Genomic DNA, 56,705 nt, shown 5'->3' with positions numbered 1-56,705 from the left:
GCCATTGTTCCGCTAATCTTTTACGCGGCTCCTTATATTGCCCGGCTTGTGGAAAACTCGCTGTTGGAAGTGGACAAAGGGATCATCGAGGCAGCTCAGGCGATGGGGGCGACAACATGGCAAATCATTTACCGCTTTTTGATTCCCGAGGGACTTAGTTCGTTAATCCTGACATTTACAACAGCGACAATCGGGCTTGTTGGATCTACGGCGATGGCAGGTGCTGTCGGTGCAGGCGGGGTCGGGGATTTAGCCTTGGCTTACGGTTACCAAAGGTTCGATACGATGACGATGATCGTCACAGTGGCGGCGCTCGTGATCATCGTTCAATTATTGCAATCCACCGGGAACTTTGTTTCAAGAAAAATAAGAAGAAGATAAAACGAACAGGAGGCAGGAAAAATGAAAAAAATCTTATTAACGATCATTGTATTGGCATTGGCCATCGTGGCTGCAGCATGCGGGAACGATGAGGGTGCATCAGGGAGTTCGGATGATGTGAAAACTGTGAAAGTCGGTGTCAGCAGCGGGGATACGAGAACATGGGAATACATTGTCGATTTGGCGAAAGAGGAAGGACTTAATATCGAACTGGTCACTTTCAATGATTATATCCAACCGAACCTTGCGTTAAGCGAAGGTGAAATTGATGCCAATTCATTCCAAACCGTCGCCTATTTCGATGAATTCGTTCAAGATCAAAATCTGAAATTGGAGGCCATCGGGTCGACTGTCATTGCACCTATGGGCCTTTATTCGAAAAAACATAAAAGGCTCAAAGATCTTCCGGATGGTGCTACGATAGCCGTTCCGAATGAAGCAACAAACTTTGGCCGGGCACTGCTCCTGCTTCAGGAAGCTGGATTGATTACATTGAAAGAAGAATTCAATGGATCGGGATCATTGGAAATCATTAAGGAAAATCCGAAAAACTTGAAAATCCAGCCTGTTGCTGCCGGCAATACACCGCGTCTATTGGATGATGCCGATGCTTCAGCCATCAATAATAACTTTGCCGTCGAAGCAGGCCTTACATTAAAAGATTCTTTATTCCATGAAAGTAAAACGGCGAAACCATATATTAATATCATTGCAGTTAAAAAGGGAAATGCCAATCGTCCTGAGCTGCAAAAATTAGTGGAGCTTTATCAATCGAAAGAAGTGGAAGCGTTCATTGAAAAAACGTTTAAAGGAAACACCATTCCTGCCTATGTTTCTGTAGATGAATTAGTGAATTATCAAGACGCTTGGACAAAACCAGCTAATGAAAAGTAATGGATGCATTCAAGAAAAAGGGGAGATTAAGACATGGCGAGAGAATCAGTGCTAAAGCAGCATAAGCAAATCATTGAAGATCATATCGACCTTCATTCCGAATTATATATCGAAACGAGCCAAGCCATTCATGCCAAACCTGAAATTGGGAATCAAGAGTTTTTCGCCTCGGATACATTAACCGGAATACTTCAAAATGAAGGATTTGAAGTGACCCGCAATATTGCCGGGCATGAAACAGGGTTCATCGCCAAAAAAAACTCTTCAAAGAAAGGACCTACAATTGCCTTTTTAGCCGAGTATGATGCATTGCCGGGTTTAGGCCATGCTTGCGGCCATAATATCATCGGCACAACGAGCGTGGCGGCAGGCATTTCCCTGGCTCAAGTGCTGGAGGAAACGGCGGAGAGGTGATCGTTTTCGGAACACCGGCTGAAGAGGGCGGGCCGAATGGAAGTGCAAAAGGAAGCTTTGTGAAGCACGGTCTATTTGATGGGGTGGATGCGGCCATCCTTATCCATCCTGCAGGAAAAACGGGTGTAACAAGTCCGTTTTTGGCTGTCGACCCCCTTGATTTTCATTTTTACGGGAAGTCAGCACATGCAGCAGCTGCACCTGAAGAAGGCGTGAATGCACTTGACGGGGTGATTCAGCTGTTCAATGGCATTAATGCTTTGCGTCAGCAGCTCCCGGCCGAGGTCAAAATTCACGGAATCATCACCAATGGCGGGGAAGCGCCTAACATCATTCCTGAATATGCTTCCGCCAGATTTTACATTAGAGCAACAACATGGAAACTTTGCCAAGAAGTATCCAATAAAATACGTGCAGTTGCTGAAGGGGCAGCACTTGCCACAGGAAGCACGGTTAAAGTGGAACGTTTTCAAAATGAAGTACTCGATTTTGTCATCAATCCAGTTCTGGATGAACTGCTAAAAGAAGAACTGACTCAATTAGGGGAAGCGGTGGCTCCTCGAAAAGAGAGTGGCTTCGGCTCGACGGATGCAGGTAATGTAAGCCATGCAGTGCCGACAGCACATCCTTATATAAAAATTGGACATGATGAGTTGATTGCCCATACGAATGAATTCCGCGACTGTGCCAAATCTCCTGCTGGAGACAAAGCCATCCTGACCGGTGCAAAAGCTCTTGCGCTTACAGGGTATAAATTGCTATCGGATAAAGACCTGTTGGATCAAGTGAAAGCGGCATTTCATGAAGCGAAGCAAAAATAAATAAGATGCAGGAAAAAAATAGTTGACTGCGGATCACAGAGTTAGTATTATATTAATACCAAGTAATTAAATGGGAATTATAGGTTAATTGACCGGAAAACCGGAGACTTTTCTTTCATGTAAAGAGGTGTCTCCGGTTTTTTGTGAATGGGCAAGTCAATACGTATTAAAAAGGAGGATTTATCATGGGGATATTATTACGTAAAGCCATTGAGAAAAAAAGGAACTTCCTGATCAATAAGTTGATTAACAAGGGAGTTTATAAAAAGAATGACATCCATCTATTTGAATTGACCTTAACCGATTTAGAGAATGAATATATTAAAATAAGCAAAATCGAAGAGAGGGAATCCGACGATCATTCCCCCTGTCTAGGGATACATTTCATATAATATCAGAATAAAAGGAGAGGGTGAAATGAGGAAGGGTGTGGAAGAAAGGCGGAAGGAATTAATCTATAAACTTATGATCCATACTGTAAATAAAACGGTGGAACAGCTTATGAAGTTAACCTTGAAAGAATTGGAAACAGAATATAAAAAGGTTCAAAATGACTGTCACCCCCATAGTGATGCGGGTTCCATACATTGGATCCATACAAAACGGCATTAGGGTGAATATGGAACCTTAATTCACCATAAAAAATTCCAGCATTTTGCTAACGGCTGCTTGTGCTGATTCTGCATGATATTTTGAATGGTAAGGGTCGCTGAATCCGTGTCCCCCCATGAATTTATGAACTTCGACATCCTTACTTTCTAAAGCTGAAATTAACTCGTCGACATTAAATGATGGCTCTTCTTGTGGGAAAAATAGCAGTGCAGGGCATCGTGGCGCCAATTCTGCATAATTCCTAATACGCGAACCGTAGTAACCAACAATTCCATCGACACACTCTTCCTCACTGCACAGCCAAGCTACAGTTGCCCCTGCACTGAATCCAAGAATGAAAATCTTTTGGTATGCATCTTTTATATCCGATACTATATCCTTTATCTTATACAAAGCACCCGTGAAACCTACGTTCTCCATAAAATGCCGATAAGCAGCATCCTCTTCGGAATAATCAAATGGCCTCTCACGTTCTAACAAATCCGGACAGATCACATCAAAACCCTGTTTTGATAATAACTCACAAAAATCCTGCATATGTCGGTTCAGGCCATATATTTCGTGAATGACAATGATGACAGTATCGGACTTTTTCTGTATGTTCAGCATTTTTTACCTCCTTGTGCGAATTTCTTCTATTATAAATACAGCCGTCTCCAGAAGGGGGACAGCAACGATTTTTTATAAACATGGAAATGAACTAGATTCTCTTTCAAATGAATGATTAGGTATAGGGAAGTTCTTTTCCTTCTAAACATGCTTTTAAGTTAGCCAAACTAAGTTCATATCCGTCCATGTTAATGGATACTCTAGTGCCTTCGGATTCTGGGAATATTTCAAAAGTGTAAACGAGTTTATCCGAATCCGAGGAATAAGAAAACCTTTCGTAAGGGATTATCTCTTGGATTGTAAAGCTCATTGGGATGCTTTCATTCTCTTTAAGGTTGTTATGTGCACTAGGCATTAATACGAAGATTGCCTTCTCTCCAACCTGGAGTTTAGGAATATTCCATTTTGAAATGATTTCATCATTCGTGATCGCATTCCAAATCGTTTCCTGTTTTTCATGAATTAGAACAGAGTTCCTATCATTATTCATTTGACTAACCTCCGTATTTTTCCTTGGATTATATAGAAAGTTCAGGGAATATACAAGACCCCACTAAGCTTCTTTAACCACGTGACAAAATTGTAAGACGGCAGCTTAAACTGTTAGGAAGAACGATGGCGATATATTTCCTTTCTCTTTAATATGTAAGAAAAAGAGGAAGGTTGGGTATGAAATGGACTTTTTTGAGTTGAATACCAATGTATTCAGAATGATCAATGACTTAGGGAAACAGTACGATTATTTAAACCCTTCTGCCATTTTCATTGCCGAGTACATGGTATTTTTATTAGCTTTGGCAGTCATCGTAATATGGTTCACTCGAAATGAACAGAGTAGGATGATGGTTGTTTGTGGGATGATTACGTTTGTAATGGCTGAAATGATGGGAAAAATGGCAGGGAGATTACATTCGAATAATCAGCCATTTGCCGAATTGGCCAATGTTAATCAGTTAATTGAAAAAGCAGTGGATAATTCATTTCCAAGCGACCATACGATCTTGTTTTTCTCGTTTTGTGTATCGTTTTGGCTTTTCAAAAGAGGATGGTGGTTATTATGGATCATGCTGGCTTTCCTTGTTGGCATTTCCCGTATTTGGGTAGGTGTCCACTTTCCGGCGGATGTGCTGGCAGGAGCAATACTGAGCACCATTTCAGGATTGGCGGTATACCTTATTGTTCCTAAAATAAGCTTGATTCATAAATTATTAGGGGGATATGAGAGGTATGAAGAAATGGTTCTATCCCCGTTAACTAAATCGAAGGAAAAAAAATCAAAGGATTTGTAAGCGGAAACAGGGTTGCTAAGGCAGCCTTTTTTTATAATACAAAAATATCCATATGGTGATCCTGATGGTAAAATTAAGCGAAAGCAATCCAGCGCAATGGGGGTCTTAATATTGATTGATATCCAAGAAATCAAAGACATTATCAGGCATCGCTATCCATTTCTTTTAGTTGATAGAGTTTTGGAACTGGAAGAAGGAAAGAGGGCGGTGGCCATTAAAAACGTCACGGCAAATGAAGAGTTTTTTTCTGGTCACTTTCCCGATTACCCAGTGATGCCAGGTGTGTTGATCGTAGAGGCATTAGCACAGGTAAGTGCTGTTGTCATGCTTACAAAAGAAGAAAATAAAGGGCGGATCGGGCTTTTGGCCGGGATCGATGGATGCCGTTTTAAAAGGCAAGTAAAGCCAGGGGACCAATTACGTTTAGAAGTGGAGATTACTCGCTTGAAAGGTCCTATCGGTAAAGGTACAGGAAGGGCAACTGTCGAGGGGGAAACTGTATGCGAGACAGGGCTCATTTTTGCTTTTGGTGATTGATGATGATACCGATAAAAAAAGCTTACGGGTATGTGACAAGAAACAATAATGGAGAAACACAGGTATTGGTTTTTCAACATCCCATTAAGGAAGCCGGTATACAGATACCCAAGGGAACGGTGAAGCCTCAAGAAGATGCTTACCAAGCAGTCATTAGGGAAATGAAAGAAGAAACAGGTCTGGAAAATTTTCATGTGGAGAAATTAATAACAGAAGATTTTTGGGAGAACGTCGATGGTGCCATACATAATAGATATTTTTATCAAATAAGTGTATCGAATGTTCCTGATGAATGGGACCATCAGCCGACGGGTGGAGGAGATGAAGCGGGGCTGACATTTCATTTCTTCTGGATTTCATCCGAACATGAAGTGCAACTTATCAAAGGGCATGGAGATTATTTAAACCGGATATTTATCTAACCTGCAGTTTATCACAGCCGGCCAAGATCATTATTGATCTTGGCCGGCTGTTTTTTAATGATCAGGTTTGTTTCTCGGTAATGAAAGTTTTGACGGTTGGCGGTTCATATGTAATGAATTGATCAAGAAGTCCATTAGGTTCAACATCCACCAGCGCCATGGAACGGAACTTTTCATGCAGGAACTGTTCGTCGGCCATATGGTTGAATAAAGCGACCAAGGGATCATAATAGTGATTGATATTTAAGAGTCCGCAAGGTTTTTGATGAAGACCAAGCTGAGCCCAAGTGAAAATCTCAAAGAATTCTTCCAATGTTCCAGGCCCGCCTGGCAAAGCCATGAACCCATCTGCAAGCTCAGCCATTTTTGCTTTTCTTTCATGCATGGATTCCACGACGATCAGCTCGGTTAAGTTCTTATGTGCTATTTCCTTTTTTTCCAGGAAATCCGGCATTACGCCAATTACATTTCCGCCTGCTTCCAAGACGGAATCTGCAACTGCACCCATGATTCCTACACTTGATCCTCCATAAACTAGGGTAATCTTACGTTTTGCCAGTTCCGCACCCAGTTTTTTAGCCTCTTCTACATAGACAGCAGATGCACCTTTGCTTGATCCACAAAATACAGCTAGACTTTTCAAAATATCACATCTCCCATTTAGTAATCTTGCTTTCTTATCATACAAAATTAAAGGGGATTTGTTAAACTTGAATGATAAAAAAGAAGGGTGGATGGATATGGACGTCACTGAATTTCAACAATGGGTAAAAGATTATTATGAAGCACGGGGATGGTCAGAATTGGACATCTTCATTCGCATTGGCTTTTTGGCAGAAGAAACTGGAGAGGTTGCACGAGCCATTCGCTCCCTTGAGATCGGCAGGGATAGACCTGATGAAGTGATTGGTTCGTTTGAAGAGAACATACAGGAGCTAACCGAAGAGTTGGGAGATGTGTTAGGAAACTTGATTGTGATTGCGAACAAGTACAATATCCCCTTGGAAGAAGTGTTCAATGCCCATAAAAAGAAACTATCTGAACGCTATAATCAAGCATAAGTTTTTTTTCGTGTGAACAAAAAGTTTGCCTATATAATTTCAGTAAACCTGTGAAAGAGCTGTGACTATCAGCTCTTTTTCTTATGGGGCAAACGATAGTTCATCATCCCATTTTATTCCTTGAAAAGAAATAATTTCAGACTTTTATCCCCCTCCATTAATAAAGAATTCACAAAATATGGGTAGTATGCGCGATTGAGATTGGATTTTATTGGGTATACACTTGGATTAAAGGAATGAACGTTCATTCCGCATTTTTTGAAAAAAGGTGGGATCATTATGATCACGGCAGCAAATAAACGAGACAGTATAGTAAAAAGCGCTTTAGTACTTTTCGCAGAACGGGGATATGATGCGACGACGATTCCGATGATTGCTGCAGCGGCCGGAGTTGGAGCGGGTACCATTTATCGTTATTTCGAGAATAAGGAAGTGCTGGGCAACAAGATCTTTCAAGAGTACTTGGATATTTTCACTGAAACGGTCAAGAATGGATTTCCTCATGATGATTCAATTCGCACGCAGTTTCACCATATTTTTAAAACGATGGTTCACTTTACAACCGAGCAGGACCAAGCTCTTTATTTTATTAAAATCCATAGTGGGGCCCATTTTTTAAATGAAGATAGTCATGCCAGCTTTCAAGGGCTATTGAATATATTCAAAAACTTCTTTGATTCAGGAAAAGAGAAAAAAGAAATTAAGGAGCTTCCTTCTTCAGCTTTGATTGCTATCATTTACGGAGCTTTTCTTGAGCTTGAGCGACTTGTTCGCATCGGGGAGTTTGAACCTGACCCAAAACTTTTGGAAGGTGTGGAAGAAAGCTTTTGGGATGCAGTGCGATTGCATGTTTGAGACACTTTCAATATAAACGGAATGAACGTTCATTCCGCAATCTAACTATCTAATGAGGTGCTAATAAAATGGAAAATACAACTCAGTTTCCACAGCCAAAGACATATGGCCCCCTAGGCAGCCTGCCTATCATTGATAAGGATAAGCCGCTTCAGTCTTTCATGAAGCTGGCACGAGAACTTGGGCCGATTTTTCAGTTTCAATTTCCGGGTCGAATCACTACATTCGTCTCCAGTGCTGCCCTTGCTAAAGAAATATGTGATGAAACAAGATTTGATAAGAAAGTCGGTCCAGCCCTGCAGAAAGTGAGGGCGTTTGGCGGTGATGGTCTCTTCACAAGTGAAACGAAGGAACCGAATTGGAAAAAGGCGCATAACATCCTGCTGCCCAGCTTTAGCCAGCAGGCAATGAGGGGCTATCATGCTAAAATGGTGGATCTTGCTACCCAGCTCATTCAAAAATGGGCTCGCCTGAATCCGGCTGATGAGATAGATGTTCCTGAAGATATGACACGATTGACCTTGGATACGATCGGACTATGCGGGTTCAATTACCGCTTTAACAGTTTTTATCGGGAGACCACCCATCCATTTGTGAACAGTATGGTGCGTGCGCTGGATGAAGCGATGAGCCAAACGCAGCGGCTTGGCATCCAAGATAAACTGATGATCAAATCTAAAAAACAATTCAGGGAAGACATTCAATATATGTTCTCTCTAGTGGATGAATTGATTGCCGAACGAAAACAAAATGGTGATCACGGAGAAGATGACCTTCTTTCCCATATGTTGAAAGGAGTCGATCCTGAAACGGGTGCATCACTGGATGATGAAAATATTCGTTTCCAAATCATTACCTTTTTAATAGCTGGGCATGAAACGACGAGCGGTCTCCTATCGTTCGCCATCTATTTCCTCATGAATAACAGAGACAAGTTAAAAAAAGCGCAGCAGGAAGTCGATGAAGTGCTTGGTGATGATGTTCCTGATTACAAACAAGTGAAAAAGCTGAAATATGTCCGGATGGTACTGAATGAAACGCTTCGTCTGTGGCCGACAGCTCCGTCGTTTTCCGTTTATGCAAAAGAAGATACCATGCTGGATGGAAAATACAATGTGAAGAAAGATGATGTGTTCTCGCTGCTCATTCCCGAGCTTCACCGTGATCCATCCGTTTGGGGTGATGACGTTGAATCGTTCATTCCTGAGCGGTTCGAGGATTTGGATTCCATCCCTTATCATGCGTATAAACCGTTTGGAAACGGGCAGCGCGCCTGTATCGGACAGCAGTTTGCCCTTCATGAAGCGACACTGGTGCTTGGCATGGTTTTACAGCACTTTGACCTGATCGATCATGAAGAATATCAATTGGAAGTTAAAGAAACATTGACTCTTAAACCGGACGGATTGACCATGCGCGTTTCACCGAGGAAGAAGGCGTTATCGTTTACCGTTGCTTCTTCAGAACTAAAGTCTCCGGAAAAAGGTGCCGCGGTATCTCCAACCGAATCAGTACATGGAATACCATTACTCGTCCTGTTTGGATCAAACATGGGAACAGCGAAAGGGATTGCTCGCGACCTTGCCGAAACAGGGAAGCGGCAAGGCTTCCATGCCGAAGTTGCCCCTTTAAATGATTACACCGATCGGCTTCCAAAAGAAGGAGCTGTTCTCATAGTCACGGCATCCTATAATGGAAATCCCCCTGATAATGCAGGTGACTTCGTTTCATGGCTGAAGGAAAACCATGGTGACACATTGGATGGTGTTCACTATGCGATCTTCGGCTGCGGGGACCGCAATTGGGCCAATACGTACCAACGCATTCCAATCTTCATTGATGAGCAGCTGGAACAAAAAGGAGCAGTGCGGCTGTCAGAAACAGGCTATGGGGATGCAAGCGATGACTTTGAAGGGGATTACGAGAAATGGTCAGAAGCCCTTTGGCCGAATCTTGCCGAAGCACTGAACATTGAAGTGAATAAGAATGATCGGGAAGTCAGCTCGATTACGATGAACTTCGTAAGTGATGTGAGCGGCACACCGCTTGCCCGGACCCATCATGCGTTTACATCCATTGTAAAAAGGAATACTGAATTACAGCATGAAGATAGCGGAAGAAGTACACGGCATATAGAATTAACGCTCCCAGAGGGAATACATTATCAGGAAGGCGATCATCTTGGGGTGCTTCCGCAAAATCCAGCGGAACTTGTCGAGCGAGTGCTCAATCGATTTAACCTAAACGGCCAAGATTACGTGAATCTGACTGGGGATTCCGGAAAAGCTGCCCATCTTCCTACAGGAAAACCGGTAAAACTGGAAGAGTTACTATCAAACCATGTGGAGTTCCAAGAACCCGCCACCCGGTCTCAAATACGGGCGCTTGCCACTCATACGGTATGTCCTCCACATGTAAAAGAACTTGAAGATCTTCTATTGGATAATACCTATAAACAAGAAATCCTGAACAAGCGCATAACCATGCTTGACCTAATCGAAAAGTATCTTGCATGTGAAATCCCGTTTGAACGTTTCCTGGCTTTACTGCCACCTTTAAAAGCAAGATACTACTCCATCTCAAGCTCACCACTCCACAACGAAGGAGAAGCAAGCATCACCGTAAGCGTCGTCCGTGGAGAAGCTTTGAGCGGCAACGGGGAATACAAAGGAATTGCATCGAATTATTTGGCAGAACGCTCCCAAGGAGACAAAATAGCCTGCTTTATCAATACGCCGCAATCCAACTTCCAGCTGCCAAAGCAAACAGGAAAACCAATCATCATGATCGGCCCTGGAACAGGCATTGCACCATTCAGGGGATTCATACAATCACGTCGCGCTTTAAAAGAAAAAGGTGAAACGCTAGGGACGGCCCACCTCTACTTTGGATGCCGTAATCCGGAACACGATTTCCTCTATCAAGAAGAACTCGTCCAAGCCGAACGAGAGTGCCTTGTAACACTGCACACCGCTTACTCCAGATGTCCCGGTCAAGAAAAAACATATGTCCAGAACCGATTGTCGGAAAACGCCCATGACATCCTTCCTTTATTAAAAGAAGAAGGAGGACACCTATACATCTGCGGAGACGGAAGCAAAATGGCGCCAGATGTTGAAAGAACCATAATTGACAGCTATATGCATATCTATCAAACACAGAGAGAAGAAGCCACAGAATGGCTGCAATCATTAGAGGAGAATGGCAGATATGCGAAAGATGTTTGGGCAGGAGCATAAATAAGAAAAGCAGCGATCCTTAAAGGAATCGCTGCTTTCTTTATGAAAATACGAACTCACGAGTAAAACAGCGAAACTCACGAGTAAATAGCGGAAACTTACGAGTAAATCGCTCGAATTCACGAGTAAAACAGCGAAACTCACGAGTAAAGCCTGAAATCACGAGTAAAGCCCGAAATCACGAGTAAAGCCCGAATTCACGAGTAAAACAGCTAAATTCACGAGTAAATAGTGCAAATTCACGAGTAAATCGCTCAAACTCACGAGTAAAACAGCAAAACTCACGAGTAAATTGCAAATACACGTGTAAAACAGCAGAAATCTCGAATATATCGCTCAAACTTTCGAATATATCGCCCAAAATCTTGAATATATCGCCCAAACTCACAAATATATCAATCAAACTCTTGAATATATCGCTCAAACCTCGAATGATGACGGAGAGCGTTTACGGATTCTATATTCATTGTTAGAATTTGAGAATGTGTTAATACTTTGGAGGCAGTGGAAGTGAGGGATGTTTGGTCAAGATCCTTCTTACTATATATGTGTTAAGTATTTTTTGCTTTACTCTGATTAACCAGCTTAGTCATGATGCGGCAAGAACTAACGATAAAGGGGTTCTTTTTAAAATGTTTAAGTATACTGTTTGTTTTGTAAAGAAGAATAATGAACTTCTTATGCTTAACCGGGAGAAAGCTCCAATTATGGGTGTCTGGAATGGGGTGGGGGGGAAAATCGAGAAAGGTGAAACACCTGATATGGGTGCGCAGCGTGAGGTATTTGAGGAAACGGGGATAGAGGTTGAGTCCTTTTTTTCAAAAGGAACCGTAACCTGGGAGACTCCAGAAGGTGAATTGGATGGAATATATGTATATTTGTATATGGCGGATAAGGATTTAATTTATGAAACACCGAAAAAAACGCGGGAAGGCATTCTTGATTGGAAATCCATTGATTGGATACTTCATCCGCTTAATCTCGGAATTGCTGAGATGGTTTCACAGTACTTGCCGGTTTTATTGAAAAAAGAAGGCAACTATACATTCACTTACAAAAATGGTCAAATGCATAGATTTTGAACGAATCTCGTACCCTTTTGAAACTTGAATCCTTAAAGGCGAAATTCATCAGAATTATAGTTGCTTTATATGCCTATAAGCTAATTACTACGGCACCCTTGCAATTAAAGGGGAAGGTTAAAATAAAAAGTTGAAGAATAAATAAATAGAATGAACGGGAGGTGTATGGGAGGAAAATGAAGATAATGGAACTGCCAATTGAATTTGAATTTAATGGACAAAAAAATCATATTAATCCTAGCTTGATTATTTCAAAGGATGAACTAACCTTGGTCGATACAGGGTATCCAAATTTTTTACCTTTCATTGAAAATGAATTTTTAAAAAATGGTTATGACATGAAGAAGTTAAAGAATATTATCATTACTCATTATGATATTGATCATATAGGCTCCTTATATGACTTCAAGGAAAAGTATCCCCACATTAACCTGATCGCAAGTGAAGTGGAGTCAAAATATATTAGTGGTGAAATGAAGTCAGAGAGATTGGTTCAGGCCGAAGAAATGCTAGAAAATATGCCAATTCAAGAAATCGAATTCGGGAAATGGTTTATCCAACAATTAAAGAATTTAAAGCATGTTTCAATTGATGAAAAGGTACATGATGGTGATTGGATTTTGGATAACGAATGTAGAGTAGTAGCAACACCGGGACATACTTCAGGTCATATTTCATTATATTTTCCACGTTTAAAAAGTGTAATAGCAGGTGATGCAGCTGTTATAGAGAATCATGAATTGCTCATTGCTAATCCGCACTTTTGTTTAAATGTCGAGAAAGCAGAACAGTCTTTAAGAAAGATTAAGGATCTAAAAGCTGAAAACTACTACTGTTATCATGGCGGGACATTCACTATATAAATGGGTCCTTGCTTAACCTCTTTTTGTCGATATACTCGATAATTGAGTCTGTCTGCAATTATTAAAAAACGTTCGGAGTTGATTTCAGAAATCCGCTCCCTTTCCGCCGACTGTCTACCAAGCCCCTCACCGCAAGCGGCTGTGGGGTCTCGGCTAGCCAGTTATTCGGCAGGAGTGTCGCAAATTTCTCATGAAGGATAAACGGGTCTTCATTTGAATGTCCGGGGTGAGACCATTCCGGAGATTTGTAGACTAACTCGATAATAATCAAGTTGTCAAAACTTGAACATTTATTTCCACTCTAGGCATTCGCTTTCGGCGGGTGGCTCGCCCTCGGCACTTTTGCGCCTGGGGAATCTCCTTAATACTCGATTTTCTCGCAGGATTCTTGAACCTTCCGATCCAATCAACTAGAATGTTTTTTTACTAGACTTAAATCAGCCTAAATACTGCTTTAATATTTCTAACCCTATTTTTAACTCATCGAATGAGTTTGTGGAAGAAAGGGCGATACGCAAATACATATCAGGGGTGGTCTGCCCGCTTTGAAAACGATTGGAATGAAAAACTCGAATGCCGCGCCTTTTCAAATCGGTTTCCAGCTGTAACGCATCGTTATGCCCTTTAATTGGAAGCCAGCGATATAGACTGAGAGGATGTCCGACATCCTTTCTTAAGGGGAAATATTCCGAATAAATATCATTTGCAGTCTGTGCAAGCCGTTTCTTATGAGAAACAATTTCATGAGCCTTTCCTGATAGGATTAGCTCTGTGATAACCTCTGCATCAAAAGAAGAGGTCTTTACATTTATGTTGAAAATGGCCTGGGAAATTTTCTCGCGTAATGTTTCTCCATAAACCATATAGGCAACTCTTAATCCGGAACATATGGACTTAGAGGTGCCGCAAATATAAACGCTCTGTTCCGGAAGCAAATGGAACATCGGCTGCCGGTAGTCGGAGATAATGCCTGCCGTCAGGAATGCATGAATATCATCCTCAATCAAAATTAACCGATGCTTTCGGATTACCGCTGCCAATTCTTGCTTTCGAATATCCGACATCATGATTGTGGTCGGATTGTTGCAGGAGGGCATCAGAAATATCCCGTCAATATTTGTTTGACAGCATTGCTTTTCAAGTTCATCTGGCAGCATTCCAAACTGGTCCCCGTGAATGGGCACTAACTTAATATGAAACATCTTTGCCAGCTCGATAAAGTTTGAATAGGTATATAAGTCGGTTGCAATTCTATTACCAGGTTCAAACAAAGCAGCGAGGGCAACAGCCAATGCATTTTGGGCACCGGAAACGATTGCTATATGCTCTTGATCCGCATGAATGCCGAAAGATTCCATCCAGTTTAGAGCTGCTGTTTTTTGATGTGGAATCCCAGTCGGATCGTTGTAATTGAGCAGCTGCTCCAAATAACTTTTGTTCACGGTTTTTTGTAAAGTTTCTGAAACGATATCATTGGTTTGCTCAAAAGATGCCACAAAACCAAGATCGATGCTGTTTGCCGTTTTATCCGCGGAAATGGTTATGGAACGAGTGGCATTGGGAGCCACAAAGGTTCCGCTTCCCGTAACGGCATATATCAATCCCTTTACCTCGCACATTTTATAGGAACGGGTAATCGTAGTGAAATTTAAGTCAAGAAAATCTGCCAATTCTCGTTGAGGGGGCAACTTGGTTCCAGGTGCTAAAAAGCCATTTGTTATATCTTGTTCAAGTAATGATGCGAGAGATTTATAAAAAGGACGCTTTAATGCATTCTTATCAGGTTTCCAGGACATTGGATAATTGTCAAATGAATTTACTGGCATATTTCACCTCTCCTAGACTTATTCCATACAATCATATCATTTTTTGTATGGAATTCTAATATTGAAACGGTCGGCTTTAAAAGAATATAAGGTGATTAACCTATCAGACTCCCCCATTTTGATGAAATGGGGCAATTTTATTTTAATTGTAATCCATACAATTAACTTGTTTTTTGTACGGATTTTGTATGTTAAGTTTAAATAAATTTAGCCATCAGGATGTGATTTATATGAAAAAACGAACTCAACTGATACCAGCATTTCGTGCGGCTTTTCCGTACACAGTGCCCATTTTGGCAGGCTTTTTATTTTTAGGCATCGCTTATGGGATCTTTATGAATTCATTAGGGTTCAGCGCGATTTACCCGATATTGATGAGTCTAACGATATTTGCAGGATCGATGGAGTTTATTGCAGCCAATTTATTGCTTGTCGCGTTCAATCCGATTAACGCCCTTTTTCTAACCTTAATGGTGAATGCACGGCATTTGTTTTATGGCATATCCATGCTTGATAAATATAGGGGGACCGGTAAGAAAAAGCTGTATCTGATTTTTGGGCTTTGCGATGAGTCTTTTTCCATCAATTGTACCGTTGATGTACCGAAGGATGTGGATAAGGGCTGGTTCATGTTTTTCGTAACAATGCTCAACCATTGCTATTGGGTGATAGGAGCAGCGATTGGCGGCCTCTTTGGCTCTTTTGTCAAATTCAATACAGAAGGACTCGATTTTGTTATGACGGCTCTCTTTGTCGTGATTTTCATTGAACAATGGATGAAAGAGAAAAACCATCATAGTGCTCTTGCTGGGCTTGGCCTGTCGGCTGTCTGCCTAATTATATTTGGCGGAAGCAACTTCATTATCCCTGCCATGTTTGCCATTTTGGGGTTACTTTCCTTACTTAGAAAGCCGTTGGAGAAAGTTGAGGTGAGAACCATATGACAATGACTTTAACTCAGCAAATCATTACAATTGCGATGGTTGTTTTAGGTACAATGCTTACAAGGTTTCTGCCGTTCATCGTTTTCCCATCAGGAAAACCCACACCGAAGTATGTACAGTATCTCGGTAAAATGCTGCCATCCGCAGTAATTGGGCTTTTAATCATTTATTGTTTAAAGGATGTAAGCCTGCAATCCGGAAGTCATGGCATCCCTGAATTCATTGGGGTGGCGGTAGTTGCCCTGCTTCACATTTGGAAGAAAATGATGCTCCTCTCGATAGCGGGGGGAACGATTGTCTACATGATGTTGATTCAATTGGTTTTTTAAATTGATAATAATTCCGTGAGGTCGATAAGTGGTAGTGGTTCAATGAATTTGATGAACAAGATTAATTAGTTTAATAGTTTACGAGCAGAGCTGTCTTTAAGGCAGCTTTTTCTTATGGGGCAGGGTAGTTTACATGCATTTCTATAGTTATTGAAACATCAATCTATCTCCTTTCCAGTACAAATAGCTTTAGATAGAAACGTAAGAGGATTAGGCATTGATTTAAGAGAAATAGGACAGCGGCCGCTTTTTAATCTGTAGCATAATGAGGATGATTGTATTAGATGGAAATGATTCGGAAAGAAAATAGGAGGGAAATGATGAAAAAACGATTATTTATGTCCCTGGCTTTGGTCATGTCCTACACTCTTTCAGCATGTAGCAGCAATAATGACAGTAATGGGATTTCCGAACAGGAAAAACAATCAGATTCCAATCGTGAATTGGTTGAATTCCCCGAAAACTACGATAAGGGTGTAAACTATACGACTGTTAATCGTGGAAATGTCAGGGAGGAACTCTACACGAGCAGGGAAGCGATCGAAGCGGTGCAGGACGGGCAGCCAATCCCTGACGGCACAATCATCACACTCGAAATCTATAGGGATGAAGATCTTGATGAAATATTCGTAATGGAAAAGCGCGCTGGCTGGGCTGATGGGAACCCATCAGAGATGCGTAATGGTGATTGGCTATACCAGGAATTCAATGGAGACAAGTCGGTGGATTACAAGGAAGAAATCGGTCGATGCTTTACTTGTCACGCGAACCAGGAACGGGATGACTTCGTGAACACGATGGATGAAATGAAAAGTTTTGACCTAGGGGAGTTTACAGGATCGAAGGATGGCAATACAGAATCACAGATCGCAGGTATCCCCACCGAACACTGGGAGGTAAATGCGGCAGACTATCTGGAGGGCTCTCAGGGGATATTGCATGGAAACCGATTAAAGGAAAATGAAAAAACAGGAATTATCGAGAAGGTTCTTTTGATGGTTCATTTTAATAAAGAGACATAGGGAGTTAGCTTCGACGGAAAACCGACCTAGGAATAAATAAAAATTAGAAAGAGGAGAACTTCTTGAATCGAATTATTTTAATCCGGCTGGTGATTGATCTTTCTATGACAGTTCTGATGTTAGTTGCAATGGCTTACCAGATTACTGGAAATGTAATGCATGAACTGGCAGGAGTATTATTGTGTTTATTGTTTATTACCCACAATATTTTAAATCGCCGATGGTATAAGACGATCTTTAAGGGAAAGCATAATGTACGGCGTATTCTGAGCATAGTGGTCAACCTGCTTTTTCTTGTATCCATGGCTGTAGTGATGATAAGTTCTGTGGCCATATCTCGTGACATGATACCCTTTATTCCTATAAACAATGACACGGTTCTATTGCAGATACATGTAATGACTTCATATTGGGGATTTATCTTCATGGCTGTGCATATAGGTATATCCTGGGCAACCATTATCAATTCAGTACGAAAGATGACGGGAATTACTGGCACAAGCCGTATCCGCACCATTGCATTTCGTGTCATGGCGGTGTTGATTGTTGTTTATGGGGTTCAGGCTTCTTTCGAGAGAGGGATGCTTAACAAGTTAACCATATATAATCCGTTTGGTTGGGAATCTTATGATTCCTCCATGAAGTTTTTACTAGATCATCTAACTATCATGGGAATATATATTAGTGGGACTCATTATGTTCTGAAATTTGTTCAGAAGCAGGATAAAGCTAGGTTTGATACAACAGGTTTTAAAGAGAGGAATATTGAAAAAAATGAAAATCTCCAGAATAAAGAAGTGCATTAATCCATAATCGAATAATGCACTTTTTTATTCATATGTTGCCTTCAGGCGGTTAATATCTTCTTTTGGCGGTAAACCAAACAAGCGGGAATATTCACGGCTGAATTGGGATGGGCTTTCGTACCCTACGCGGAATGCTGCTTCAGTGGCATCTGTTGACTCGGATAATAATAGGCGCCGGGCTTCCTGAAGTCTCAGTTGTTTTTGGAACTGAATAGGACTCATTGCTGTTACCTCTTTAAAGTGCCTATGAAGCGATGAAACGCTCATATTTGCAATTTCCGCAAGGTCATCAATCCGAAAGGACTGGTCATAGTTATTCATTATATGGTCGACAACGTCGCCGATTTGAAAGGCGGAACTTCCTTCTATCGCAATTTGGCCCAGAGTGGCTCCATGCTCTCCTTGTAAAACCCTATAGATGATTTCCTTCGTGATAAGAGGTGCGAGTACCGGTATATCATCAGGATTGTCCAGCAAACGAGCCAATCTGGTTACCGCATCCAACAGAGATAACTCTATTTGGCATACATACATGCCTCTTTTAGCATGTTCCTTCTGGTTAACAGCAAGTTGAGTATCCTGTAATACCTCCAAGATCTGGTTTGGTGTAAATTCGAGTTTGAGTGCCAAATAGGGATTTTCGGAAGAGGCTTCTGTGACTATTCCGGTAATTGGCAAGTTAACAGAGGCAATAAGGTAATCGGCTGGACCGTATACATAGCGATCCTGTGCAAGTAATACCTCCTTCATGCCTTGAACGATAATGCATAAGGAAGGCTTGGAAACTCCGTAATTTGGACCGGTAACAGTAGAGAATCGAGAATAAAATAAAGAAGGAATAGCAGTAGGATGAGACCCGTCCTTGCCTGTGTGGCTCTCAATGAGCTGGGTGAGCTCAGCCCGCTGTTTATAGATTTGTTCAGACAACATAAAAACCTCCTTGTTTCCTTATTCTTTCTAGTTCCATTCTAATACATATCACTGTGGAGTTTAAGGGTTGTGAGAGGATTAGGCAATGATTTGGCAGGATTGGTATAAGAGTTTCTTATTTATTTATTGCATAATAAGGGAGTAGATGAAGGAGTTGAAACGCACCATGACTAATTCTTATCAGTTTTTTAATTCGACTTTGTTAGTTCAGGCATTTCAGACAAAGCAGCTGCTTCACTGGGTGTAACGGGTTCTGCAGCAGGACAACTCATTACTGTCTTTGTTCTCCAAACCAGCGCATGATTAATCTTTTCTTCCATTATGATAACATAATCAGATTTTCTTAATGACACCAATGTGAACTTAACACCACATCGGCTGCGGATCAAATATAAAAGCAATGTGACAATCAAAAAGAGGGGGGAATATAAGTAATGCAAAAACGCAAATTAGGAAGAAGTGACTTAGAAGTTTCTTCTATCGGACTTGGATGCATGGGCATGAGCCATGGTTACGGTCCTGCTTCGGATAGGAAGTTGATGATTTCGCTGATTCATGAGGCATTTGACCGAGGTGTAACTTTTTTCGATACTGCCGAAGTATATGGTCCATATGTTAATGAGGAGTTGTTAGGAGAAGCGCTTGCTCAATTCAAGGGAAAAGTGGTTATCGCGACTAAATTTGGTATCCAAATGGAAAATGGCAAGCAGGTGCTCGACAGTAAGCCGGAACGTATTAGGCAATCAATCGAAGGCTCACTTAAACGGCTTAAGGTTGACACCATTGACCTTTACTATCAGCATCGGGTGGACCCAAGTGTTCCAATTGAAGAGGTTGCCGGAGTAATACAAGACCTAATCAAGGAAGGTAAGATTAAGCATTGGGGACTTTCTGAAGCAGGGGTGGAAACGATTCGTCGTGCACACTCGGTTTATCCACTCACTGCCATTCAAAGTGAATACTCAATGATGTGGAGAAGCCCTGAAGAAGAACTGCTGCCTGTCCTTGAAGAGCTTGGAATTGGATTTGTTCCTTTCAGTCCGTTGGGGAAAGGATTCCTTACTGGGAAAATCAATAAGGATGCAACGTTCGCCAGTTCCGATTTCCGCCATGTTGTTCCTCGCTTCAAACCTGAGAATATCGAAGCAAATCAGGTATTGGTCGAACTGATAAAGAAGATTGCTGCAGGAAAAGATGCAACGCCCGCTCAAATCGCACTAGCATGGGTACTTGCTCAGAAGCAATGGATTGTTCCGATTCCCGGTACACGGAAATTGGAACGCCTCGAAGAAAATCTTGGTGCAGCAGATATTGAAATGACCCATGAGGAATTGAATGATTTGAATGATGCGCTCTCGAAAATCGAGATTTCAGGAGATCGCTATCCGGCAGAATACGCAAATAGAGTAGGGAAATAATAGATATTGTTTGAGAACAGGAGGATTTCATATGCAAAAAGTAATGTTGAACAATGGTGTTGAGATGCCGATACTAGGTTTTGGGGTTTTTCAAATACAAGATGAAAATGAATGTGAACAAAGCGTTTATGACGCTATTATGGCAGGCTATCGTCTTATCGACACCGCTGCCTCTTATCTAAATGAAGAAGCAGTCGGCAGAGCAATCAAGCGGAGTGGTGTGCCACGGGAGGAATTGTTTATTACTACAAAACTCTGGGTCCAGGATGCTGGTTATGAGAGCACCAAGAACGCATTCGCAAATTCGCTGAAAAGACTACAATTGGATTATTTGGATTTGTATCTAATCCATCAGCCATATGGGGACGTATATGGTTCTTGGCGTGCAATGGAGGAATTGTACCGTGAGGGGAAAATTAGGGCAATTGGAGTTAGTAACTTTCAGATGGACCGTCTAGTGGATTTGATTATCCACAATGAAGTAATTCCTGCAGTAAACCAGGTTGAAACTCATGTTTTTAACCAACAAATAGAAAGTGCGAAACTTATGCAAGAGAACAATGTTCAGATAGAATCGTGGGGTCCATTTGCTGAAGGAAAAAATAACATGTTCCAAAACGAAATATTAGTATCCATCGCCGAAAAGTATAATAAATCTGTGGCACAGGTGATTTTACGATGGCTGACACAAAGAGGAGTCGTTGCGATTCCAAAGTCTGTTCGTAAGGAAAGAATCATCGAAAACTTCAAAATCTTTGACTTCGAATTGGAGCAAGAAGATATGGAGAAGATTGCTGCATTAGATACGAAAGAGAGCTTGTTCTTTTCTCATAGCGATCCTGAAATCGTGAAATGGCTCAGTACCCGTAAACTTGATATTTAACGCTCTCTTCCAAAATGAAGCGAAGAAATAGCCGATTTCCTCTTTAGGAATATCGGCATTTCTTCGTTATAAACATGATGGGGATTGTAGAGAATTGGAATCTGAATCGCTGAAAAGGCTAGGCAGTGGGCATGCCTAGCCTTTTCATACTCAGGAAAGTTGTTGTGCAGGAGTAAACTTGTAGTTTCTTAGGAAAATCATTACCGAACTTAATAACAATGATAGTAAACCCACGAATACCACGTATTGTGTACCCAGCTCTGATATGAATAATCCACCTGCTGCAGCTCCAATTGTCGTTCCCAAGTTAACCGCTGTTAAAAATAGTCCATTAGCGAAATCAGGAGATTCGGAGGCTGAAGACATGATCCAGTATTGATTGATATTACCCCCTATACCAGCTAAAATCCCCCAAATTAATGTAAGGATAGCCATAGGTATGGTGAACTGTCCAAATAAGAATAATATGATGTAAACTGCTCCCAATGCAAAAGGGAAAATCACTACAGATTTGTTCGCATTTTTAGTAAGCAGCTTCCCTGCCGCGATGTTTCCAATAATATTGGCACCACCGTAAATGAGTAACATTAAACTGATTGTGTTCGAAGACATATTCGTAACAGTTTTCAGATACTCAGTAAGATAGCTATAAACTCCAAATATGGCTGAGTTCAATAAAATGACAGCCACAATGGAAAGCCAAGTAATCGATTTTTTTAATACGGATAATTGCGCTCCGTAAGAAAGTTTTTCCTTAACAGGCATGGATGGTACAAAAATCAATGTAGCAAGAAATACAATCGCATTAACAATCGCAAAGAATGTCATCGCCATTTCAATCGAAACGGCATTAGCAATAAAACTTACGATGGGTACACCGACTACCATTCCAGCGGATACTCCGATAAAAACTTTAGAAACTGCTTTTGGGGCTTCTTCCTTGCTGACGGAGTCTGCCGCTACGGTAAAAGCCAATGAACAGTAAATCGGATGAAAAAAGGCTGGAACTATACGGGCAACTAATGCAAGGGTAAAGTTAGTTGTAAATATGGAGACGATGTTCCCCAAAACGAAAACACCTAGCACAAGCAGCATGACCTTCTTTCGGTTCATCCCCGAAAATAATAACGGCATAGTTGGACCGGATACAGCTACAGCAAGGGCAAAAAGACTCACAAGCAATCCTGCTTTTGAGATGCTGACATGAAAGTGATCGGCAATGGAAGGTAAGATGCCGATTACCCCCATTTCAGTATTGATGATTCCGAAAACACCGATGGTTAATATAAAGATAAGTAAGTTATTTGGTTTAGTCATAAAATAGATTTCCTTCTTTCAGGAAAGTGTCATTTTCTAGTAGCGATAAGGAGTCATCTTACATTTATCAATTAGGTCAACTTTTTCAATTGTAACGGTAAAATCACTGTTGTTATCTACTCCAGATTCAATTTTCCCTAGTTTAATAAGACATATCCAAAGGCCATATAAAAAATAGCTGAATTCCATGCATTGCGTATGGAATTCAGACAAAAAAGTGTGAATCCCGACAAGACTTGCAGGACTCACACAGTGGTTTCACGCAAAGCTTGCTGCGATTCATACAGGCCTTATTTCTTCTTCAGGTTTTCTTTGAAGAAGGACTCGAGCTTATCAAAGGGGATTAAATTCACCCGGTCGTACAGATCCACATGACCTGCACCCGGAACAATGTAGAGTTCCTTCGGTTCGGCAGCCAGCTTGTAGGCTTCTTCGCTGAACTCTCTGGAATGAGCGTTTTCACCCGTGATGAAAAGCATCGGGCGAGGGGAAATCGTCTCAATGTCTTCGAACGGGTAAAAGTTCATGAACTTGACGTTACTGGTCAGAGTAGGGTGTGTCGTCCGTTCCGGCGTTGTGCCCTTGGGAGTGAATTCACCTCTTGGAGTGCGGTAGAAGTCATAAAACTCGCGTTCAATCGCGGTAGAGTTTTCATTCAGTTCATGTACTGTCCCACTGGTGTATTTGGTTTTACCGCCTGTGAACTCCACATAGCGTTGCTCCGCTGCTTCTTCGAGAATCTTCTTTCTCTGCTCAAGAGTCTGCGAGTGTTTAAGCCCGTTACGGTTGGCGGCCCCCATGTCATACATACTGACTGTCGCAATGGCTTTCATGCGCGGGTCGATCTTGGCTGCGCTGATAACAAAGCTCCCGCTGCCGCAAATCCCGAGAACACCAATCCGATCTTTGTCAACAAAAGGCCGGGTGCCAAGGAAATCCACCGCAGCACTGAAATCCTCGGCATAGATATCCGGAGAAACAGCGTTGCGGGGCTGACCTTCACTCTCCCCCCAGAAAGACAAATCCAGGGACAAAGTAACGAATCCCCGTTCAGCCATTTTCTGGGCATACAGATTCGAACTTTGTTCTTTTACTGCGCCCATGGGATGCCCGACAATGATTGCGGGATTTTTGGTGTTCTTCTTCAAACCTTTGGGTATGAAAAGGTTCCCTGCGACATTCATGTTGTATTGGTTTTTAAATTTAACCTTCTTCATGGTTACCTTATTGCTTTTGTAAAAGTTGTCTGCACCATTCGTCATGTCTGGCGTGTATGCAGCTCCAACGCCGGTCTTGGGTGCAATGATGGTCACGGATAAAAGCAAGCCAAGTGCTATCATTGTGAGTACACGCCTGATAATCGTTTTTTTTTTCATTTTTAAAACAACACCCTTTCTTATTTTTGTTTTGAAAAAAATTCTTTGGTGACTATCATGGTGTACATTGCCCTCGTTCAAAAAGAAAGCATCATTGATTGATTAATCAACATCTGTTTATAATTATTAAATAGAAAAAGAATGCTCTCAATGGTTAAATGAACGCAATTCGTTGATTACTCAACAAATCAATAAAAATTGTTGATTATTTTTAGGAAAGTTTGGTGACCAAACCATGCCGAAAGTAGACAGAAGAATAACCAAAAGCCAAGAAGCCATTAAAAAGGCTCTCATTGAACTGATGTCCGAAAAAAGTTTTGATGACATTACCATTCAGGATATTGCAGACAGGGCAAATGTTAATCGAGGAACCATCTATCTACATTACTTAGATAAATTTGATCTATTAGATAAAATCATGGAAGAACACATTAACAACATGAGTAATTTTTGTGAATCGGCAACTGAAATGGATTATATAGAATCGACTGTACACTGTATGGAATATTTCAAGAGCAATTATTTATTCTTTTCGACGATGTTAGCGAGTGAAGGAGCTCCATATTTTCGCAGTCAGTTCCTTAAGTTCAATATCGAAGAGTTCAAGAAAGATGTGGACATAACAAAAGGGAAAAATGCCGATCAAAATGAAGATGTAATTGTTCAATTTGTTGCAAATGCATACGTAGGGGTAGTGGAATGGTGGTTAAAGAATGGAATGCCTTATCCACCTCGTGTCATGGCAGAAAAAGTGGGGGATTTGTTAGAGAGGATTGTATAACTAGCTAATGAGAAACTTACCCGGGATAGTTGTCTCTGTAAGAAAAGGGGTGTCTTTTAGGCATCTCTTTTTTTATGGAACAAAAGGGATAGATTGGGGGGAAAAGGACTATTACAGGAATAGTGGAATTATAATAAATGGAATATATTTTTAACTGTAGTCCAAGGTTCCTTAAAAGTTGCTTGATTTTAAATCAATTGCAAAGTAAGGAGAATTTTAGTATGAAAATAAAATGGTTTGGACATTCTGCCTTTTTACTAACATCCGAAAGAGGAACCAGGATTCTTATTGATCCATATTATCGCTTCATCCGTTACCGTATGCCAAGCGTTGAGCCAGATATAGTGGCCGTTACCCATAATCATTTCGATCACAATAAAATTCAAGCTGCAACAGGTGATTACTTGCTTGTAAATGAGCCGAAGGAATACATCCGTGAAGATGTAAGAATTAGAGGATTTAAGACATTTCACGACAAGGTAAATGGCGAGAAGAGAGGCCCCAATATTTTATATCGTTTCCAAATGGACGATCTGACCATCTGTCACTGCGGAGATTTAGGGCATCTATTATCAGAAGAACAAGTAAATGAAATTGGAAAAGTGGATGTTCTCATCATTCCTGTAGGAGGTACAGTCACGATTAATGCCTTAGAGGCCGCTCAAGTAATGCGTCAATTGAAATCTACTATTACGATTCCCATGCATTACAGAACAAAGTCATTGTCGGTTGTTGGCTTGATGTTTTCAAAGGTAGATAAGTTTCTTCAGATTTCCGGAAAGCGAACAACCGAAGTTAAGACATTGGATATTTCCAAAGAAAATTTGCCGGAATATGCTGGTGTCGTCACCATGCTCTATGAATGAATATAAGGCTGCGATGTGGATCACAATGATTGCGATGTCTAAAAAATGTTGCGAATTGATAAGAGATCCTGTTAATAACGAAAGGGCAGGTTAGTTCAAGTACAAAAAGGGAAGATACTAATCAATGAATTGAATCAATTAAGCTTCCTCTTTACGTTATAAGGAGATAGAATATAAATAAAAAGGTGATGACAATAAAAAAAGTAAAAAGTATCCTATTCTTTCTTCTTGGGGCCATATCTCTTTTGATTGGTATCGCAGGGACTGTGTTACCAGTTCTGCCAGGCGGTCCGTTTTACTTATTCGCTGCCTTTTGCTTTGCTAAAAGCTCCAAGTCGATTGAAAACTGGTTCAAGAGCACCTCATTATATGAAAAATATGTTGAAGCATTCCTTCAAAAAAAAGGCATGACCCGAAGAGAGAAAATAAGAATCAATTTAATTGCCGATTTCTTCATCGTGATTTCTGTATTTTATGTGGACATCCTATTGGTGAAAATCTTATTGGTCGTACTCGCCCTCTACAAACATTATTATTTCATTAAAAAAATTAAGACAATTGATCGAAACGGTACGGAAAAAAGAGCGTTTTGAACCATCATATTACGGAGTTGCTTCGGCAGCTCTTTTTCTATTGGAGCTAACTGGACAGGAAAAGGGTAGGGAATCATGAAAATATATTTAGGGGTTATATCGTTTGCTTTAATGAGAATGGTATTCCAGAGTAATGGATTTTAAAAAGTTTATTCAACAAACAGGTACATAAGTTGACAACCAGAGCTCCGAATGGTGGTTTTTTGCTAATAATGGGTGGGGTTAGCTGAAGAGGTTAGAGCGCATTTAAGGCAGCTTTTTCTTATGGGATTATCGCGGCAGGTTAGTTAAACAAGCTATGATGAACCAACTGAATACTTAATGGAAAAAGGAATTTTTGACGGTTGTGTGAACAGGTAGGATTAGCAACTAGACATAAAGAATACCTATTTATAAAAGGGGGCTTCTTTAATGGAAAAAGAAAAATTACTAGCTGTGAAATGTTCGTGCTGCAAAAAAGAATTAGACGCAATAGACTTGGTCATCATAAATGAATCACTTCAGCTGACGCATATTCAATGCCCTTATAAAGGAGAAAAAGCAATTATTGATGTAGGATATTTTAATGATGTATTCCGGCAATACCTGCTCTGTACTCATGAAAAAGCCCCTATAAGTGGGGGGATGTAAAGTCCATGGCTTTGCATTTTTAGCAAAAACTTTGTTAATTCGGTTATATAAAGAGCTATGTCGATCAGTTCTTATGGAACAAAAGGTGCAGGATAGTTCAACAAACGTAGTGGCTGGAACCATTTTCTTCTGGGGTACCGCCAAAAAGGTCGGGCAATTACTGCCCGACCTTTCAACTATACTCCACGACATAGATAATGGGATATTAATAATTCGAAACTATAAATATCATTCCTCAATATGTATGTAGATTAGTTTTACTTTGCAAATAAGTGGTTGCCTATTCTAATGACTGTTTCCCTTGTGAAAATCCATTCATCTGTTGCCGACATCGGATTATAATAATAAACAGAACCATGAGTAGGATCCCAACCTTGTAATGCATCAATAACAGCTCGATAAGAATGGCTATTTGGGGTCAAATAATATTGCCCATCATGTACAGCTGTAAAAGCATTTGTCTGGAAAATAACATCGTAAGTATTTTTAGGAAAACCTGATGCTGACATTCGGTTCAAAATTACTGCAGCGACAGCTACTTTTCCTTCATAAGTTTCTCCTCGAGCTTCTCCATGAACAACCCTGGCCATCATTTCAATACTATTTAATTTTTGTTGTGTTTGGTTTCCAAAAACTCCATCTGGCAATATTCCAGAATCTAGTTGAAGTTGTTTCACCGCATGATCAGTAATTGAACCATAATACCCTGTTGGTTGCCTGTTAAAGTAACCCATTTCCTTTAAATTTTCTTGTAAGTCATAAACTGCTTCTCCTTGGCTTCCATTGTGTAAAACTTCTTGAGCAAAGATTGAATTGGGTATAAGAAACATGAAACAAATAAAAATAACAAACGACATTTTTTTTACATTTACCATCAAGTAATACCACCCTTCGATTCATTTTCCTACTATTCTACCTTATCATACAAGAAAAATAGATTTATATTACATTATTACTATTTTAAACCAAAATTTTAGGGGGTCTTCAGACAAATTCATCTGTTTTCTGGGTACCGCCTATCGCCATCAAGCTTAGTAAAAGGATTATACCCAAAACGAAAAATTAAGCTATATGCTGCTGAAGATGGCTTTTTTCGTTTTGAGGTGTAAAGAAATTTTAACTTGATGGGGATGCGACAAGACCCCTTATGGAACTATCGAGGCAGGATAGTTCAACAAAACATCGAGAATTATAAAGTTTACAAGTGGAACCCTGCGTAACATACATGTACTTAGACGGTGCTGACAAATGGCAGTCTGTTATAGGATAATGGGGATATATATTTGATGGGCAAAATATTAGTGGGAAACTCCATATAGAAGGATGTGCTTAACGATGAATGTAGAAATGGTCATGCAGGAGCTTGAAGCCCTAGGCAAGGAACGAACTAAAAAAATGTACATATCCAATGGTGCGCATGAGCCGCTTTTTGGCGTGGCGACAGGCGCCATGAAACCAATTGTAAGGAAAATAAAAATAAATCAGGATTTGGCTGAAGAGCTTTATTCGACAGGCAACTATGATGCCATGTACTTTGCAGGCATCATTGCAGACCCAAAAGCCATGACTGAGTCTGACTATGATCGTTGGATGGATGCTGCATATTTTTATATGCTGTCCGATTATGTAGTGGCTGTAACTTTATCGGAGTCAGATATTGCACAAGAAGTATCCGATAAATGGATTGCAAGCGGTGAAGAGCTGAGAATGTCAGCGGGCTGGAGTTGCTACTGTTGGCTTTTGGGGAATCGAAAAGACGTTGAATTTTCAGAAAGCAAAATTTCCGATATGCTGGACCTTGTGAAGAATACGATTCACGAATCGCCAGAACGAACGAAATCCGCTATGAATAATTTTCTATCCACCGTGGGGATTTCCTATTTGCCGCTCCATGAAAAGGCAGTCGAGACCGCAAAGTCAATAGGGATCATAGAAGTCAATCGGGAAAAGAAAAAAAGCAGTTTTCTAAATGCATACGAAAGTATTCAAAAAGAAGTCGGTAGAGGAAGGCTTGGTTTTAAACGCAAGCATGTAAGATGTTAGATTGGTTTTGCAAAATGAAGGGTAATTTCAATGAAGGAGGTTGCTTAGGCAGCCTTTTTCTTTGTTGATGAACCAATACACACTAAATGTGGGGTGAATGATACTTGAAGTCATTTCAACTAAACGAAAAAACAAGATCCTTTTTAGCGGAATATCAATTATTTGAAGATGATTTGATACAACAAGTGCAGTTACAGCACCGTTTGGAATTAGTGGGGGCATTTGGGATCCAAAGAGGAATGCGTGTATTGGAAATAGGTTGTGGTCAAGGGGATACTACCGTTGCAATAGCAGATGCAGTAGGGGAAAGCGGATCTGTTGTCGCAATAGATATTGCCAGTCCCGATTACGGAGCACCGTTAACATTGGGTCAAGCAACAGGGCGCATAAAGAAATCTTCATTAGGAGAACGGATTGACTTCCATTTTGAAATGGATTTTGATTTTTTTGAATCACCCATCCCATTTGATATGGCGGTATTATCCCATTGTTCATGGTATTTCAAGCAACCAGAGGATTTATTGAAATACTTTAAAAAGATTCGCGGATTGGCAAAACAATTATGTTTTGCAGAATGGGACCTCGACTTCACCTGCCTTTCTCAACGTTCCCACTTTTGTGCAGTTTCCATTCTTGCACTGCATTCAAACTTCGTAAAGAATGAAGGAAATATCCAAAACTTATTTCATAAAACTCAAATTCTCCAGCTGCTCCAGCAAACAAATTTTGAAGTGGTAAAACAACTTACAGTCGATGCAACATTTTTACAGGACGGTCAATGGGAAAAAGATTATGCAAATAGTATCCGTGCAGAATTTATTAAAATCCCTAACATGATACAAACGTTAATAACTGGTTATTATGAACTGATGAACACTTCGAATGGTAAGGAGAAATCATTAAATAGCTTCGTTGTTTGTGCAAAGTAATAATTGTACTCAAATGAATTCAAGATCCAGGGCAGCCTAATGGGTTGCTTTTTGCTTACTAAACTACCATAAAAAGTACTAGATCTTAAAAACTTCTATGAAGTAAACGAAACACTAGATAGCTCGACTATTTAAAGGCATCCATTACAGGTGCCTGATTTTTTTTGTGGACCTTAAAACAGTGTAAGCAACTGAATAATGAATCACAAGAAAATCCATTTTGAACAATCCTTTTTCAAAATGGATTTTTTTTATTTACGCTAATATGGGGGTTAAAGAGGACATTTTTATTAATCTTTATTTCAAAGCTACAGCAGTTAAAACATTTCATTAACTTCCCATGATTCGACAATTTGATGCGCCATCCTCGGATCATATCCTTTACCCATCAGATAGGCAATAGCTGCAATTTCCATCATTGCATGAGGGACAGATGTTTTTTGAGCTTCGTTTAAACCATACTGTACCCAAGGGCCAACCTGTGACAATGTTTCTTGTTTGAGATGGTGTGGGTTAGTGTAAGAAGGATACACAATATTACATCCTTTCAAAATATAGATAAATATCACAATCCTATTTTATGCACCTTAACTTATCCCGTGTTCGATATTCTCTAATTTTATAGATAAAAGTTATGGGTCAAAGGATGTTCTTTTTCAACAATGGGTGGAGGGTAGTTTAAGTGGGAAATTTCACAAGTGTTTCTAACTAAAGTATTGTAACTTCTTCGAAAAGAAACAATCAACCTAAAAGTGAATTTTTTGAAATGGGTCAAACTAGTGGTATCGATTGATAGATTTATGAAAGAACGTTGACAAAGTCCACTAATAACAATAAAGTATTAGTGGATAAAGTCCACTAAAAGGAAGCGAATCATGAATATAAATAAAAATAAAAATACCATGGCTGATATCCGGCAATTCAATCGATTTTATACAAATATACTTGGTGTGTTGGGTAAGCATATATTGGATACCGGATATTCTTTCACTGAGGCACGGGTCATTATGGAAATCGGTTTGATGGAGCAGTGTATAGCAAACAACTTAGTTGATAAACTGGAAATTGATCGCAGCTATATGAGCAGAATAATTAACAAGTTAAGAAAAGATGGACTGGTTATGAAGGAACACTCGACCTTGGATAACAGAACGATTCTGATTCGGTTGACTCCAGAGGGGATGACTCTTTTTAACCAGCTTAATGAAAGATCTGATGAACAATTAGTGAGATTATTCCAAGGATTATCACAAAATGAAATTAAAGAAATCCATGCTTCTATGATGTTCATTCAGAAGAAATTGGATGGTTTGGGGAGATTAAAGGATGATACGTTTTGAAAATGATTATACAGAAGGTGCCCATAAGCGAATTCTGAACCGATTAATAGAAACCAATGAAGAACAAACACCCGGATATGGAGTGGATGAACACTGTGAAAAAGCGAGAGCTTACATTCGAAAAGAGTGTGATGCCGCGAATGCGGATGTACACTTTTTAGTGGGAGGAACACAGACGAATACAACTATCATCGCCTCAATTTTGCGGCCGCATCAAGGGGCGATTGCTGCAATCACCGGGCATATCGCGGTACATGAAACAGGCGCAATTGAAGCAACTGGCCATAAAGTGCTTACTTTGCCGAGTGATGATGGAAAAATTCAACCTGAACAGGTGAAAGAATTATATGATGCCCACTGGAATGATGTTACCCATGAGCATATGGTACAGCCAGGCTTGGTTTACATTTCCAACCCTACAGAAAATGGAACGACTTATAGTAAAGCCGAATTGGAAGCATTAAGTGAAGTTTGCCGGGAATGTAGTTTGCCATTGGTATTGGATGGCGCCAGATTAGGGTATGGCTTGGCTTCGAAGGACTGCGATTTAACCTTGGCTGATGTTGCAAGGCTATGTGATGTGTTCTATATAGGGGGAACGAAGGTTGGGGCAATGTTTGGTGAAGCGGCAGTCATCATGAATGATGCCCTGAAAAAGGACTTCCGCTATTTCATCAAGCAAAGGGGAGGAATGCTCGCTAAAGGGAGACTATTGGGGATCCAGTTTGAAACCTTATTTGAAGACGGCCTATACTATGAAATTTCTAAACATGCCGTGGAAATGTCAATGATGATTCGGGAAGCATTTGTTGAAAATGGATTTTCATTACGATATGATTCCACATCAAATCAGCAGTTTCCCATCTTGCCGGAAGATGTAATGCAGGAATTAGGTAAAAAGTATTCATTCTCCTTCTGGGAAAAAGTCGATGCTACACACAGTGCTGTGAGATTTTGTACCAGTTGGGCTACGAAAAAAGAACATGTTGACATGCTCGTAGAGGATATCAAGGCAATAAAAGGAGAAAAAAATGGCCACGATCGAGTTATATTTAGAGAATAGTTATCTAAAAGAATGTTCGGCAAATATTGTTTCAATACAAGACCGGTTTGTTGTGTTCGATCAAACCATTTTTTATCCAGGCGGCGGTGGGCAGCCCTGTGACCGGGGAATCATAAAACAAGGTGATGAAACTTATAAAATATTAACAGTAAAAAAAGTAGATGGTGAAATCATTCATGAATTGGAACGGCCATTAAAGGACATTAATCAAACGGCAAAGATGCAGATTGACTGGACTTGGCGGTATCAGAATATGCAGTATCACACATTATTGCATGTCATTTCAGGTTATTTTTTTCAACATTACAATGCTTTAGCTACAAGCAGTCAAATTGAAAAAGAACATGCGAGATTAGAGCTGTCTTTTTCTCCTGACATAATGGAAGAAATACCATTCGATCAATTGGAACAATCGATAAAGAAGATACTGGCACAACCCCATAATGTTTACACGAAAACAATTAGCAGAGCTGAAGCAGAGCAAAAAGTAGGGGTTATTAAAACGGTCATTAACTTACTTCCAGCTTCTCTTAACGAAATTCGAATCGTTCAAATAAATGATATTGATGAGCAAGGATGTGGCGGAACCCACGTCAGCAACACGAATGAAATTAAAGACTTTTCCATTATGAAAATTCAACAAAAAGGTCCCACGAAAAAAAGGATTAAAATTCAATTTTTGGGATAAGTTCTGCTAATGAAAAGTATGGACTCCATATCCTTTGAAGTCGCCAATTATTTTTAGTTGGTGGGAGTTTATCGAACCTAAATATAAATCCAAAAAAAATCATTTTGACAGGAACAGATTGAAATAAGGTACAAAGTAAATAGGGCTTTTAACATGAGAGTTGTTCTGGCAGCTCTTTTTTTTTTGGAGTTAACTGGGCAAATAGCGACTTTAATTTTTAAAATTTACATGCAATAATTGGGACATTCGTTAAAATAACTAAAAAGTAAACGAGGGGGAGTCTGATGGAGAGGATTAATTATTCTATTGTTGATGTGTTTTCAAATGGAAAATATACAGGAAACCAACTCGCGGTTTTTAAAAACGCTGGGAATATTCCGGATAAAGTAATGCAACAGATAGCCAAAGAAATTAATTTTTCCGAAACTACCTTTATCTTGTCTGATTCAAAAAATGATGGCGGTTATGATGTCCGGATATTTACACCTTATGAAGAGGTTCCATTTGCTGGACATCCGACTATAGGAACTGCATATATCATTCAAAACGAAGTATTAGAAGCACCATTGGATAACATTATTTTAAACTTTAAAGGTGGACAGATAACAGTATCATTCAATAATCAAGAAGAGCTTCTATGGATGAAACAAAATCAACCAACTTTTGGCCGGATTTTAGATACAGATAAAATTTCTGAAGTTTTAAATATACATAAAGAAAACATAGATGATAGATTCCCCATTCAAGAAGTTTCGACGGGACTTCCAGTGCTTGTTGTCCCATTAAAATCATTGGAAGCCGTTAAAAAAGTAAAGATAAATAGAGAAAAATATTTTGAGTTAATTGAACATATGGATGCAAAAGCCATTATGGTTTTTTCTCCAGAAACATATGATTCGAAAAATGATTTGAATGTTCGCGACTTTGCGGACTATTATGGTATTCCCGAAGATGCAGCCACTGGCAGTTCTAATGGGTGTTTAGCTGCTTACTTAGTTAAATACGGGTATTTTGAAAGAAGTGAAATAGACATTCGCGTAGAACAAGGATACGAAATCGAAAGACCTTCTTTATTGTTTTTAAAAGCAAGTGATGATAATGGGGAAATCGACGTTCATGTTGGAGGTAAAGTAGTGAAAATTGCTCAAGGTGAATGGTTTCTTTAATAACCTGACCTTTTCAACTGACAAATGCTTTACTTCAAAACAGGGAAGGTTGCTGAGGCAGCCTTTTTCTTATTGAACGAACAGGCATACTTACCGATAATCCAATCGATTTAATTTGAAAATGAATGACAATTAATGGGGAGAGTCCCACACAAAAGGAGGTCTTCCAAATGAATAAAGAATCAGTACTGATCGTGGAAGACGAAGAAAAGATCTTAAGACTGCTTGAATTGGAGCTTGAAATCGAAGGCTATCAGGTTGGAAAGGCAATGGACGGCAAGGAGGCCCTTGAAGCATATCAATCAAGAAAGTGGGATTTGATCTTATTGGATGTGATGCTTCCGGGCATAAGCGGGATCGAGCTGCTTCGGAAAATTCGAACGAAGAATAATATCACTCCTGTCATCCTGTTAACGGCAAAAGGCTCGGTTGAAGATAAAGTTTCCGGTCTTGATCTCGGCGCGAATGATTATATCACCAAACCTTTCCAAATTGAGGAATTGCTTGCCCGAATTCGTGCGGTTTTAAGAATGCGGCCTGCTGCACCTTCAATGGAAGCTGAAATCGGTGGATGGCTAAATACTGCCGATTTAAAAGTGAATGTCAAAACACGCGAGGTCATTAGAGGTGATAGTCATATTGAACTAACGCCAAAGGAGTATGATTTACTTCTTTATTTACTGAAGAATAAGCGTCAGGTGCTAAGCCGTGATCAAATTCTGGGAGCGGTTTGGGGGTATGATTTCCAGGGAGAAACAAACGTGGTGGATGTGTATATCCGATATGTTCGCAAAAAGCTCGAACATGGCTTTGAAACGCCGCTCATTCATACCGTAAGAGGCGTTGGCTACGTCATGAAGGAAGCAAAATGAGACTTCGCAAGAAAATAAACTTATATACTGCGGTGTTATTCATTTTCCTGCTGCTTTTGATGAATGTTTCCATTTATTTTGTTTTCAGTAATCTGATGATGGTGAATGAAATGAATCGTGCGAAAGCGGAGACGGGGAAAATTGCCTTTGATGTTAGTGAAAATGTTAATAATATATCTCCAAATGATTTACTTCGAGCCTATCTGCCTATAGATGGCATGATTGGTATCGTAATCGAAGGTCAGCGAAAAGGAACAGCTGTTACATCCAATTCTGAAAAACAATTAAGCAATCGAAATAGCCGCTTTTACCCCGGTGAGAAGAGCGAGATCATCACTTATCAGCAGAAAAAGTATGTATTCGTTTCAAACCCGATCGTTTGGGGGGATGGAAGTGTAGTTAATCTTCAAATCACCAAAAGCATGTCAGCAACCGAAGAAATGCTCGCTGTTCTGCGCATCGTATTAATCGCTGTAACCATCATTGCCATGATACCTGTTCTGATATCAAGCACTATTCTTAGTAACTTCATCGCCCGTCCGATTCGATCGATGATCGATACGATGAAGGAAATTCAAACTAGCGGCCAATTTAAGCGGCTTAGCCTAGAAGAAAAATCAAAGGATGAGCTTGTGGAAATGGGAAAAACGTTTAATCACATGATCGATTTACTGCAGGCCAACTTCGAAAAACAGGAGCAATTCGTATCGAATGCTTCACATGAATTAAAAACACCGCTAACTGTCATCGAAAGCTATGCAAGCCTTTTGAAGAGAAAAGGGTTGGAGCGTCCTGATTTGTTTGATGAATCCATAGAGGCCATTCATTCTGAAGCCATTAGAATGAGAGAGATGACAGAGCAAATGCTCCTGCTTGCAAAGCATCAGGAAAAATGGAATATAGAGAAGGAAAATGTCAATCTGACCGATATCATGGCAGAGTTAGCGAAAGTATATAAGAATGCGTACAATCGGACAGTGGAAATTTATAGTGGCGATGCAATTGAAGCAGTAACGGATGTTCAAAAGTTAAAACAGCTTTTGTTTATTTTTTTAGACAATGCAAGAAAGTATAGTGACGAGCTAATCTCCGTCTACATAGGACAAACAAGTAATGAAGCATATATCCGCATCGAAGACAGAGGGGATGGAATTCCAAAGGCTGAATTGCCAAAAGTGTTCGATCGTTTTTATCGTGTGGATAAAGCTAGAAACAGAAAGCAAGGCGGATCTGGATTGGGGCTTTCCGTGGCAAAGGAAATTGCTGATGCAATAGATGTGCGGATTGAAATGGACAGTCTCGAAGGCAGGGGAACGATCGTTACTCTTTTATTTAATTAAGCCAGAATGATGTTGGATGGGGGATACGATGAAGATTAGAAAAGTGCTGATACCAGCCGGATATATTCTCGTTTTTGGTCTGCTATCATTCGTCGGATTTCAATGGTGGGCTCCATCATTATCCGCGGAAAGTTTGACGAAAGAAGAAGTGAACCAGACAGCAAAGGATAAATTTCCTGGAACCATTATGAAGACAACGAAAAGTGAAGGTGAAGAATATCAGATTGAAATGCAGCTTGAAACCGGGGTCTATCAAATTAGGATGGATGCGAAAAGCGGGGAAGTCCGTTCTATAAAAACCATTGGTCATACAGCTGAAGCGACTACGGAAAAAGCACCCCAAAAGCTACTGACCCAAAACGAAATAAAGACGCGTATTTCCTCACAAGGTGACCTGGAACAAATTGATTTTGTACAGGAGAAAGACAACTCCTTTTATAAAGCGGTGGTAAATAAGAATAACGAAAAAATCACCTTGATACTCAATCCATATACAGGAGCTATAATTGACTCGACACTGGTGGCAGATAGTATCATTACAGAAAGCGAAGCAATTGCGATTGCCGAAAAACATGTAAAAGGAACAGGTGATGATACAGAATTTTATCAACCTCTAGATCAGACACCTTATTATTTGGTCGAAGTTGAATTGGAGGACGATCGAGACGCAGTCGTTCAAGTGGACGGCTACACGAAGGAAGTAAAAACAATCACGTGGGAAGATGACGAAGAGAACGATAATGATGGCCCTGAATAAAATAGTGGCTCATAAGGGTTTACTAATCTAGACGTAAATTGAATAAAGCAAAAAAAAGGGTGATGCTATTAGCTGTCTAATATGCATCACCCTTTTTGGCTTTGGTGAGTAAGGAAAATGCAAAAAAAAAGAGAAGGAACTGTAATAATTCTCACCAATTTCTAATCCTTCTATCATTTAACTCTAATTAACCATCTCTAACATGGAATAAAGCACCAAATGATAAAACAGAGCCAAAGAAGCGAGTGGATGAAAGGCATCTGGATTATTGTACATAAAACATTCCATCATATTTCTACACCTTAACAAAGTTTTGCAAAGAGAAAGGAGAATCAGTAATGTCAGTTATTTCTAGCATTCTGGATTACAACAAGACGTTTGTCGATCAAAACAAATATGAAAGGTTTCAAACGACAAAGTATCCAGATAAAAAGATCGTCATCATAACGTGCATGGATACCCGGCTGTTGGAATTGCTTCCAAAGGCGATGGGGTTAAGAAATGGAGATGCGAAAATCATTAAAAACGCCGGAGCCATTGTTTCTCATCCATTTGGCAGCATTATGCGCAGTATCCTTGTCGCCATTTATGAGCTGAAAGTGGAGGAAGTGTGTGTGATCGGACATCACGGATGCGGTATGGTGGGGCTTCAATCCTCTTCACTGCTTGATGCCGCAAAGGAGAAGAAAATCAGCCAGGAGCAAATTGATATCCTTACAAACTCTGGTATTGATTTATCAAAGTGGCTGACAGGCTTTCAATGCGTTGAGGAGAGTGTAAGGAATAGTGTCCATTTGATCAAAAACCATCCATTATTACCGGATTCCATTGCCGTCCACGGTATGGTCATCCATCCCGAAACGGGTAAACTGGATCGAATCATAGATGGATATAGCAATATGGTCAGCAAGGAAGAAATGCATATCAAATAAAAGAAGGAGCGATAAAATGATGGGTTCTAGCAGGTTTGAAGGATATAACTTAGACCATTTTCAGAAAGACCTGGTTGCCGGGGTGGTAGTTGGGATAGTAGCGATTCCTTTAGCGATGGCTTTTGCCATTGCTTCTGGAGTAAGGCCGGAATACGGACTGTACACATCGATTATTGCAGGAATCATGGTCTCCCTTTTTGGCGGATCGAAATATCAAATTGCAGGCCCGACCGGAGCCTTTGTCCCGGTCTTGTTAGGGGTGGTCATGCAGTACGGATATGAAAAACTGTTAATCGCCGGTTTCCTGGCAGGTATCATGATTTTTCTTTTAGGTGTCTTCAAACTGGGAAGATTCATCAAGTTTATTCCGCGTCCAGTTACCATCGGCTTTACAGCTGGAATTGCCGTGATCATCTTCTCGGGGCAGATTGCCAATTTCTTTGGACTCAGTAACTTAAAAAAAGAAGAGGTCTTTCTTTTAAATATGAAAGAAATCTTAGTGAACCTCAATACAGTGAATATCTATAGTGTACTGGTAGCTAGCTTAAGTCTGACTCTCGTCATATTAACTCCAAAATATTTACCGAAAATCCCTGGAGCATTGCTGGGATTGATTGTATCAACTCTTGTCGCCAGCTTATTCTTTCCAGGTCAGGTAGCGACCATAGGATCGGCATATGGCGCCATTCCTAATGCATTGCCCCATTTTCAGTTTCCCCATATCACTGGCGGTCTGGTGATTGAACTCCTTCCGGCTGCTTTGGTCATCGCCATGCTTGGAGGTATTGAATCACTCTTATCCGCTGTAGTGGCAGACGGCATGACCAACAGTAAACATAACAGCAATAAAGAGCTGATGGGACAAGGATTGACCAATATGATTGCGCCTTTATTTGGAGGCATTCCGGCTACAGGTGCTATCGCCCGTACTGCGACGAATATTAAAAACGGTGCAGTCTCCCCCATATCAGGCGTGATTCATGGGTTGGTGGTATTGCTGGTGTTAGTCAGTTTGGCGCCTTATGCTTCGGCCATTCCTTTGGCCAGCATGGCCCCGATTCTTATGTTTGTCGCATGGAACATGAGCGAACGCAAAGAATTTTCGCATATTTTAAAAGCCAAAACCATGGACTCGGTCGTATTGCTCGTTACCTTCGTGTTAACCGTAGTGATTGACCTGACAACAGGCGTCGGGATCGGATTACTCTTAGCCATTCTATCGTTCGTTAAACTGATGAGCGGTACATTGAAATTATCAAAGGTATTACCAGATCCAGCTGATAAACTAGTTAAACCAGAAATGGTGCAACAAGGTTCAAGCTGCCCGCAGATTAACATTTATACGATAGAAGGACCTTTATTCTTTGGCACAATCGAAAGGCTGCAAGAAGAAATCGAGGAAATAATGCGATCAAAACCAAAAGTCCTCCTATTAAGAATGAGCAATGTGTCCTTTATCGATACATCGGGGGAAGCACTGCTAACCGACATCGTGAAGCAATTCAAGTTTCATAACCTACAAGTGCTGATTTCAGGAATTCAACAGGAACCTAAAGAAATACTGAGAAAAACCGGGTTTATTGAACTGGTTGGTGAGGAACAGTTCTTTTCCAGTACGGGTGATGCCATCAATAAAGCTTTATCCAAACTGGATGAGAACCGTTGTAAAGGGTGTAAACAGTTTTCATTTGCTGAATGTACCGCACTCTCACAGCAAGTTCAAAAGCCTGCGTTATTAAAACAAAGCAGAAAACGGGAGATAGGATTAACTTGATTTCCGTCAAGAAGAAAAGGCATCCGCTTTTGGCGGATGCCTTTCTCTTCAACTTCTTTTATTTCTGCTGCAAGATTTCGGGTTATTGAAATCATTAACACATCGAGCTTGTTCACTCAGGGATTTATCCTGACTATTTAATTGTATGCCACTAAAAACCTGATCCCAAATCGCCTCATCCCAAACTTGGTTAGGTACTTCTAAAACACAAACATTTTCTATGTTCCATGCTAAATCAGAAATACTTGTTGCATCATCCGAGGGGATTAGTATTAATACAGTAAATTCCTTTTCTTTTAACATGTCCTTCATTACTTGTTGAAACAAAGTGGCTTGCTCATATTTTGTTGACCATCTTACAAATAGGATTGAATCACTATCTTTGATCGTTTCAATGAATCTTGCTATTCTTTTATCTAAATTCTCTTTGAAATCAGGATATGTTTCAAACCATTCTTTATCAGGCAGGATGGGGAAATCGTGAACTGAAGTGACTTTATAATGGTTATCTCTTACAAAATAGGTATTTACAGCATTTATATCTATGTCATCGTCAAAATAAGTACCGGAACCATCTACTAAAGTCAAATTCTTCAATTCCATATATTCCTTGAACTGATTACTATATAGCCTGGCCACTTCTGCAAATGACTCGGTAAAGACCCAGTCGAGAGGCAAAGAAAATCTTCTTAAGCCAAGTCTTCTTAGGTTCAAAGCGGGAGTGCAAGCACTGCCTGAAGGAATGATTACATCATAAGATTTCTTGATTTCCGTTAATTTCACTATTAATCCCCCTTTCTATAACTATCTATACTATATTAGATGGTAATTTTCTTTTTATTGATTGGACAAACCAAAAAAAGGCTTTATATCAGGCAATGCCAACATGAATATTTATAAATAGGTTCAGCGATCTTTTTAGACAAAGCAAAACGCATGCCCTAATTAAGAGCATGCGTGAACGTTTATTCTTCTATGATATCCAACTCTTTCAGGGCTTCAAGCGTAATCGTTTTGGCTTTGCTTCCGCTGCCGTCCATGTTCGTTGCGAAGGCCCATTCCCCTTTGTCCGTTTCGATGTACCCCACATACCAGCCCAATCCCATATCAGAAAGGCGTGTACCGGTTTTTCCGTGGAGGACATATGAGTCCGCTTCTTCATTGATCATGATTCTCTTTACGGTTCTCATATGCTGCTTATCGATAGGCAGCTTTTCCTCTACAAGCTTTTCCATGAATTGGACTTGTTCCCGGGCAGAAATCTTTATGCTGCTATCCAGCCAGAACTGATCGATCCCGCCGGAGATATCACGATTGCCGTAATCGAGCAGGTTCACATACTGCTGCATGTTTTCCGCCCCGATATCGCGGGCCATTGCTTGATAATACCAAATCACGGAATGCCTCATGGCTGAAGCAAGCGTATGATCTCTGTACCAATCTTCAAATTCCCTGATTACGCCATCCCAGCGCTTCACTTCATATTCATCGCTCACCGTTTTTGTCTGTAAACCGATTAATGCATTCGCCACTTTGAATGTCGATTCTGGTGTGTAGCGTACTTTACTTCTCTGTTTATTATAGATAAATACCTTATCATTTTTTAAGTTTTGAAGTACCATCGTGCCTTCCGCACCATCGAAGGAATCCCCGATATCCAGTTCTTTCACCTTTTGATCGTTAGCACTTGCATGAATCGTGCCCATGGAACCAGTGACTAGCAGGACAAGAATGAAACATAACGTTTTGATTTTCATTACACACTCTCCTTTAAGGCATGGATTGATCGATCATCAAATAATTTCCATAAAACAGGTTGATAGCTAAAGTATACCTATTCCTGATGAAAAACGAAACCTTATTCTTGGACTCTATCTAGATAGTATCGATTAAGGAGGAATGCAGCGAGTAGCAATGAATATATAAAGCAAACGATGGAATGGGAGGAATCTATCATGGAGGTTAACCAAAGAAAAATAAATAGTAATGAAAAAGAAATTACATACACACATATTGAAACCGGAAGTCCGGCCATTTGTTTTATGTTTTCAGGTGCAGGGTACACGTATGAGAAGCCGCTATTCTATTATTCGACGATGATCATGCTTCAAAATCAGTATGATGTCGTGCATATTCATTACGCCTACGACCAGGATATATTCAAGCATCCATTGGTGGATATCACAAAAGTGATCGTTAATGATATCAATCCCGTCATTACGGAAGTGCTTCAAAATCATGAATATCAAGGAACTGTGTTTCTAGGCAAATCACTTGGCACCATCCCCATCATCAACGGAATCATGAAAAGTGAGCGGTTTACGAATGCCAAAATGATTTTGCTGACGCCTCTATTGAAGTTCGATTCGATTTTTGATGGGTTATTGAGCTGCAAACATTTAGCACATATAGTTATAGGTGAAAAAGATCATCATTATATTCCAGATAAAATTCAAGCGATTGAAAATAAACCGAACATAAGCATGAATAAAATCCCGCATGCAAATCATTCCTTGGATATTGAACCTTTCGATACTTCAAGGACGATCATCGTGCTGGAAGGTGTAATGAATAGAATGGAAGAGTTTTTAAAAAATATAGGTTAGCGGAATACAAAGGGATTCAATCCAGGAGTTAGCAGGTGAAGAATGTTATAATAAGAGTATTGTAGTTTGGAGTTCTGAAAGGAGAAATGATGGTGGGAACCAATACATTTCATTCAATTGATGAATATATCATACAATTTCCCGAGGAAGTTCAGGAGATATTAAAAACGTTAAGAAAAGTCATAAAGGATGCAGCACCGGATGCAGAAGAGAAGATAAGCTATCAAATGCCTACCTTTGTTTTATATGGAAATCTGGTACATTTCGCTGCCTATAAAAAACATATAGGATTCTATCCAACTCCAAGCGCGATCTCTGCGTTTGAATCTGCCTTATCTGAATATAAATGTTCAAAAGGGGCCGTTCAGTTTCCACTAAACAAGCCAATTCCTTATGAATTAATAACCGAGATGGTTATATTTAGAGTGGAAGCGAACAAAAGGAAAAAAGCAGAAGGCAAATCTCAAAAGAAAAAATAGCATCGATTATTATCAGAATTCACAAAATGCTTAATATATGAGAGTATGAACTGCAAGGATTTTAGGACCGAAAGAGAAAGGTGGAAATAATATGTTCAAAAAATTATTCAGTAAAAAAGAAAGTGTGGAACAACTGCTTGCTCCTATAAACGGACAAGTAATAAAAATAGAAGATGTTCCGGATCCGGTGTTTTCCGGGAAAATGATGGGGGACGGAATAGCGATTCTTCCTGAGGAAGGGTTGGTCGTATCTCCAATCGATGCAGAAGTGATCCAGGTTTTTCATACTAAACATGCTCTAGGCCTCCGTACGAAGAATGGCATAGAATTGTTGATTCATATTGGCTTGGAAACAGTTAACCTTAAAGGCGAGGGATTTGAAGTCCATGTCGCAGAAGGGCAAAGGGTAAAAGCAGGAGACAAGCTTGTGACATTTGATATCGATTTTCTAAAATCCAACGCTCCAAGCATCGTTACTCCGATCGTTGTCACGAATGGCGAGCTGGTTGAAAAACTGGAAAAAACAAATAATACCCAAGCAACTATTAACGATACGGAGATCATGAGTGTTTATTTGAAATGAAAAGAAAGATTCCATGCTGATTTCTCCTTTTAGGCTGCAAGCAGGAAAATCGAAAATTGCAGCGAATAGTAGGTGAGTGAACAAATAAAATCAAGCGAGGGTGAATTGGATGGGAATTCAAGCAGAAAAGATTTTTGTAAACTTGCCTGTTAAAGATTTGGATGCCTCAATAGAATTTTTCACAAAGGTCGGTTTTGAGTTTAACGAGCAAATGACCAATGAAAATGCGACATGCATGGTTATAAGTGAGTCCATATATGTCATGTTGTTAGTGGAAGAATACTTTAAAACGTTTACCAAGAAGGAAATCCCTGATTCTGCTGCGAGTAAGGAAACCATCGTCGCCCTGTCCGTTAAAAGCAAGGAAGAAGTCGATGAGATCGTGAATAGAGCACTGGATGTTGGCGGAAAGCCTTTCAATGAAGCCATTGATCATGGTTTCATGTACGGTTGGAGTTTTCTGGATATCGACGGGCATTCTTGGGAAGTATTTTACATGGACGAAAGCGGATTTAATCAAGAATAAATAAAAAGCAAGGCACAATCCTTTCACGAAGGACTGTGCCTTTTTTAGCAATCTTAGCTGAATTTCATTCATAACAATACGGGGCTAATGTCCTTCCACTCATAAACCAATAGATTCAATTCAGCACCAGCTATTTTGATTTTTTTAGTTTTAAGCAATTCAGCACCGAATGCTTCATAGAAGTATCGAGATTTATTATCTTCAAGCACCTCAACGAAAATTGTCTTGAATCCCAGTTCTTCGAATTTAAAAAATAATTCTTTGATGAGTTTCTTACCTATCCCCATTCTTTGTGAATTTTCTAGGATATATATCGCAGTTAAATCGCCCGAATCCTCAACTTGATTCGTCTCCCTTTTCCCTCCGCATATAAATCCTACTATTTTTCCTTCGTTATTTTCTGCGACATAAACATGATTGCCATTACTAGTTATATTCTTTATCCATATGTCTTTCCTTTTCTCATAAGAAAGTTTATCTAAAAAATCACTCGGCATTATATTTTTATAAGTGGTTCGCCAGCAATCCACATGGACTTTCGCTATCCCTTCCGCATCAGCCAACGTCGCCTCTCTTATTAGCATAGTGGTTCCTCCTTTTTTTTTTAAGTTTGCTATACTTCTTATTTTTTACTAATATTATCCAATTAGCAACTAATCGGCCCAATATATTCCAATAATTAACTTTGTATGTTACTATTTCCTATAGTTTGCTTAATGTGGGAGAAGGAATGAGATGAAACAGATTTTCCGTAGTAAAATATTTTATTTAATAAGCTTCTTGATTATCTTGGGGGGTGTGCTGGTTTTTAATAATGACGAAGAACCGACTGAGAAATTAACTGACGATGAATTTTTTACAAATTTAGCGGATAGAAAAGTGACATTTATAGAGGTGGAGCAGCGAAAAAGTGTGATTGAAATAAGCGGTCGGCTGGCAGGGTATGAAAAGGATCAATACTTTGTCGCGTCTGTCCCAAATAGTGAAACTTCGCTAGATAGAATGAATAATGCTGCAGAGGAAAATGATATAGAAAAAATGGAGTTTACACCATACATAGAGGTAAGCGGATGGGTCACCCTGTTTACAACGACCGTTCCTTTCATGATCATTTCCTTCCTGTTTTTAGTCTTATTACTATTTAGAGTTATAATAAAAAGATAGTTTTCGACGATATATTCCCATTTTCGGAGATAAAACTGCAAGTTTCGTCGATATTTCTAGTGAGTTATGGCTTCTGCAAAAAAAGAGATAAACCTTTAAAATGGTATTGAAGATTGCTGAATAGTTTGATAGAATAAAATAAATGAAAAAGACTATGTGCAACTGGCGAAACACGGATAACCGTGAGGGAACACATAGTGTCGTAGCCGTTCGCCTGGGCAGAGGTAAGGGATTTTATCCCTTGCCTCTTTCTGTATATTAACAGATAGTAAAGGTCTAAAGTCAATATTTTGAAATTTCAAAAACATCATAATCAAAAGAGGAGCTAACAAAATGAGCACAATACTTTTAGAAAAAGTCAAAACGATCAAAGCGTTAAATAATATTGCCGAAAGCGGGCTGAATGTTTTCAATAAAGGCGATTTTAAAGTCGACAATGACAGTGAAAACCCTGATGCGATCGTTCTTCGCAGCTTTAATATGCATACTATGGAATTCGGCGATCAGTTAAAAGCAATCGCAAGGGCAGGGGCTGGAGTCAATAATATTCCGGTCGACAAATGCACGGAGCAAGGAATTGTCGTTTTCAATACACCTGGGGCTAACGCAAACGCTGTAAAAGAAATGGTGCTGACGACATTGATGGCTTCATCTCGTAACCTTTTTGCCGGTGTGGCTTGGACAAAGACGCTTGAAGGCGAAGGGGAACAAATTCCTAAGCTTGTCGAAGCAGGAAAGAAACAATTCGTTGGTAAAGAAATCAAGGGAAAAACTCTTGGCGTAATCGGTTTAGGAGCAATCGGTGCACTTGTAGCGAATGACGCGCTTGATTTGGACATGGATGTCATTGGCTTTGACCCGTTCATCTCTGTTGATACAGCTTGGAACTTATCCCGCAATGTACAGCGCGCCATGACAATTGAAGAATTGTTTGCAGAATCTGATTATATTACAGTACACGTTCCATTAACTGACGACACAAAAGGAATGTTTAACCAAGAAACATTCAGCATCATGAAGCCGGGCGTACATATCTTGAATTTCTCACGCGGTGAGCTAGTGAATGAAAATGATATGCAAGCTGCACTTGAAAGCGGAAAAGTAGGCAAGTTCATTACTGATTTCCCGAATGAAAACGTGTTGAAAATGAAAAATGTCGTTCCAATTCCGCATCTTGGTGCCTCTACGCTAGAATCAGAGGAAAACTGTGCCATCATGGCAGCTCGTCAGTTGAAGAACTTTTTAGAAACAGGGAACATCAAGAACTCTGTGAATTTCCCGAATACTTCCCTTCCTTTTACAGGAAACCGTCGTGTGGCAACTTTCCACGAAAACGTTCCGAACATGGTTGGGCAAATCACGCTGGCTGTATCAAGCTTTAATTTGAATATCGCTGACATGGTTAACAGAAGCCGTGGGGGATATGCATATACGATCATCGACATTGATGGTGAAGTAAACAGCGATATCATTCCTGCCTTGGAAGATCAAATCAAACAAATCGAAGGCATCGTTACAACTCGTATCATCTAATTGGAACCAAAATAAAGCCTAAAAAAGCCTCAATTCCTTTAAGGAGTTGAGGCTTTTTTAGGCTTTATTAATGATTTTGGAATAAATATTGGGGTGGTCATGCTAAACTGGCTCACGTGTTAACAACCTAGGGATTACAACGGACTCAGCCTGCGGGCAGCTAGCTCGATACATTCAGTTGAAGTCCAAACATCTTCCACACGCATTGCTTAGCATCGAAATTCTCAAAATCCGTCATGCTTTCCTTCTGTGTTATCTTCATAATGTACAAAAAACATCAAGTAGATTGCGAATAGGAGATGCAAATAAAGTGGAACATCTTTATCATTTTGAATGACCACAAATATGTACATTCCATATAGCAAAATGGGAATGCTTAAAAGGATTCTGTGCTTAGTCACATGTCCTCCCCCCCATTTATCCTCCAATATCAATACATGAGCCACTTGAAAACCCTTTTCTTCTAGAAAATCTGCTAATTTCATAGCTTCATCCTCCTAATTAACTAAATATTCTGTCACTTATATTAATACAATAGTATGAAGTACAAGGAAAATGCTGTCAATCTATATTCCATCTGTACTCATTTTAAGTTAACGGATTTATAAGTTATCAACCAAAATAACTATCTCATATATAGGTAAAACGGTACCAAAACGGGGAAGCAATGCGATCAACTGAACGCAGGGAAGCAACGTGCTGCAAACCTGAATAATGGAATCACTTGTATGCCTCCTTGCCTACGTTCACTTCAGTGAATCTAAGTAAAAGAATCGCCCCTAATCCAGAGACGATTCCCTATCTAAACACCCTTTCTACAAAAAAAGGATGACCCTATATTGTTCTTCCCCAAAAATTCTGGTGCTGATGAAGGAAATTAGATGTTAAAAAAGCTCCTACAGGAGGCATTGCCCGGTATACGCATTACCGCTAACAGGAAATTGATTCTGAGCTATATCTGTAGTGGCAATCCACGATCCAGACTCACCTGCTTGCAGAGAGGGAGGCTTCATTAGAAAACGTCCTTGAAGAATGAAATGCCGAATTCTGCTCTGTTGATCATCAATTATGGTTAAGTTGCCAGAGAATGTGGCATAAGGTGAATCAAATGCGATTTGTTTGGTGTTTTCATTCCAAAATCCATTAATCGGAATGGGTCTGCCGCGAAAATTAACCGTACCAACCACCCAATTATCTATAATGGAATGAATGGAAAATGTGCCCCAAATAATCGTTCTGCCAGCTATTGAAGAGTGGATACCCCATACAGATGGGAATGGAAAGCTAACCGAAGCAGTTCCCTGTGAAGTTACAATGCTATGCCCTCCCTTAATGGTTGTTTATGTTCCGAGGAGGATTCCTTGTTTAAAGCAGTATATGCAGCACGAGCAGAATAATTTAATAAAGAAAGGTGAACTCTTACATCCCCTGCCTGAAATTGCATGATGAGTTACCAGTTGCCGGAAAAAAGGATTGAACGGATCAGAGGAAGGAATGGAGGGAAATGAGGTACTTGCGGCGAAAGTAGTCTATAGAAATGTGTTGAAGATAGGATGAGCAGCAAATGTGAATGGATCAGATAAACAGCTATTGAGCATGAAGAACGGTTTGAGAAACGAAATGATAATAGATCGTAAAAAAACATGAAGGAGTGACGCATATGCATAAAAAAGTCTGTACCAAATTGAAATGTCAGTGTTTCATCGTACCTAACTATATCTTAGAGAACATGGCACAAAATGAAGTGGAAGAAGCACGGATCAGTTTAGCGAAAAGCCGTCAAATGCGCAGGCGCAGAATATTGAAAGAATACGATATTGACGGTGTTGTCGCACTGACGGATGCAGGATCTGAACGTCAAGGTGAATCTGCCCGTCATGTTTACGATTGCAAGGGAGGAACGAAACTCCGGGAGAATGAGGCTAGGAAAGAAGGAGACCGATCAAGTGCAGATCCCATTGTTAACGCTGCATATGATTATAGCGGAGTTGTGCGTGATTATTTCAAGGATGTTTTGCACCGTAATTCAATTGATAACCAAGGTCTTGATCTCATTCTGAACGTTCATTATGGCAATAAATTCACGAATGCTTATTGGGACGGAGATGAAATGGTATTTGGAGACGGTGATGGGATCATCTTTAGCAATTTTGCCAATTCACTCGATGTAATTGGACATGAATTGACACATGGGGTTACGCAGTTCACAAGTGGATTGGAGTATGAAGGTCAGTCCGGGGCATTGAACGAACATCTTTCAGATGTGTTTGGAGTTGCCATAAAACAATTTCACTTAAAGCAAACTGCAGGAGATGCCGATTGGCTGATCGGTGCTGATATAATGGGACCGACACTGAAAGGGCAGGCACTCCGTTCGATGAAGGCACCAGGTACGGCATTTGACAATAAGTTAATGGGTAAGGATATTCAGCCTGATCATATGAAGAACTTCTATAAGGGAGAACGCGATAATCATGGTGTCCATATCAATAGCGGCATACCAAACAAGGCCTTTTATCTAGTATCGATGGAAATTGGAACGGACAAAGCGGCCTTGATTTGGTTCAATGCGATGCAGAATTTATTTGCGACGGCGAATTTCAATCAATTCGTGCAAATCGTCATCAAGGCAGCGCAAAAACTTGTTGATAGCGGTAATGTTACGAAAACAGCCATCAAGACAATTGAAAATGCTTTTAAAGCGGTTGGACTGCCTGAGTAGAAATATTCCATGAATAGGAGGCTTCATCTACCATGCATATCAAATTTAGCTGCATAGGGGGATTTGCCAACCTCGACTTGAATTTCGAAATAGATACGGATGAATTGCCGAAAGAGAAGTATGAGGAATTGCAGAACTTAATGAAACATGCTGACCTTCATAATGCTGCCCAAAGTAAAATGGTAAAAACGCAAGGGTTCGACTCGTTTTCGTACCAGCTGGATATAGCCGTTGAAAAGAAGAAGCAGTCTTTCTCATTCACAGACACAACAGCTCCAGAGGAAGTCCGGCCCTTATTGGATTATTTACGGAATTTAGCAATTGAAATAAAGCTGGCAGAATAACCTCGTCAAAAAAGTCTATCATTCAGATAGACTTTTTTTGACGAGTCGTAAAACTTCACAAAAATGTCATTTCGTTTCACTTTTATCTGAATTTTGGCTGTTTGTTCTCTAAATGGACACAAAATAGCGATCGGCAGTAGCAAATTTGAAACGGAAATTAGATAGTATAGCCCTTTGATGAGATTTTGTAAAGAGTTAGCCAATCAAACAGGTAAAGCAGTCACAAAAGGGAACCAATTTTGAAAGAGATAATACAAGAGCGGTTTTACAAAAAAAGCATAAAATAGGATAATGGTCGCAGAGAGGTGAAGTGAATGACATATCAAGAAATGAAAGTGACGATAGCCGGAAACAGCCTTACCCAATTCGGGAAAAGAATATTAATCTCGCAGGTTCAATTCTCGACATTGGAGGCGATATTCGAAGTCGATGAGGCGGTTCAAAGAAAGCTTGATCTCAATCGAAGGACTGAAATCAGGGAGTTCATCATCGATTCTGTATCGGAAGGGGACTTTTACTTTTCCCCATTCATCTTCTCGAGCAGGGGAGCGATCCAAGAAGTGCCCGTGGGCGGGGAACTGCCACCAGGAAGTAAAATATACATACTTGACGGGCAGCATAGGACCTATGCCCTCATTTCAGCCATCAGTCATCTAAGGGCACGGAAGGAAACGGAAGAAGAAATCGGAAACTTTCCCGAAGCGGCAAAGCTCCAAAACCAAATTGATAAGTTGAAAACCTATCCGGTCACGATTCAAATCTATTTAAATCTGGAAACGCATGAAGAAAGACAGCTATTCAATGATATTAATACGAAGCGAAAAGAGCCGCATAACGGCTTGGTGATGAAGTATGACCAGCGCGATGAATATGCAGAACTAACACGGAACATTGCCAGGATATTAGAAAGTAAGATGGAGATAGAGGCCACCCTTTCGAGGATCACCGTGAGATGTACGGCGCTGACTACGCTGACGATCATGAGGCGCTGCCTTATTGCTTTATTTGAAGGAAACGTCACCGCGAAAACGGGTAAAGCCAATTATGGTGATATGACCAAAGCAGAAATCATCAACACCGCGACCGCGTTTTTCGAGTCATGGCTGGAAATCTTTCCGAAGAAGATGACAGACCGGACTACATTCACATCAGGGTATTCCGGCATTCAAATAGCCCTTGCCCAAACGATCCACCAACTCCGAAAACATCATGAAATCCCCTATGAAGAAGCAATAAATCATATGCTGCATTTGAAGAAAGCCTGTACTTGGAAGCATGATGATACCCTTTATTCACACATTTACGACCCCTTGAAAAAAAGAGTCAAAAACCATTCGACTACAAACGCCATCCAGAAAACGGCTCTCGCGTTCAAACGAAAAATAGAACAAGAAGGAGGATGGCTGCATGATTCTAGGTGAATTGGACCGGAAAAGAAGGACGATGGTTTCCTGCTCCATCATCGAGCTGGTCCATATGTATCGCAACGGTCAGATCGCCACGAGGGAAATCAACCAGCTGCGGGTCCGATCGATCAAAAACTATCTTTTGGACAATGCGTTAACGAAAAATATCTACCTGCCGCCACTTGTTGCCAGCAGCAGGGAAGGAGCAGCCCCTAATGGAGATCCTATCGAACTTTCGATCATTGACGGAACACAACGAATAGCGGCTTTCGCGCAATTGGAGGACAGTATCCTTAAAGCGTTAAAGAAGGGTGAAGAAAAGGTGAAACTAGCATACGAACTGGATTCACTCATGAAGGACAGCTCGATTGCGATCCAAGTATTTGAAGGGCTAACAAGAGCGGAAGAATCCCAGCTCTACCTGGATCTCAATCTAAAAGGCAAGAAAGTGGCCCTTTCCAAACGGATATCATTCGACTCGCGAAACAACCTCAACGTCATTACCAATCAGGTGCTCCATACCCATCAATCGCTAAAAACAGCCGGTGTCGAACTTGAAAAGCGTTCCATCAATCGTCCAGCCAATAAAAACCTCTTATCGCTATCGCAATTGAGGCAGGTCATCGGCATCTTCATGACTGGGAAGGCACACGTAAACATCGAAGAGAAAGTATCACAAAGTCCGCTATCGAACAGTGAATACATCACACTCATTCATCTCTATCTTAATGAACTATTCGACATATACCCGGCAGGACAGATGGGTGATTACACAAAATGCATGCTTGCCAGTTACCCGCTTTTCATTGCCGTTGCCCTTTATGTCAATGACAAAATGGAAAACCAGCCAATCGAACAAAGACAACAGCTGATTGCCACGAGAATGTCAAAATTGAAAGAGGTGGACTGGAGCCCTGATAATCCCATTTGGAAAGAGTTTAAAGGAACATACAAAGGGCGGCCGCCATTATTTCACCTAAGCAAAGATAAAAACAATATCGAAGAGCTAGTACGCTGGCTGTATAGCTGTTGAGGAGGTGAGGGGAAATGTGATAATGAAAAAGTGAAAAACCCCTAGGTGAGGACGTCCGGTCAGACAATCACCTAAGGGCTTGTGAGCAGGAGTATACCTGCCTCTATGTCCAGTATACTCCATAAAAAGGAATAGTGAAATGGGGAGTGAATGGAATGATGATACGAAAAAACTATTTATTGAATATGGAAACGGTAGGAATGATGGAGCGATACGACGCCAATGGTGTCGAGATGACTACGGTAGTGGAGGGAGACAGCACTTTCCATGTTAGGCAACCGCGCCAGGAAATCCTGAATAATACGTTAAACCACTTTGGATTGGATCTGGATGGCGGACTAGCGGCAGCCAAATCCGTACTGGGCGGTAAATACAGACTGCCCGTCTGCATAAATGCCCAACTGGGGATGGTCTGGTTCTCCTCCCGCTCATTCCGGAAAAGAGGAGGAGTCTGGTTTTCCTACATCCACATTCGTGACCTAGAGGAAATGAACGAAAAGGAAACACTGGTCCACACAAACTACGGTCATTGCTTACCAGTAAACTTAAGCAAAAATCAGCTCGCCTTCAAAAGGGACCAAGCAGCCTATCTGCATACGACCTTCCATGAACGCTCATTGGGTAAAAAGACCTTTTATTACGAACCGGGAAGCGGAATCACCTTTTGCAAAGAACCTGGGGAGGTCCATTACAGGGTGAAGGGAAAGGAATAATATAATCTATGGGACCGCTGAATTGGCGGTCTTTTCTTAGGAGTGGATTAAGTGAGAGCGGGTATTATTTAAATCCAGAAAAATAGTTATTGTAAAAAATGGAATGATACATTATGATTAGTAAAAAGTTAATATTTAGGGAAAGAAGTACGTATTTTGAAACGAATATTTGCTATTTTACTATCTTTTGGACTAGTTTTAGGTCTCTCGTTTGGCGCAAATGACGTTGCCAGTGCCAAAACAAAGGTGAAGACTTATAAAAACTGTACAGCATTGAATAAAGACTACAAAGGAGGCGTAGCCCGTACATCTTCCGTTAAAAATAAAGGAGGAAAAACGAAATACAAGCCTCACGTTTCAAAGGCGCTTTATGATGCCAATAAAAAAAGCGATCGCGACAAAGACTTTATCGCTTGTGAAAAGTAAGGATTATTCAAAGAGACCTTTTATAGGAAGGTCTCTTTGAATTTTTGTAGATAAAACGTGTTCCATATTGATTGGAGCGGGTGTGTGAGGCTCCTGTGGAAAGCAAGTGCCTGGAGAGGAAAGTTCATTTTTGTACAAAACTAAAAAAACGGAAGCTAAAGCCTAAACAGGTTTTTAGCTTTTTTCTCGTGGGTTATCTTTCAAACCGTCCAAAATGTGTATTTTCCCGATTTATAAGTGCATCCCCAAGATTGATTCTGCTCATAAGTCTTTCATGGTCAGAAGGAAAACGTTCTTTAACATTTGCGACACCCTCTGTTGTTGGGATATTACCATTAGGCATAGGACGTTCTTCTCTTTGAAACCCAGGGTTCAAACTATCATTATTAGGGTCTCTGCGAGCATCAAGGTACCTGGCAGTATTATTTGGATCATTGTTATTATCTTGTGGCATATATTTCACTCCTTCGCTTATATTATCCGCTGATGGCATGAATCTATTCGCACGCTGTACTTTATCCTTTATTTATCCTGTTTTCCTCAATTTGCAGCAACGCCAATTTCTCTTGAATGATCAACAAGTACGAAGGGTCTTTTTTATGCTTTAAAAAAACTTCTAAATATTATGATTGACTTACATTTTAATTTGTCTTACAATTTCAATGTAAATAGTCGAAAGATTCAATCAAATGGAAGGAGAACTTACTTAAGAGCTAATTCACTTCAACATGAAGCATGACAACATACTGCGCGTTAACTTTATGTCAATTCCGGAAATGACGTAAAGTTCTGTCATAATTTCAATATCTGAATGTCTAGAGTTATCTAAGTATTATTGCTTTAGAAAAAATGAAAGCGAATACATACTCTTTGGAATGGAGTGAATAACTTGAAAAATCAATCAAATCTTGCTGAATCCACTGTGATTGCTCCGGAGGTCGAAAGTAAGAAAACAAATTTCTTCACGAAGTTTAAAACCGCTTATGGTCCAGGAATTCTTGCCGTGTTAACGTGGCTTGGCGCCGGGGATCTGGTGACTTCTTCTGTTGCCGGTGCAGATTATGGATATAGTTTAATGTGGATTTTAGCTCTGTCATTAATTCTTCGTTTTCTTATCGTTAATGTTATTGCCCGGTTCCAGCTTTGTAACACAGAGGGTTTAACCATTCTTGAAGGCTATGGACGTATCCACCCATTTTTCGGTTATTTCATGTTTGGTTATGCATTAATCATGGGCCACCTGTTTAATGCCTATATGATTAAGGGAGCGGGAGAGGTATTATCGACACTCTTCCATGTCAATCAGCCGTTCTTAGCTTCAATGGTAGTTGTAGGATTAGTGTTTATGCTTATTGGCAGGAATATTTATAATAGAATTGAAAGTGTAATGAAAGTGCTTTTGGCATTATTGACCATTGCCTTCTTGTTCCTGGCCATTCAAGCTACACCGGATGTGGGGCAAATCATTAAAGGAACGGTTGGTTTTAGCATTCCAAGTGATACTGGCGTTCATGGAGCATTATTGGTGGCGATTTCAATTATCGGTGCAGTGGCAGGATCGATTTCGAACTTTGTACATCCATATTTCATGAAGGAAAAGGGCTGGACGAAGCCGAGTCATGTCAAGGTTCAAAGAAATGACTTACTGTTTGCCATCGGAGTTTGCATCGTGATTAATTTAGCCATTTGGGTGGTTGGGGCAGAAATTTTAAAACCGAATGGAATTCATGTGGAAACGATTGATGACTTGGCAATGGCATTACAAATGTCGTTAGGACAATTTGGCTGGTACATTTTTTATCTTGGGGTATTTGGAGTATTGTTCGCGAGTATAGTAGGGAAATCAACTGGTTTTCCAAGATTGATAGTAGATGCCTTTTACGTAATAAATAAAAACCGACGCGAAAAATACAATGGTAAATATGAAAAAGATCCAATGTTTAAATGGATTATGATTTTTGTATTAGTTACGCCGCTTATTTGGTCCATTCCCGGCATGCCTGGTTTCATTGCATTGACAATTGGCGTAAATGCAATAAATATAATCGGCTTTCCGGTAATCGCAATTGGCATGCTCGTGCTTTCAAATAAAAAAAGCTTGATGGGAAAATATAAAAACAATTGGTTCGAAAATATTATTCTAACGTTAGCTTCCGTTTTAGCGATTTGGTCCGCCGTTCAATTAGCTACTACCTTTTTTTAAAATAATGGTAGATTATAGATAGAGGCGTAAAACAAAAAGGTTATGTCAGCATTTGAACCCGATGGGGTCCTACTTTATTGGAAGTGAGGTATCAATGATGAAACCGAAAGTAATCGTTTATAAGAAAGTGGATCAAAAGGTGTTGGATTATATTCAAGAGACTTGTGAGGTCGTTTATTTTGAGGGTCTTGATTCACAAAACTATCCTGAATTTCTTCAGGAGCTGAAGAACGCACAAGGTATATTAGGCTCAGGATTAAAAGTGGATAAAACTTTACTGGATCAAGCACCGCAATTAAAAATCGTCTGTAATTCATCGGTTGGTTACGACAATTTGGATGTAACCGAGTTGTCCAATCGAGGAATCATGGCTACGAACACTCCCGAGGTATTGAACGAGACAGTCGCCGATACGATCATGGGTTTGATGATCTCCACAGCGAGAAGAATGCCTGAGTTGGATCAAATGGTAAAGTCAGGGCAATGGACATCGAATATCGGAGAAAAATCGTTTGGGTTGGACGTCCATCATAAAGTATTAGGCATTATCGGGATGGGCGGAATCGGATCTGCCGTTTCAAAAAGGGCACGTTTTGGGTTCGATATGAACATCTTATATCACAATAGATCCAGAAACGAAGACGCGGAACAAAAGTATGGAGCTACATACTGTTCTCTGGAAGATCTGTTAAAGCAATCTGATTTTGTCTGCTTAATGACACCGCTGACTCCTCAAACCGAAAAGATGATGGGGGAAAAAGAATTCAAGCTCATGAAAGAGTCCGCCATCTTCATCAATTGTTCAAGAGGGAAAACAGTGGATGAAGAAGCGTTGATCGATGCGCTAAAGACCGGAGAAATTCACGCGGCAGGACTGGATGTCTTTGTACAGGAGCCCGTCCAGGAAGACAACCCGCTGCTTTCCATGAAGAATGTCGTCACTCTGCCTCATATCGGTTCCGCAACATATGAAACCCGCCTGAAAATGGCGATGCTGGCCGCAACAAACCTCGTCGCCGGATTACAGGGCGAAACTCCGCCTACGTTAATTAAAGCTGGCGTAAAGGTGAAGTGATCTTTTAAAAATTAAGCTGGATAGCCTTAATTGGGGCTATCCATTTTTTTGTTTCGGATTATGATTTTTACTCATCCTGCAAAACAAAAAGCCCTCCCATAAAGGAGGGCTCAGACTGTAGACAAACTCGATGAAAATCGAGTTTGTCTATTTTTATGGCTTGTACAATTTGGACGTTGATTTCCACT

Annotated in this window: 61 protein-coding genes, 1 pseudogene and 1 riboswitch (1 of these 63 running past the window's edge); of the genes and pseudogenes, 48 read left to right on the top strand and 14 right to left on the bottom strand. The window is 40.3% G+C overall.

Annotated features, from left to right (window positions below):
• The 5 genes and pseudogenes from AC3WLU_RS05190 to AC3WLU_RS05170 form a co-directional block, all read left to right on the top strand.
• Positions 1-381, top strand: partial view of a methionine ABC transporter permease gene (locus tag AC3WLU_RS05190; protein ID WP_048687362.1) — the 3' portion only. It extends 270 nt beyond the left edge of the window; the window shows 381 of its 651 coding nt (coding positions 271-651); its start codon lies beyond the left edge, outside the window; its stop codon occupies positions 379-381.
• 21 nt (positions 382-402) lie between these two features.
• Positions 403-1,275, top strand: coding sequence for a MetQ/NlpA family ABC transporter substrate-binding protein (locus AC3WLU_RS05185; protein ID WP_492596915.1), 873 nt, complete (start codon positions 403-405; stop codon positions 1,273-1,275).
• Between the two features lie 33 nt (positions 1,276-1,308).
• Positions 1,309-2,510, top strand: a pseudogene (locus tag AC3WLU_RS05180) (M20 family metallopeptidase).
• Between the two features lie 185 nt (positions 2,511-2,695).
• A complete protein-coding gene (locus tag AC3WLU_RS05175) occupies positions 2,696-2,902 on the top strand; it encodes a Fur-regulated basic protein FbpA (RefSeq protein ID WP_096340052.1) in 207 nt (68 codons plus the stop codon).
• A 25-nt stretch (positions 2,903-2,927) separates the two neighbouring features.
• Positions 2,928-3,122 (top strand): hypothetical protein, encoded by a 195-nt coding sequence (locus tag AC3WLU_RS05170; RefSeq protein WP_057277033.1) that lies wholly within the window; start codon positions 2,928-2,930, stop codon positions 3,120-3,122.
• Positions 3,123-3,137: 15 nt separating this feature from the next.
• Here AC3WLU_RS05170 and AC3WLU_RS05165 read toward each other — a convergent pair whose 3' ends face one another.
• Both AC3WLU_RS05165 and AC3WLU_RS05160 read right to left on the bottom strand, forming a co-directional pair.
• On the bottom strand, positions 3,138-3,731 hold the full coding sequence (locus tag AC3WLU_RS05165) for a dienelactone hydrolase family protein (protein WP_098863887.1): 594 nt from the start codon (positions 3,729-3,731) through the stop codon (positions 3,138-3,140).
• 115 nt (positions 3,732-3,846) lie between these two features.
• Entirely contained in the window at positions 3,847-4,221 is a 375-nt protein-coding gene (locus AC3WLU_RS05160; protein WP_278089643.1) for an SRPBCC family protein, read from the bottom strand.
• A gap of 184 nt (positions 4,222-4,405) precedes the next feature.
• On the opposite strand from AC3WLU_RS05160, the gene AC3WLU_RS05155 reads away from it, so the two are divergent.
• The 3 genes from AC3WLU_RS05155 to AC3WLU_RS05145 all read left to right on the top strand — a co-directional run bounded on the left by AC3WLU_RS05155 (position 4,406) and on the right by AC3WLU_RS05145 (position 5,979).
• Positions 4,406-5,020 carry an undecaprenyl-diphosphatase gene (locus AC3WLU_RS05155; protein ID WP_098863885.1) on the top strand — a complete coding sequence of 205 codons (615 nt, stop codon included), beginning with the start codon at positions 4,406-4,408 and terminating at the stop codon, positions 5,018-5,020.
• Positions 5,021-5,131: 111 nt separating this feature from the next.
• Entirely contained in the window at positions 5,132-5,557 is a 426-nt protein-coding gene (fabZ, locus tag AC3WLU_RS05150) for a 3-hydroxyacyl-ACP dehydratase FabZ (RefSeq protein WP_098863884.1), read from the top strand.
• A 2-nt stretch (positions 5,558-5,559) separates the two neighbouring features.
• The gene (locus AC3WLU_RS05145; RefSeq protein WP_413004677.1) at positions 5,560-5,979 is read left to right on the top strand and encodes an NUDIX hydrolase; all 420 of its coding nucleotides are present in this window, start codon (positions 5,560-5,562) and stop codon (positions 5,977-5,979) included.
• Positions 5,980-6,040: 61 nt separating this feature from the next.
• Here AC3WLU_RS05145 and AC3WLU_RS05140 read toward each other — a convergent pair whose 3' ends face one another.
• On the bottom strand, positions 6,041-6,622 hold the full coding sequence (locus AC3WLU_RS05140) for an LOG family protein (protein WP_034304154.1): 582 nt from the start codon (positions 6,620-6,622) through the stop codon (positions 6,041-6,043).
• Between the two features lie 97 nt (positions 6,623-6,719).
• On the opposite strand from AC3WLU_RS05140, the gene AC3WLU_RS05135 reads away from it, so the two are divergent.
• From AC3WLU_RS05135 to AC3WLU_RS05115, 5 genes are all read left to right on the top strand, one after another.
• On the top strand, positions 6,720-7,040 hold the full coding sequence (locus AC3WLU_RS05135) for a MazG nucleotide pyrophosphohydrolase domain-containing protein (protein ID WP_057277096.1): 321 nt from the start codon (positions 6,720-6,722) through the stop codon (positions 7,038-7,040).
• Positions 7,041-7,319: 279 nt separating this feature from the next.
• Positions 7,320-7,895 (top strand): TetR/AcrR family transcriptional regulator, encoded by a 576-nt coding sequence (locus AC3WLU_RS05130; RefSeq protein ID WP_492596914.1) that lies wholly within the window; start codon positions 7,320-7,322, stop codon positions 7,893-7,895.
• 68 nt (positions 7,896-7,963) lie between these two features.
• Positions 7,964-11,134, top strand: coding sequence for a bifunctional cytochrome P450/NADPH--P450 reductase (locus AC3WLU_RS05125; RefSeq protein ID WP_492596913.1), 3,171 nt, complete (start codon positions 7,964-7,966; stop codon positions 11,132-11,134).
• Positions 11,135-11,766: 632 nt separating this feature from the next.
• Positions 11,767-12,216: an NUDIX hydrolase gene (locus tag AC3WLU_RS05120; RefSeq protein ID WP_187050025.1), complete on the top strand. Its 450-nt coding sequence runs from the start codon at positions 11,767-11,769 to the stop codon at positions 12,214-12,216.
• A gap of 176 nt (positions 12,217-12,392) precedes the next feature.
• Positions 12,393-13,079, top strand: a complete 687-nt coding sequence (locus AC3WLU_RS05115) for an MBL fold metallo-hydrolase (RefSeq protein WP_492596912.1) — start codon at positions 12,393-12,395, stop codon at positions 13,077-13,079.
• Positions 13,080-13,516: 437 nt separating this feature from the next.
• On the opposite strand, the gene AC3WLU_RS05110 is transcribed toward AC3WLU_RS05115, so the two are convergent.
• Positions 13,517-14,905 (bottom strand): aminotransferase-like domain-containing protein, encoded by a 1,389-nt coding sequence (locus AC3WLU_RS05110; protein ID WP_053536227.1) that lies wholly within the window; start codon positions 14,903-14,905, stop codon positions 13,517-13,519.
• 188 nt (positions 14,906-15,093) lie between these two features.
• On the opposite strand from AC3WLU_RS05110, the gene azlC reads away from it, so the two are divergent.
• The 4 genes from azlC (at position 15,094) to AC3WLU_RS05090 (ending at position 18,006) form a co-directional block, all read left to right on the top strand.
• A complete protein-coding gene (gene azlC / locus AC3WLU_RS05105) occupies positions 15,094-15,849 on the top strand; it encodes an azaleucine resistance protein AzlC (protein ID WP_400448740.1) in 756 nt (251 codons plus the stop codon).
• Positions 15,846-16,178 carry a branched-chain amino acid transporter permease gene (locus AC3WLU_RS05100; RefSeq protein ID WP_063575223.1) on the top strand — a complete coding sequence of 111 codons (333 nt, stop codon included), beginning with the start codon at positions 15,846-15,848 and terminating at the stop codon, positions 16,176-16,178. Before azlC ends, AC3WLU_RS05100 begins: the two co-directional genes overlap by 4 nt.
• 320 nt (positions 16,179-16,498) lie before the next feature.
• Entirely contained in the window at positions 16,499-17,200 is a 702-nt protein-coding gene (locus AC3WLU_RS05095; protein ID WP_413004687.1) for a cytochrome P460 family protein, read from the top strand.
• Positions 17,201-17,262: 62 nt separating this feature from the next.
• Positions 17,263-18,006, top strand: coding sequence for a DUF4405 domain-containing protein (locus AC3WLU_RS05090; protein ID WP_492596911.1), 744 nt, complete (start codon positions 17,263-17,265; stop codon positions 18,004-18,006).
• A 24-nt stretch (positions 18,007-18,030) separates the two neighbouring features.
• Here AC3WLU_RS05090 and AC3WLU_RS05085 read toward each other — a convergent pair whose 3' ends face one another.
• Positions 18,031-18,933 (bottom strand): AraC family transcriptional regulator, encoded by a 903-nt coding sequence (locus AC3WLU_RS05085; protein WP_063594703.1) that lies wholly within the window; start codon positions 18,931-18,933, stop codon positions 18,031-18,033.
• A gap of 437 nt (positions 18,934-19,370) precedes the next feature.
• Between AC3WLU_RS05085 and AC3WLU_RS05080 the strand changes: the two genes are divergently transcribed.
• Both AC3WLU_RS05080 and AC3WLU_RS05075 read left to right on the top strand, forming a co-directional pair.
• Positions 19,371-20,354, top strand: coding sequence for an aldo/keto reductase (locus AC3WLU_RS05080; RefSeq protein ID WP_492596910.1), 984 nt, complete (start codon positions 19,371-19,373; stop codon positions 20,352-20,354).
• 31 nt (positions 20,355-20,385) lie between these two features.
• Positions 20,386-21,237, top strand: a complete 852-nt coding sequence (locus AC3WLU_RS05075; RefSeq protein ID WP_063594701.1) for an aldo/keto reductase — start codon at positions 20,386-20,388, stop codon at positions 21,235-21,237.
• A 150-nt stretch (positions 21,238-21,387) separates the two neighbouring features.
• Here the strand turns inward: AC3WLU_RS05075 and AC3WLU_RS05070 are convergent, their stop codons facing one another.
• Together AC3WLU_RS05070 and AC3WLU_RS05065 are read right to left on the bottom strand one after the other, a co-directional pair.
• On the bottom strand, positions 21,388-22,554 hold the full coding sequence (locus AC3WLU_RS05070; protein WP_427526605.1) for an MFS transporter: 1,167 nt from the start codon (positions 22,552-22,554) through the stop codon (positions 21,388-21,390).
• Positions 22,555-22,844: 290 nt separating this feature from the next.
• The gene (locus AC3WLU_RS05065) at positions 22,845-23,930 is read right to left on the bottom strand and encodes an alpha/beta hydrolase (RefSeq protein ID WP_492596909.1); all 1,086 of its coding nucleotides are present in this window, start codon (positions 23,928-23,930) and stop codon (positions 22,845-22,847) included.
• A gap of 235 nt (positions 23,931-24,165) precedes the next feature.
• Between AC3WLU_RS05065 and AC3WLU_RS05060 the strand changes: the two genes are divergently transcribed.
• The 4 genes from AC3WLU_RS05060 (at position 24,166) to AC3WLU_RS05045 (ending at position 26,800) form a co-directional block, all read left to right on the top strand.
• Positions 24,166-24,711 (top strand): TetR/AcrR family transcriptional regulator, encoded by a 546-nt coding sequence (locus AC3WLU_RS05060; RefSeq protein WP_095393386.1) that lies wholly within the window; start codon positions 24,166-24,168, stop codon positions 24,709-24,711.
• Between the two features lie 221 nt (positions 24,712-24,932).
• Complete coding sequence (locus tag AC3WLU_RS05055; RefSeq protein ID WP_492596908.1) at positions 24,933-25,577, top strand: MBL fold metallo-hydrolase; 645 nt, start codon at positions 24,933-24,935, stop codon at positions 25,575-25,577.
• Positions 25,578-25,765: 188 nt separating this feature from the next.
• On the top strand, positions 25,766-26,170 hold the full coding sequence (locus AC3WLU_RS05050) for a YbaN family protein (RefSeq protein WP_048687144.1): 405 nt from the start codon (positions 25,766-25,768) through the stop codon (positions 26,168-26,170).
• Between the two features lie 411 nt (positions 26,171-26,581).
• Complete coding sequence (locus AC3WLU_RS05045; RefSeq protein ID WP_098187372.1) at positions 26,582-26,800, top strand: hypothetical protein; 219 nt, start codon at positions 26,582-26,584, stop codon at positions 26,798-26,800.
• A gap of 257 nt (positions 26,801-27,057) precedes the next feature.
• On the opposite strand, the gene AC3WLU_RS05040 is transcribed toward AC3WLU_RS05045, so the two are convergent.
• Positions 27,058-27,675: a cell wall hydrolase gene (locus AC3WLU_RS05040; RefSeq protein ID WP_492596907.1), complete on the bottom strand. Its 618-nt coding sequence runs from the start codon at positions 27,673-27,675 to the stop codon at positions 27,058-27,060.
• A 460-nt stretch (positions 27,676-28,135) separates the two neighbouring features.
• On the opposite strand from AC3WLU_RS05040, the gene AC3WLU_RS05035 reads away from it, so the two are divergent.
• Both AC3WLU_RS05035 and AC3WLU_RS05030 read left to right on the top strand, forming a co-directional pair.
• A complete protein-coding gene (locus AC3WLU_RS05035; protein WP_492596906.1) occupies positions 28,136-28,843 on the top strand; it encodes a DNA alkylation repair protein in 708 nt (235 codons plus the stop codon).
• Positions 28,844-28,947: 104 nt separating this feature from the next.
• The gene (locus AC3WLU_RS05030; protein ID WP_492596905.1) at positions 28,948-29,772 is read left to right on the top strand and encodes a class I SAM-dependent methyltransferase; all 825 of its coding nucleotides are present in this window, start codon (positions 28,948-28,950) and stop codon (positions 29,770-29,772) included.
• 317 nt (positions 29,773-30,089) lie between these two features.
• On the opposite strand, the gene AC3WLU_RS05025 is transcribed toward AC3WLU_RS05030, so the two are convergent.
• Complete coding sequence (locus tag AC3WLU_RS05025) at positions 30,090-30,305, bottom strand: hypothetical protein (RefSeq protein ID WP_054399744.1); 216 nt, start codon at positions 30,303-30,305, stop codon at positions 30,090-30,092.
• Positions 30,306-30,647: 342 nt separating this feature from the next.
• Between AC3WLU_RS05025 and AC3WLU_RS05020 the strand changes: the two genes are divergently transcribed.
• The 9 genes from AC3WLU_RS05020 to AC3WLU_RS04980 all read left to right on the top strand — a co-directional run bounded on the left by AC3WLU_RS05020 (position 30,648) and on the right by AC3WLU_RS04980 (position 39,704).
• The gene (locus AC3WLU_RS05020) at positions 30,648-31,112 is read left to right on the top strand and encodes a MarR family winged helix-turn-helix transcriptional regulator (RefSeq protein WP_492596904.1); all 465 of its coding nucleotides are present in this window, start codon (positions 30,648-30,650) and stop codon (positions 31,110-31,112) included.
• On the top strand, positions 31,099-32,175 hold the full coding sequence (locus AC3WLU_RS05015; protein ID WP_063575236.1) for a threonine aldolase family protein: 1,077 nt from the start codon (positions 31,099-31,101) through the stop codon (positions 32,173-32,175). The genes AC3WLU_RS05020 and AC3WLU_RS05015 overlap by 14 nt, the downstream gene beginning before the upstream one ends.
• Positions 32,144-32,863 carry an alanyl-tRNA editing protein gene (locus AC3WLU_RS05010; protein WP_492596903.1) on the top strand — a complete coding sequence of 240 codons (720 nt, stop codon included), beginning with the start codon at positions 32,144-32,146 and terminating at the stop codon, positions 32,861-32,863. Before AC3WLU_RS05015 ends, AC3WLU_RS05010 begins: the two co-directional genes overlap by 32 nt.
• A 284-nt stretch (positions 32,864-33,147) precedes the next feature.
• Entirely contained in the window at positions 33,148-34,029 is an 882-nt protein-coding gene (locus AC3WLU_RS05005; protein ID WP_492596902.1) for a PhzF family phenazine biosynthesis protein, read from the top strand.
• Between the two features lie 170 nt (positions 34,030-34,199).
• On the top strand, positions 34,200-34,901 hold the full coding sequence (locus tag AC3WLU_RS05000; RefSeq protein ID WP_034304119.1) for a response regulator transcription factor: 702 nt from the start codon (positions 34,200-34,202) through the stop codon (positions 34,899-34,901).
• Entirely contained in the window at positions 34,898-36,241 is a 1,344-nt protein-coding gene (locus AC3WLU_RS04995) for a sensor histidine kinase (protein WP_492596901.1), read from the top strand. Before AC3WLU_RS05000 ends, AC3WLU_RS04995 begins: the two co-directional genes overlap by 4 nt.
• A 28-nt stretch (positions 36,242-36,269) precedes the next feature.
• Complete coding sequence (locus tag AC3WLU_RS04990) at positions 36,270-36,998, top strand: PepSY domain-containing protein (RefSeq protein ID WP_492596900.1); 729 nt, start codon at positions 36,270-36,272, stop codon at positions 36,996-36,998.
• Between the two features lie 338 nt (positions 36,999-37,336).
• Positions 37,337-37,930: a beta-class carbonic anhydrase gene (locus tag AC3WLU_RS04985; protein WP_413005245.1), complete on the top strand. Its 594-nt coding sequence runs from the start codon at positions 37,337-37,339 to the stop codon at positions 37,928-37,930.
• A 16-nt stretch (positions 37,931-37,946) separates the two neighbouring features.
• The gene (locus tag AC3WLU_RS04980) at positions 37,947-39,704 is read left to right on the top strand and encodes a SulP family inorganic anion transporter (RefSeq protein ID WP_492596899.1); all 1,758 of its coding nucleotides are present in this window, start codon (positions 37,947-37,949) and stop codon (positions 39,702-39,704) included.
• Positions 39,705-39,752: 48 nt separating this feature from the next.
• Here AC3WLU_RS04980 and AC3WLU_RS04975 read toward each other — a convergent pair whose 3' ends face one another.
• Together AC3WLU_RS04975 and blaOXA are read right to left on the bottom strand one after the other, a co-directional pair.
• Positions 39,753-40,487: a DUF1796 family putative cysteine peptidase gene (locus AC3WLU_RS04975; RefSeq protein ID WP_057277006.1), complete on the bottom strand. Its 735-nt coding sequence runs from the start codon at positions 40,485-40,487 to the stop codon at positions 39,753-39,755.
• A gap of 182 nt (positions 40,488-40,669) precedes the next feature.
• Positions 40,670-41,461 (bottom strand): class D beta-lactamase, encoded by a 792-nt coding sequence (gene blaOXA, locus AC3WLU_RS04970; RefSeq protein ID WP_492596898.1) that lies wholly within the window; start codon positions 41,459-41,461, stop codon positions 40,670-40,672.
• A 198-nt stretch (positions 41,462-41,659) separates the two neighbouring features.
• Here blaOXA and AC3WLU_RS04965 point away from each other — a divergent pair, with 198 nt between their 5' ends.
• The 4 genes from AC3WLU_RS04965 to AC3WLU_RS04950 all read left to right on the top strand — a co-directional run bounded on the left by AC3WLU_RS04965 (position 41,660) and on the right by AC3WLU_RS04950 (position 43,898).
• Positions 41,660-42,310, top strand: a complete 651-nt coding sequence (locus AC3WLU_RS04965) for an alpha/beta hydrolase (protein ID WP_492596897.1) — start codon at positions 41,660-41,662, stop codon at positions 42,308-42,310.
• Between the two features lie 89 nt (positions 42,311-42,399).
• On the top strand, positions 42,400-42,789 hold the full coding sequence (locus AC3WLU_RS04960) for an iron chaperone (protein WP_095679008.1): 390 nt from the start codon (positions 42,400-42,402) through the stop codon (positions 42,787-42,789).
• 91 nt (positions 42,790-42,880) lie between these two features.
• Complete coding sequence (locus AC3WLU_RS04955) at positions 42,881-43,372, top strand: PTS sugar transporter subunit IIA (RefSeq protein ID WP_048687174.1); 492 nt, start codon at positions 42,881-42,883, stop codon at positions 43,370-43,372.
• 109 nt (positions 43,373-43,481) lie between these two features.
• Positions 43,482-43,898 carry a VOC family protein gene (locus tag AC3WLU_RS04950; RefSeq protein WP_098863860.1) on the top strand — a complete coding sequence of 139 codons (417 nt, stop codon included), beginning with the start codon at positions 43,482-43,484 and terminating at the stop codon, positions 43,896-43,898.
• Positions 43,899-43,966: 68 nt separating this feature from the next.
• On the opposite strand, the gene AC3WLU_RS04945 is transcribed toward AC3WLU_RS04950, so the two are convergent.
• A complete protein-coding gene (locus AC3WLU_RS04945) occupies positions 43,967-44,482 on the bottom strand; it encodes a GNAT family N-acetyltransferase (RefSeq protein ID WP_492596896.1) in 516 nt (171 codons plus the stop codon).
• Positions 44,483-44,633: 151 nt separating this feature from the next.
• Between AC3WLU_RS04945 and AC3WLU_RS04940 the strand changes: the two genes are divergently transcribed.
• Both AC3WLU_RS04940 and AC3WLU_RS04935 read left to right on the top strand, forming a co-directional pair.
• Positions 44,634-45,062 (top strand): ATP-dependent metallopeptidase FtsH/Yme1/Tma family protein, encoded by a 429-nt coding sequence (locus AC3WLU_RS04940; RefSeq protein ID WP_278089344.1) that lies wholly within the window; start codon positions 44,634-44,636, stop codon positions 45,060-45,062.
• Between the two features lie 148 nt (positions 45,063-45,210).
• Positions 45,211-45,289, top strand: a riboswitch (ZMP/ZTP riboswitch).
• 106 nt (positions 45,290-45,395) lie between these two features.
• Positions 45,396-46,595, top strand: coding sequence for a phosphoglycerate dehydrogenase (locus AC3WLU_RS04935; RefSeq protein ID WP_413003665.1), 1,200 nt, complete (start codon positions 45,396-45,398; stop codon positions 46,593-46,595).
• A 224-nt stretch (positions 46,596-46,819) separates the two neighbouring features.
• Here AC3WLU_RS04935 and AC3WLU_RS04930 read toward each other — a convergent pair whose 3' ends face one another.
• On the bottom strand, positions 46,820-47,080 hold the full coding sequence (locus AC3WLU_RS04930; protein WP_492596895.1) for a hypothetical protein: 261 nt from the start codon (positions 47,078-47,080) through the stop codon (positions 46,820-46,822).
• A gap of 1,175 nt (positions 47,081-48,255) precedes the next feature.
• On the opposite strand from AC3WLU_RS04930, the gene AC3WLU_RS04925 reads away from it, so the two are divergent.
• From AC3WLU_RS04925 to AC3WLU_RS04900, 6 genes are all read left to right on the top strand, one after another.
• Positions 48,256-49,317 carry a M4 family metallopeptidase gene (locus tag AC3WLU_RS04925; protein WP_492596894.1) on the top strand — a complete coding sequence of 354 codons (1,062 nt, stop codon included), beginning with the start codon at positions 48,256-48,258 and terminating at the stop codon, positions 49,315-49,317.
• A 32-nt stretch (positions 49,318-49,349) separates the two neighbouring features.
• On the top strand, positions 49,350-49,661 hold the full coding sequence (locus tag AC3WLU_RS04920) for a protealysin inhibitor emfourin (protein ID WP_063575250.1): 312 nt from the start codon (positions 49,350-49,352) through the stop codon (positions 49,659-49,661).
• A gap of 314 nt (positions 49,662-49,975) precedes the next feature.
• Positions 49,976-51,082 carry a DNA sulfur modification protein DndB gene (locus AC3WLU_RS04915; protein WP_492596893.1) on the top strand — a complete coding sequence of 369 codons (1,107 nt, stop codon included), beginning with the start codon at positions 49,976-49,978 and terminating at the stop codon, positions 51,080-51,082.
• Positions 51,069-52,100 (top strand): DNA sulfur modification protein DndB, encoded by a 1,032-nt coding sequence (locus tag AC3WLU_RS04910; protein ID WP_063590192.1) that lies wholly within the window; start codon positions 51,069-51,071, stop codon positions 52,098-52,100. The genes AC3WLU_RS04915 and AC3WLU_RS04910 overlap by 14 nt, the downstream gene beginning before the upstream one ends.
• A gap of 155 nt (positions 52,101-52,255) precedes the next feature.
• Complete coding sequence (locus AC3WLU_RS04905) at positions 52,256-52,813, top strand: competence protein ComK (protein ID WP_034304100.1); 558 nt, start codon at positions 52,256-52,258, stop codon at positions 52,811-52,813.
• Between the two features lie 156 nt (positions 52,814-52,969).
• Positions 52,970-53,239 (top strand): excalibur calcium-binding domain-containing protein, encoded by a 270-nt coding sequence (locus tag AC3WLU_RS04900; protein WP_034304099.1) that lies wholly within the window; start codon positions 52,970-52,972, stop codon positions 53,237-53,239.
• A 193-nt stretch (positions 53,240-53,432) separates the two neighbouring features.
• Here AC3WLU_RS04900 and AC3WLU_RS04895 read toward each other — a convergent pair whose 3' ends face one another.
• On the bottom strand, positions 53,433-53,693 hold the full coding sequence (locus AC3WLU_RS04895; RefSeq protein ID WP_492596892.1) for a hypothetical protein: 261 nt from the start codon (positions 53,691-53,693) through the stop codon (positions 53,433-53,435).
• A gap of 435 nt (positions 53,694-54,128) precedes the next feature.
• Here AC3WLU_RS04895 and AC3WLU_RS04890 point away from each other — a divergent pair, with 435 nt between their 5' ends.
• Positions 54,129-55,442 (top strand): Nramp family divalent metal transporter, encoded by a 1,314-nt coding sequence (locus AC3WLU_RS04890; protein WP_053536195.1) that lies wholly within the window; start codon positions 54,129-54,131, stop codon positions 55,440-55,442.
• 97 nt (positions 55,443-55,539) lie between these two features.
• Positions 55,540-56,517, top strand: a complete 978-nt coding sequence (locus tag AC3WLU_RS04885; RefSeq protein ID WP_492596891.1) for a 2-hydroxyacid dehydrogenase — start codon at positions 55,540-55,542, stop codon at positions 56,515-56,517.
• Positions 56,518-56,705 lie beyond the last annotated feature (188 nt).

The sequence above is a fragment of the Peribacillus sp. FW305-BF15 genome (assembly GCF_058783805.1).
Note: the sequence above shows the minus strand (reverse complement) of the source record. Positions and strands in the feature narration are given on the sequence as shown.

What these genes read in the sequence shown, in the direction of transcription:
- AC3WLU_RS05185 (WP_492596915.1), top strand. Translation starts at nt 403, where the DNA reads ATGAAAAAAATCTTATTAACGATCATTGTATTGGCATTGGCCATCGTG.
- AC3WLU_RS05175 (WP_096340052.1), top strand. Translation starts at nt 2,696, where the DNA reads ATGGGGATATTATTACGTAAAGCCATTGAGAAAAAAAGGAACTTCCTG.
- AC3WLU_RS05170 (WP_057277033.1), top strand. Translation starts at nt 2,928, where the DNA reads ATGAGGAAGGGTGTGGAAGAAAGGCGGAAGGAATTAATCTATAAACTT.
- AC3WLU_RS05165 (WP_098863887.1), bottom strand. Translation starts at nt 3,731, where the DNA reads ATGCTGAACATACAGAAAAAGTCCGATACTGTCATCATTGTCATTCAC.
- AC3WLU_RS05160 (WP_278089643.1), bottom strand. Translation starts at nt 4,221, where the DNA reads ATGAATAATGATAGGAACTCTGTTCTAATTCATGAAAAACAGGAAACG.
- AC3WLU_RS05155 (WP_098863885.1), top strand. Translation starts at nt 4,406, where the DNA reads ATGGACTTTTTTGAGTTGAATACCAATGTATTCAGAATGATCAATGAC.
- AC3WLU_RS05145 (WP_413004677.1), top strand. Translation starts at nt 5,560, where the DNA reads ATGATACCGATAAAAAAAGCTTACGGGTATGTGACAAGAAACAATAAT.
- AC3WLU_RS05135 (WP_057277096.1), top strand. Translation starts at nt 6,720, where the DNA reads ATGGACGTCACTGAATTTCAACAATGGGTAAAAGATTATTATGAAGCA.
- AC3WLU_RS05130 (WP_492596914.1), top strand. Translation starts at nt 7,320, where the DNA reads ATGATCACGGCAGCAAATAAACGAGACAGTATAGTAAAAAGCGCTTTA.
- AC3WLU_RS05125 (WP_492596913.1), top strand. Translation starts at nt 7,964, where the DNA reads ATGGAAAATACAACTCAGTTTCCACAGCCAAAGACATATGGCCCCCTA.
- AC3WLU_RS05120 (WP_187050025.1), top strand. Translation starts at nt 11,767, where the DNA reads ATGTTTAAGTATACTGTTTGTTTTGTAAAGAAGAATAATGAACTTCTT.
- AC3WLU_RS05115 (WP_492596912.1), top strand. Translation starts at nt 12,393, where the DNA reads ATGAAGATAATGGAACTGCCAATTGAATTTGAATTTAATGGACAAAAA.
- AC3WLU_RS05110 (WP_053536227.1), bottom strand. Translation starts at nt 14,905, where the DNA reads ATGCCAGTAAATTCATTTGACAATTATCCAATGTCCTGGAAACCTGAT.
- azlC (WP_400448740.1), top strand. Translation starts at nt 15,094, where the DNA reads ATGTTAAGTTTAAATAAATTTAGCCATCAGGATGTGATTTATATGAAA.
- AC3WLU_RS05100 (WP_063575223.1), top strand. Translation starts at nt 15,846, where the DNA reads ATGACAATGACTTTAACTCAGCAAATCATTACAATTGCGATGGTTGTT.
- AC3WLU_RS05095 (WP_413004687.1), top strand. Translation starts at nt 16,499, where the DNA reads ATGAAAAAACGATTATTTATGTCCCTGGCTTTGGTCATGTCCTACACT.
- AC3WLU_RS05080 (WP_492596910.1), top strand. Translation starts at nt 19,371, where the DNA reads ATGCAAAAACGCAAATTAGGAAGAAGTGACTTAGAAGTTTCTTCTATC.
- AC3WLU_RS05075 (WP_063594701.1), top strand. Translation starts at nt 20,386, where the DNA reads ATGCAAAAAGTAATGTTGAACAATGGTGTTGAGATGCCGATACTAGGT.
- AC3WLU_RS05070 (WP_427526605.1), bottom strand. Translation starts at nt 22,554, where the DNA reads ATGACTAAACCAAATAACTTACTTATCTTTATATTAACCATCGGTGTT.
- AC3WLU_RS05065 (WP_492596909.1), bottom strand. Translation starts at nt 23,930, where the DNA reads ATGAAAAAAAAAACGATTATCAGGCGTGTACTCACAATGATAGCACTT.
- AC3WLU_RS05060 (WP_095393386.1), top strand. Translation starts at nt 24,166, where the DNA reads ATGCCGAAAGTAGACAGAAGAATAACCAAAAGCCAAGAAGCCATTAAA.
- AC3WLU_RS05055 (WP_492596908.1), top strand. Translation starts at nt 24,933, where the DNA reads ATGAAAATAAAATGGTTTGGACATTCTGCCTTTTTACTAACATCCGAA.
- AC3WLU_RS05050 (WP_048687144.1), top strand. Translation starts at nt 25,766, where the DNA reads ATGACAATAAAAAAAGTAAAAAGTATCCTATTCTTTCTTCTTGGGGCC.
- AC3WLU_RS05045 (WP_098187372.1), top strand. Translation starts at nt 26,582, where the DNA reads ATGGAAAAAGAAAAATTACTAGCTGTGAAATGTTCGTGCTGCAAAAAA.
- AC3WLU_RS05040 (WP_492596907.1), bottom strand. Translation starts at nt 27,675, where the DNA reads ATGGTAAATGTAAAAAAAATGTCGTTTGTTATTTTTATTTGTTTCATG.
- AC3WLU_RS05035 (WP_492596906.1), top strand. Translation starts at nt 28,136, where the DNA reads ATGAATGTAGAAATGGTCATGCAGGAGCTTGAAGCCCTAGGCAAGGAA.
- AC3WLU_RS05020 (WP_492596904.1), top strand. Translation starts at nt 30,648, where the DNA reads ATGAATATAAATAAAAATAAAAATACCATGGCTGATATCCGGCAATTC.
- AC3WLU_RS05015 (WP_063575236.1), top strand. Translation starts at nt 31,099, where the DNA reads ATGATACGTTTTGAAAATGATTATACAGAAGGTGCCCATAAGCGAATT.
- AC3WLU_RS05010 (WP_492596903.1), top strand. Translation starts at nt 32,144, where the DNA reads ATGGCCACGATCGAGTTATATTTAGAGAATAGTTATCTAAAAGAATGT.
- AC3WLU_RS05005 (WP_492596902.1), top strand. Translation starts at nt 33,148, where the DNA reads ATGGAGAGGATTAATTATTCTATTGTTGATGTGTTTTCAAATGGAAAA.
- AC3WLU_RS05000 (WP_034304119.1), top strand. Translation starts at nt 34,200, where the DNA reads ATGAATAAAGAATCAGTACTGATCGTGGAAGACGAAGAAAAGATCTTA.
- AC3WLU_RS04995 (WP_492596901.1), top strand. Translation starts at nt 34,898, where the DNA reads ATGAGACTTCGCAAGAAAATAAACTTATATACTGCGGTGTTATTCATT.
- AC3WLU_RS04990 (WP_492596900.1), top strand. Translation starts at nt 36,270, where the DNA reads ATGAAGATTAGAAAAGTGCTGATACCAGCCGGATATATTCTCGTTTTT.
- AC3WLU_RS04985 (WP_413005245.1), top strand. Translation starts at nt 37,337, where the DNA reads ATGTCAGTTATTTCTAGCATTCTGGATTACAACAAGACGTTTGTCGAT.
- AC3WLU_RS04980 (WP_492596899.1), top strand. Translation starts at nt 37,947, where the DNA reads ATGATGGGTTCTAGCAGGTTTGAAGGATATAACTTAGACCATTTTCAG.
- blaOXA (WP_492596898.1), bottom strand. Translation starts at nt 41,461, where the DNA reads ATGAAAATCAAAACGTTATGTTTCATTCTTGTCCTGCTAGTCACTGGT.
- AC3WLU_RS04965 (WP_492596897.1), top strand. Translation starts at nt 41,660, where the DNA reads ATGGAGGTTAACCAAAGAAAAATAAATAGTAATGAAAAAGAAATTACA.
- AC3WLU_RS04960 (WP_095679008.1), top strand. Translation starts at nt 42,400, where the DNA reads ATGGTGGGAACCAATACATTTCATTCAATTGATGAATATATCATACAA.
- AC3WLU_RS04955 (WP_048687174.1), top strand. Translation starts at nt 42,881, where the DNA reads ATGTTCAAAAAATTATTCAGTAAAAAAGAAAGTGTGGAACAACTGCTT.
- AC3WLU_RS04950 (WP_098863860.1), top strand. Translation starts at nt 43,482, where the DNA reads ATGGGAATTCAAGCAGAAAAGATTTTTGTAAACTTGCCTGTTAAAGAT.
- AC3WLU_RS04945 (WP_492596896.1), bottom strand. Translation starts at nt 44,482, where the DNA reads ATGCTAATAAGAGAGGCGACGTTGGCTGATGCGGAAGGGATAGCGAAA.
- AC3WLU_RS04940 (WP_278089344.1), top strand. Translation starts at nt 44,634, where the DNA reads ATGAAACAGATTTTCCGTAGTAAAATATTTTATTTAATAAGCTTCTTG.
- AC3WLU_RS04935 (WP_413003665.1), top strand. Translation starts at nt 45,396, where the DNA reads ATGAGCACAATACTTTTAGAAAAAGTCAAAACGATCAAAGCGTTAAAT.
- AC3WLU_RS04930 (WP_492596895.1), bottom strand. Translation starts at nt 47,080, where the DNA reads ATGAAATTAGCAGATTTTCTAGAAGAAAAGGGTTTTCAAGTGGCTCAT.
- AC3WLU_RS04925 (WP_492596894.1), top strand. Translation starts at nt 48,256, where the DNA reads ATGCATAAAAAAGTCTGTACCAAATTGAAATGTCAGTGTTTCATCGTA.
- AC3WLU_RS04920 (WP_063575250.1), top strand. Translation starts at nt 49,350, where the DNA reads ATGCATATCAAATTTAGCTGCATAGGGGGATTTGCCAACCTCGACTTG.
- AC3WLU_RS04915 (WP_492596893.1), top strand. Translation starts at nt 49,976, where the DNA reads ATGACATATCAAGAAATGAAAGTGACGATAGCCGGAAACAGCCTTACC.
- AC3WLU_RS04910 (WP_063590192.1), top strand. Translation starts at nt 51,069, where the DNA reads ATGATTCTAGGTGAATTGGACCGGAAAAGAAGGACGATGGTTTCCTGC.
- AC3WLU_RS04905 (WP_034304100.1), top strand. Translation starts at nt 52,256, where the DNA reads ATGATGATACGAAAAAACTATTTATTGAATATGGAAACGGTAGGAATG.
- AC3WLU_RS04895 (WP_492596892.1), bottom strand. Translation starts at nt 53,693, where the DNA reads ATGCCACAAGATAATAACAATGATCCAAATAATACTGCCAGGTACCTT.
- AC3WLU_RS04885 (WP_492596891.1), top strand. Translation starts at nt 55,540, where the DNA reads ATGAAACCGAAAGTAATCGTTTATAAGAAAGTGGATCAAAAGGTGTTG.